Origin of the sequence: Citrobacter sp. KTE30 (genome assembly GCF_000398825.1) — a bacterium.
Taxonomy (GTDB): domain Bacteria; phylum Pseudomonadota; class Gammaproteobacteria; order Enterobacterales; family Enterobacteriaceae; genus Citrobacter; species Citrobacter freundii.
In genome coordinates this window covers 275,913-333,583 of sequence record NZ_KB976055.1, presented here as the reverse complement: position 1 = coordinate 333,583, position 57,671 = coordinate 275,913, and the positions used below count along the sequence as shown (strand labels likewise).

General features: G+C 50.3%; 49 protein-coding genes and 1 tRNA gene (1 of these 50 only partly in view). 26 read left to right on the top strand and 24 right to left on the bottom strand.

All coding sequences use genetic code 11. The features are described 5' to 3' along the window. The 4 genes in view from dndB to dndE are tightly spaced (each overlapping or abutting the next) and all read left to right on the top strand, a layout consistent with a single transcriptional unit that may run on beyond the window. Window positions 1–854: the 3' portion of a DNA sulfur modification protein DndB gene (dndB, locus tag WC1_RS21075; protein ID WP_016149487.1), read on the top strand. It extends 232 nt beyond the left edge of the window; 854 of the gene's 1,086 nt are visible here — the last part of the coding sequence; its start codon lies beyond the left edge, outside the window; its stop codon occupies window positions 852–854. Further along, a complete protein-coding gene (gene dndC / locus WC1_RS21080) occupies window positions 851–2,485 on the top strand; it encodes a DNA phosphorothioation system sulfurtransferase DndC (RefSeq protein WP_016149486.1) in 1,635 nt (544 codons plus the stop codon). Before dndB ends, dndC begins: the two co-directional genes overlap by 4 nt. Further along, window positions 2,475–4,475, top strand: a complete 2,001-nt coding sequence (gene dndD / locus WC1_RS21085) for a DNA sulfur modification protein DndD (protein WP_016149485.1) — start codon at window positions 2,475–2,477, stop codon at window positions 4,473–4,475. The genes dndC and dndD overlap by 11 nt, the downstream gene beginning before the upstream one ends. Then, complete coding sequence (dndE, locus tag WC1_RS21090) at window positions 4,475–4,828, top strand: DNA sulfur modification protein DndE (protein WP_016149484.1); 354 nt, start codon at window positions 4,475–4,477, stop codon at window positions 4,826–4,828. The genes dndD and dndE overlap by 1 nt, the downstream gene beginning before the upstream one ends. A gap of 47 nt (window positions 4,829–4,875) precedes the next feature. Here dndE and WC1_RS21095 read toward each other — a convergent pair whose 3' ends face one another. The 5 genes from WC1_RS21095 to WC1_RS21115 form a co-directional block, all read right to left on the bottom strand. Continuing rightward, entirely contained in the window at window positions 4,876–6,639 is a 1,764-nt protein-coding gene (locus tag WC1_RS21095) for a DUF262 domain-containing protein (RefSeq protein WP_016149483.1), read from the bottom strand. Window positions 6,640–6,742: 103 nt separating this feature from the next. Beyond that, window positions 6,743–11,824: a DNA phosphorothioation-dependent restriction protein DptH gene (dptH, locus tag WC1_RS21100; RefSeq protein ID WP_016149482.1), complete on the bottom strand. Its 5,082-nt coding sequence runs from the start codon at window positions 11,822–11,824 to the stop codon at window positions 6,743–6,745. After that, window positions 11,805–13,139: a DNA phosphorothioation-dependent restriction protein DptG gene (dptG, locus tag WC1_RS21105; protein ID WP_016149481.1), complete on the bottom strand. Its 1,335-nt coding sequence runs from the start codon at window positions 13,137–13,139 to the stop codon at window positions 11,805–11,807. The genes dptH and dptG overlap by 20 nt, the downstream gene beginning before the upstream one ends. A gap of 4 nt (window positions 13,140–13,143) precedes the next feature. Next, the gene (gene dptF, locus WC1_RS21110) at window positions 13,144–14,793 is read right to left on the bottom strand and encodes a DNA phosphorothioation-dependent restriction protein DptF (RefSeq protein WP_016149480.1); all 1,650 of its coding nucleotides are present in this window, start codon (window positions 14,791–14,793) and stop codon (window positions 13,144–13,146) included. 174 nt (window positions 14,794–14,967) lie between these two features. Continuing rightward, a tRNA-Leu gene (locus WC1_RS21115) sits at window positions 14,968–15,052 on the bottom strand. 230 nt (window positions 15,053–15,282) lie between these two features. On the opposite strand from WC1_RS21115, the gene WC1_RS21120 reads away from it, so the two are divergent. Next, entirely contained in the window at window positions 15,283–16,302 is a 1,020-nt protein-coding gene (locus tag WC1_RS21120; protein WP_003839634.1) for an NADPH-dependent aldehyde reductase Ahr, read from the top strand. Window positions 16,303–16,449: 147 nt separating this feature from the next. Next, window positions 16,450–17,952 carry a helicase HerA-like C-terminal domain-containing protein gene (locus tag WC1_RS21125; RefSeq protein ID WP_003025876.1) on the top strand — a complete coding sequence of 501 codons (1,503 nt, stop codon included), beginning with the start codon at window positions 16,450–16,452 and terminating at the stop codon, window positions 17,950–17,952. A 101-nt stretch (window positions 17,953–18,053) separates the two neighbouring features. Here the strand turns inward: WC1_RS21125 and lptG are convergent, their stop codons facing one another. The 3 genes from lptG to WC1_RS24895 all read right to left on the bottom strand — a co-directional run bounded on the left by lptG (window position 18,054) and on the right by WC1_RS24895 (window position 20,349). Beyond that, the gene (lptG, locus tag WC1_RS21130) at window positions 18,054–19,136 is read right to left on the bottom strand and encodes an LPS export ABC transporter permease LptG (protein WP_003025875.1); all 1,083 of its coding nucleotides are present in this window, start codon (window positions 19,134–19,136) and stop codon (window positions 18,054–18,056) included. Beyond that, entirely contained in the window at window positions 19,136–20,236 is a 1,101-nt protein-coding gene (gene lptF / locus WC1_RS21135; RefSeq protein ID WP_003839630.1) for an LPS export ABC transporter permease LptF, read from the bottom strand. Before lptF ends, lptG begins: the two co-directional genes overlap by 1 nt. A 62-nt stretch (window positions 20,237–20,298) precedes the next feature. After that, window positions 20,299–20,349: a hypothetical protein gene (locus WC1_RS24895; RefSeq protein ID WP_212723231.1), complete on the bottom strand. Its 51-nt coding sequence runs from the start codon at window positions 20,347–20,349 to the stop codon at window positions 20,299–20,301. 153 nt (window positions 20,350–20,502) lie between these two features. Between WC1_RS24895 and pepA the strand changes: the two genes are divergently transcribed. From pepA to WC1_RS21155, 4 genes are all read left to right on the top strand, one after another. Further along, window positions 20,503–22,014 carry a leucyl aminopeptidase gene (gene pepA / locus WC1_RS21140; protein WP_003025870.1) on the top strand — a complete coding sequence of 504 codons (1,512 nt, stop codon included), beginning with the start codon at window positions 20,503–20,505 and terminating at the stop codon, window positions 22,012–22,014. 136 nt (window positions 22,015–22,150) lie between these two features. Further along, entirely contained in the window at window positions 22,151–22,594 is a 444-nt protein-coding gene (gene holC, locus WC1_RS21145) for a DNA polymerase III subunit chi (protein ID WP_003025862.1), read from the top strand. Continuing rightward, window positions 22,594–25,449: a valine--tRNA ligase gene (locus tag WC1_RS21150; protein WP_016149479.1), complete on the top strand. Its 2,856-nt coding sequence runs from the start codon at window positions 22,594–22,596 to the stop codon at window positions 25,447–25,449. Before holC ends, WC1_RS21150 begins: the two co-directional genes overlap by 1 nt. A 219-nt stretch (window positions 25,450–25,668) precedes the next feature. Next, window positions 25,669–26,172 carry a GNAT family N-acetyltransferase gene (locus WC1_RS21155; protein WP_003844894.1) on the top strand — a complete coding sequence of 168 codons (504 nt, stop codon included), beginning with the start codon at window positions 25,669–25,671 and terminating at the stop codon, window positions 26,170–26,172. Window positions 26,173–26,198: 26 nt separating this feature from the next. On the opposite strand, the gene WC1_RS21160 is transcribed toward WC1_RS21155, so the two are convergent. The 3 genes from WC1_RS21160 to rraB form a co-directional block, all read right to left on the bottom strand. Then, window positions 26,199–27,029, bottom strand: a complete 831-nt coding sequence (locus WC1_RS21160; RefSeq protein WP_003839625.1) for a hypothetical protein — start codon at window positions 27,027–27,029, stop codon at window positions 26,199–26,201. Window positions 27,030–27,192: 163 nt separating this feature from the next. Beyond that, the gene (miaE, locus tag WC1_RS21165; protein WP_003844896.1) at window positions 27,193–27,951 is read right to left on the bottom strand and encodes a tRNA isopentenyl-2-thiomethyl-A-37 hydroxylase MiaE; all 759 of its coding nucleotides are present in this window, start codon (window positions 27,949–27,951) and stop codon (window positions 27,193–27,195) included. Window positions 27,952–28,002: 51 nt separating this feature from the next. Continuing rightward, window positions 28,003–28,428 carry a ribonuclease E inhibitor RraB gene (gene rraB, locus WC1_RS21170; protein ID WP_003025845.1) on the bottom strand — a complete coding sequence of 142 codons (426 nt, stop codon included), beginning with the start codon at window positions 28,426–28,428 and terminating at the stop codon, window positions 28,003–28,005. A 163-nt stretch (window positions 28,429–28,591) separates the two neighbouring features. On the opposite strand from rraB, the gene argF (WC1_RS21175) reads away from it, so the two are divergent. Further along, entirely contained in the window at window positions 28,592–29,596 is a 1,005-nt protein-coding gene (gene argF, locus WC1_RS21175; RefSeq protein ID WP_003839620.1) for an ornithine carbamoyltransferase, read from the top strand. A 105-nt stretch (window positions 29,597–29,701) separates the two neighbouring features. On the opposite strand, the gene WC1_RS21180 is transcribed toward argF (WC1_RS21175), so the two are convergent. Further along, the gene (locus WC1_RS21180) at window positions 29,702–30,154 is read right to left on the bottom strand and encodes a YhcH/YjgK/YiaL family protein (protein ID WP_003839618.1); all 453 of its coding nucleotides are present in this window, start codon (window positions 30,152–30,154) and stop codon (window positions 29,702–29,704) included. A gap of 672 nt (window positions 30,155–30,826) precedes the next feature. Here WC1_RS21180 and arcA point away from each other — a divergent pair. The 5 genes from arcA to WC1_RS21205 all read left to right on the top strand — a co-directional run bounded on the left by arcA (window position 30,827) and on the right by WC1_RS21205 (window position 36,134). Then, window positions 30,827–32,047: an arginine deiminase gene (arcA, locus tag WC1_RS21185; RefSeq protein WP_016149478.1), complete on the top strand. Its 1,221-nt coding sequence runs from the start codon at window positions 30,827–30,829 to the stop codon at window positions 32,045–32,047. A 9-nt stretch (window positions 32,048–32,056) separates the two neighbouring features. Continuing rightward, window positions 32,057–32,989, top strand: a complete 933-nt coding sequence (arcC, locus tag WC1_RS21190) for a carbamate kinase (protein ID WP_016149477.1) — start codon at window positions 32,057–32,059, stop codon at window positions 32,987–32,989. 57 nt (window positions 32,990–33,046) lie between these two features. Further along, a complete protein-coding gene (gene argF / locus WC1_RS21195) occupies window positions 33,047–34,051 on the top strand; it encodes an ornithine carbamoyltransferase (protein WP_003025826.1) in 1,005 nt (334 codons plus the stop codon). A gap of 55 nt (window positions 34,052–34,106) precedes the next feature. Then, on the top strand, window positions 34,107–35,510 hold the full coding sequence (locus tag WC1_RS21200) for a YfcC family protein (protein ID WP_016149476.1): 1,404 nt from the start codon (window positions 34,107–34,109) through the stop codon (window positions 35,508–35,510). A gap of 144 nt (window positions 35,511–35,654) precedes the next feature. Further along, the gene (locus tag WC1_RS21205; protein ID WP_003839609.1) at window positions 35,655–36,134 is read left to right on the top strand and encodes an arginine repressor; all 480 of its coding nucleotides are present in this window, start codon (window positions 35,655–35,657) and stop codon (window positions 36,132–36,134) included. Here WC1_RS21205 and WC1_RS24600 read toward each other — a convergent pair. After that, window positions 36,131–36,253, bottom strand: a complete 123-nt coding sequence (locus WC1_RS24600; RefSeq protein WP_085951582.1) for a hypothetical protein — start codon at window positions 36,251–36,253, stop codon at window positions 36,131–36,133. The two genes, WC1_RS21205 and WC1_RS24600, sit on opposite strands and share 4 nt — an antisense overlap. Here WC1_RS24600 and pyrL point away from each other — a divergent pair. From pyrL to ridA, 5 genes are all read left to right on the top strand, one after another. After that, window positions 36,233–36,334 (top strand): pyr operon leader peptide, encoded by a 102-nt coding sequence (pyrL, locus tag WC1_RS23195; protein ID WP_003025819.1) that lies wholly within the window; start codon window positions 36,233–36,235, stop codon window positions 36,332–36,334. The two genes, WC1_RS24600 and pyrL, sit on opposite strands and share 21 nt — an antisense overlap. Further along, on the top strand, window positions 36,315–36,368 hold the full coding sequence (locus WC1_RS25100) for a pyrBI operon leader peptide (protein WP_106875647.1): 54 nt from the start codon (window positions 36,315–36,317) through the stop codon (window positions 36,366–36,368). Before pyrL ends, WC1_RS25100 begins: the two co-directional genes overlap by 20 nt. Window positions 36,369–36,370: 2 nt before the next feature. Continuing rightward, the gene (pyrB, locus tag WC1_RS21210) at window positions 36,371–37,306 is read left to right on the top strand and encodes an aspartate carbamoyltransferase (RefSeq protein WP_003025818.1); all 936 of its coding nucleotides are present in this window, start codon (window positions 36,371–36,373) and stop codon (window positions 37,304–37,306) included. Between the two features lie 13 nt (window positions 37,307–37,319). Next, entirely contained in the window at window positions 37,320–37,781 is a 462-nt protein-coding gene (pyrI, locus tag WC1_RS21215; RefSeq protein ID WP_003025816.1) for an aspartate carbamoyltransferase regulatory subunit, read from the top strand. 201 nt (window positions 37,782–37,982) lie between these two features. Then, window positions 37,983–38,369, top strand: a complete 387-nt coding sequence (gene ridA / locus WC1_RS21220) for a 2-iminobutanoate/2-iminopropanoate deaminase (RefSeq protein ID WP_000047544.1) — start codon at window positions 37,983–37,985, stop codon at window positions 38,367–38,369. A 91-nt stretch (window positions 38,370–38,460) separates the two neighbouring features. Here the strand turns inward: ridA and WC1_RS21225 are convergent, their stop codons facing one another. The 5 genes from WC1_RS21225 to mgtL form a co-directional block, all read right to left on the bottom strand. Next, window positions 38,461–39,747, bottom strand: a complete 1,287-nt coding sequence (locus WC1_RS21225; protein WP_003839607.1) for a TRAP transporter large permease — start codon at window positions 39,745–39,747, stop codon at window positions 38,461–38,463. A gap of 30 nt (window positions 39,748–39,777) precedes the next feature. Beyond that, the gene (locus tag WC1_RS21230) at window positions 39,778–40,287 is read right to left on the bottom strand and encodes a TRAP transporter small permease (protein WP_003839606.1); all 510 of its coding nucleotides are present in this window, start codon (window positions 40,285–40,287) and stop codon (window positions 39,778–39,780) included. A gap of 62 nt (window positions 40,288–40,349) precedes the next feature. Beyond that, a complete protein-coding gene (locus WC1_RS21235) occupies window positions 40,350–41,327 on the bottom strand; it encodes a TRAP transporter substrate-binding protein (protein WP_003839604.1) in 978 nt (325 codons plus the stop codon). A 378-nt stretch (window positions 41,328–41,705) separates the two neighbouring features. Continuing rightward, window positions 41,706–44,414 (bottom strand): magnesium-translocating P-type ATPase, encoded by a 2,709-nt coding sequence (gene mgtA, locus WC1_RS21240; protein WP_003844909.1) that lies wholly within the window; start codon window positions 44,412–44,414, stop codon window positions 41,706–41,708. Between the two features lie 144 nt (window positions 44,415–44,558). Continuing rightward, window positions 44,559–44,612: a mgtA regulatory leader peptide MgtL gene (mgtL, locus tag WC1_RS25095; protein ID WP_191229402.1), complete on the bottom strand. Its 54-nt coding sequence runs from the start codon at window positions 44,610–44,612 to the stop codon at window positions 44,559–44,561. Between the two features lie 191 nt (window positions 44,613–44,803). Between mgtL and treR the strand changes: the two genes are divergently transcribed. The 5 genes from treR to nrdG all read left to right on the top strand — a co-directional run bounded on the left by treR (window position 44,804) and on the right by nrdG (window position 52,146). After that, on the top strand, window positions 44,804–45,751 hold the full coding sequence (gene treR / locus WC1_RS21245; protein ID WP_003025788.1) for a trehalose operon repressor TreR: 948 nt from the start codon (window positions 44,804–44,806) through the stop codon (window positions 45,749–45,751). Between the two features lie 156 nt (window positions 45,752–45,907). Beyond that, complete coding sequence (gene treB / locus WC1_RS21250; RefSeq protein ID WP_003839598.1) at window positions 45,908–47,326, top strand: PTS trehalose transporter subunit IIBC; 1,419 nt, start codon at window positions 45,908–45,910, stop codon at window positions 47,324–47,326. A 49-nt stretch (window positions 47,327–47,375) separates the two neighbouring features. Beyond that, window positions 47,376–49,028 (top strand): alpha,alpha-phosphotrehalase, encoded by a 1,653-nt coding sequence (gene treC / locus WC1_RS21255; RefSeq protein WP_016149475.1) that lies wholly within the window; start codon window positions 47,376–47,378, stop codon window positions 49,026–49,028. Window positions 49,029–49,436: 408 nt separating this feature from the next. After that, entirely contained in the window at window positions 49,437–51,575 is a 2,139-nt protein-coding gene (gene nrdD, locus WC1_RS21260) for an anaerobic ribonucleoside-triphosphate reductase (protein ID WP_003844922.1), read from the top strand. Window positions 51,576–51,681: 106 nt separating this feature from the next. Beyond that, window positions 51,682–52,146, top strand: a complete 465-nt coding sequence (gene nrdG / locus WC1_RS21265) for an anaerobic ribonucleoside-triphosphate reductase-activating protein (RefSeq protein WP_016149474.1) — start codon at window positions 51,682–51,684, stop codon at window positions 52,144–52,146. A gap of 3 nt (window positions 52,147–52,149) precedes the next feature. Here nrdG and WC1_RS21270 read toward each other — a convergent pair whose 3' ends face one another. From WC1_RS21270 to WC1_RS21295, 6 genes are all read right to left on the bottom strand, one after another. Continuing rightward, window positions 52,150–52,434, bottom strand: coding sequence for a type II toxin-antitoxin system RelE family toxin (locus WC1_RS21270; RefSeq protein ID WP_016149473.1), 285 nt, complete (start codon window positions 52,432–52,434; stop codon window positions 52,150–52,152). Then, a complete protein-coding gene (locus WC1_RS21275; RefSeq protein WP_016149472.1) occupies window positions 52,424–52,666 on the bottom strand; it encodes a type II toxin-antitoxin system RelB/DinJ family antitoxin in 243 nt (80 codons plus the stop codon). The genes WC1_RS21270 and WC1_RS21275 overlap by 11 nt, the downstream gene beginning before the upstream one ends. A gap of 77 nt (window positions 52,667–52,743) precedes the next feature. Further along, window positions 52,744–54,657 (bottom strand): BglG family transcription antiterminator, encoded by a 1,914-nt coding sequence (locus WC1_RS21280; RefSeq protein WP_003839574.1) that lies wholly within the window; start codon window positions 54,655–54,657, stop codon window positions 52,744–52,746. Window positions 54,658–54,678: 21 nt separating this feature from the next. Beyond that, the gene (locus tag WC1_RS21285; protein ID WP_003025772.1) at window positions 54,679–55,419 is read right to left on the bottom strand and encodes a 2-dehydro-3-deoxy-phosphogluconate aldolase; all 741 of its coding nucleotides are present in this window, start codon (window positions 55,417–55,419) and stop codon (window positions 54,679–54,681) included. Beyond that, complete coding sequence (locus WC1_RS21290) at window positions 55,416–56,534, bottom strand: DgaE family pyridoxal phosphate-dependent ammonia lyase (protein WP_003025770.1); 1,119 nt, start codon at window positions 56,532–56,534, stop codon at window positions 55,416–55,418. The genes WC1_RS21285 and WC1_RS21290 overlap by 4 nt, the downstream gene beginning before the upstream one ends. Beyond that, window positions 56,518–57,651 carry an amidohydrolase/deacetylase family metallohydrolase gene (locus WC1_RS21295; protein ID WP_016149471.1) on the bottom strand — a complete coding sequence of 378 codons (1,134 nt, stop codon included), beginning with the start codon at window positions 57,649–57,651 and terminating at the stop codon, window positions 56,518–56,520. The genes WC1_RS21290 and WC1_RS21295 overlap by 17 nt, the downstream gene beginning before the upstream one ends. Window positions 57,652–57,671: the final 20 nt, after the last annotated feature.

Here is a 57,671-nt window from a genome sequence, read left to right as displayed (position 1 = left end):
CATTGACAGCGTCTATTGCTGTTGACGTTCAGTTTGATGAGTACGAAAACTCAAATAACCTAGGAACGCTTCGAGTTCCGATGGATGCCCAGATCCTCATTAATGATGGTCAACATCGCCGTAAAGCGATTGAAGATGCTTTAGCCGAGCGTCCAGAACTCGGCCAGGACAACATCCCTGTGCTGTTTTTTGTCGATGAAGGGTTAAGACGTAGTCAGCAGATGTTTGCTGACTTAAATAAATACGCGATTCGCCCTAGCCCATCGCTTTCAGCTCTTTACGATCACCGTGATGTAAGTTCAAATCTGGCACGATATCTGGCAATGACGATAGAGCCGTTTATCGGCCTTACTGAGCTTGAAAAGTCCAGCATCAGTATGCTTTCCAATAAGTTATTTACACTGAGTAGCATTAAACAGGCAACTCGAGCGCTTTTAGGTAAAGACCCGAAAGTAGGGAGCATTGAAGACAACACGGCTATTGCCACACAATATTGGCAAGCTATTTACAAAGTAATGCCTGATTGGCAGCTTGCCGCACGGAAAGAAGTTTCCCCCGCTCAGCTACGCCAGGACTATGTGCATGCGCACGGTATCGGCCTGCAAGCGCTGGGGTTGTTGGGGCGCTCACTTATCATTGAAGAGCCAGAACAATGGCAACAGATAATATTGAAACTTAAATCGTTCGACTGGCGTAAAAGTAATCCCGAAATGGTTAAACGTGCAATGCAACATGGCAAGCTGAGTAAGACGGGAACCGCTATTCAGCTCACCTGTAATGCACTTAAACTTGCACTGTCGATTCCCCTCACTCCTGAAGAACAGGAGCTTGAAGCTCAAATGGTTGTCTCATGAGTAAATTAACTCAGGCCTACGATCTGGCCGACTATGAAGAATTCATCAATCAAGAACAGTTTGCTGGACATCCGCTGGCGGAATATGTCGCAGAGGTACAACGAGTATACTGTGCAGATAAACGTCCATGGGTCATTGGCTATAGCGGTGGTAAAGACTCTTCAGCAGTGATCACTCTGGTTTACCTGGCTTTGCTGGGTCTTCCGCCAGAAATGCGTACCAAAGATATATTTGTGGTGTCATCCGATACACTGGTAGAAACCCCCGTTGTTGTCGATTTAATCAAAAAGACAATGCAGTTAATTGAGGCCGGTGCAAAACGTGATGGGCTACCAATCACTCAACACGCCGTTATGCCAAAAACTCATGAAACCTTCTGGGTGAACTTACTGGGTAAAGGCTATCCAGCTCCCACCCGTAGTTTCCGCTGGTGTACAGAACGCATGAAGATCAACCCGGTCAGCGACTTTATTAAAGATAAAGTCAGCCAGTTTGAAGAGGTGATTGTGGTTCTGGGCTCGCGCAGCAGTGAAAGCGCTTCCCGTGCACAGGTAATCGCAAAGCACAAAATTGATGGTTCACGCCTGGCCCGACACACCACACTGCCTAATGCCTTTATTTACACACCTATAGACACATGGGATGTCGAAGATGTGTGGAAACTTCTGCGTGGCGCATTCCGTTATGCTCCGGAAGATATCGATGAGTGGGAAAATCCATGGGGTGGAAATAACCGCCCACTTTGGACACTCTATATGGATTCCTCAGCACAAGGCGAGTGCCCATTGGTCATCGATGACAGTACTCCTTCGTGCGGTAATTCCCGCTTTGGCTGCTGGACTTGTACTGTCGTGACTAAAGATAAAGCTATGGAAAGCCTTATTCAGAATGGTGAGGAATGGATGTCCCCACTACTGAAATATCGCGATCTGCTGGCTTTCACAACTGACCCGGCAAATAAAGATACTTTCCGTAACTACAAGCGTCGGACAGGCAAAGTAAGTTACCAATATGCTAAAGACGGCGAAGAAATCAGTGCCGAACGTAAGCACGTTCCAGGCCCATACTGGTTAAAATACAGACAACAATGGTTAAAGAAATTACTGGAAATTGAGCGTGATATGAATGCTCAAGGTCATAAAATTACGCTGATTACACAACCAGAGCTACATGCAATCCGTCAGGAATGGTTGAAAGATCCCAACGAACCGGATTGGTATGACTCATTACCGGGTATTTACCGCGAGGTATATCAAAAGGATCTGGATTGGGTCATTGACGATCAATCTCGCTTTGATGCCAGTGATGCAGATTTGCTTGTACAGATTGCCCAGGGATTTGACGTTGAACCTGAGATGGTTATGAAGTTAATCGAACTGGAAGTCTCGATGGAAGGCCTGAGCAGACGTCAGGGAGTATTTGATAAGCTTGGTACAATTCTCAAACAAGACTGGGGAAGCCTAGAAGAAATTAAACAGCAACAAGAAACATTGCAGAAACGCAACGAGCGAGATATTCATCAAGAGGAAGTCGCCAAGCTGGAAGCGGAGCTTCAGGTTTTACAGCGCAGAATTATAGATGCGAGTGAATCATACTTGCTGACCAGTAAGGAAAACGAACATGCTAATTAAACAACTGGTACTGCGTAACTTTCGTGTTTTCAATGGGACACATATCATCGATTTAGCGCCCAGAAAACGCCCTAATGATGACAACCCGCGCCCTATCGTACTGTTCGGTGGGTTAAATGGTGCGGGTAAAACATCCATTCTCTCTGCCATTCGTTTAGCACTATATGGTCGGCTGGCATTCGGCTTATCAACACAAAACCAGGACTATATTAATGAGCTCAGCTCATTAATTCATAATGGAATAAATTCCAGTGAGCAACCAAGTGAGGCTGCAATAGAGTTGACCTTTACCTATAACAAAGGTGGCCAGGAAGCAGAGTTCACGGTAGCCCGAACCTGGAGGAAAGGAAAAAAAGACCAACTGTCGCTTTTACAAGATGGCATTCCTTTGGAAGAACTGGATTATGATCAATGCCAGGGTTTTCTCAATGAACTCATCCCTCATGGTATTGCTGATTTATTCTTCTTTGATGGCGAGAAAATTGCCGAACTTGCAGAGGACGAGTCAGGTAATATTTTGAAAACCGCAGTTCGCCGTCTGTTAGGGCTAGATCTAATTGCCAAGTTACGTAATGACTTAATGATTTTTATTAAGCGTCAGCAATCTAGCCAACTTGCAGCTACACAGCAACAGCAGCTTGCTGCACTGGAAAAGCAAATAAAAGAGTACGCATTCCAGACTGAACAACTGCTTGAGAAGGCGGATTTTTCAAAGATACGAATCGATCTGTTGTCCAAAGAGATTATTCGCTATGAAGGCCTACTCAATGCTCAAGGTGGAGCGTTTGCTCAAACCAAAGCTCAGGAAAAGCAAAAAGTCGAAACGCTGTTGAAAGAAAAAGATCGTCTTGAAAAAGCGTTACGTCATGAATGTGATGGTTCATTACCTTATGCATTGGCTCCAAAAACGTTAACACGTTTGCTTGAGCAGATCTCAATTGAAACACAAATCAAGCAAGCCAGGAACTTTGAAAATGAACTTGGTCAATTCCTAACCCAGCTTAAAAACGATATAGCGTTCCGTTCTAGCACTTCTGGGAAAATAGCGGCTGAAGCAATTGAGGATAATTTAAAAGGTTATCTTGCAACCAAACCAAAGGGTGAACTGCTTTTCGACATATCAGAACGTGAAGCAGGCATGCTTCAACAAGCTATCGAGCAAGACAGTAAAAAAGCCTGGCAGCGTTTTGATCTTTATCGTAATCAATTAGTTGAAATTGAAGAACAGCTGGAGCAGGCTGCAGCCAATATTGCTCGAGCACCAGAGGATGATCAGCTTCTTGATATATTTGAGAAAATTCGTGAGCTTGATAAACAACGTGAACTGAAGAAGCAAGAATATCGCGCTTTACTTGAAGATGCGAAGCGGACCAAACAGCAACAGTTAGATTGCGTGCGTCAGGTGCAAAAAGCACATGATACTGCTCGTAATCAGCACAGTTTTAACAGCGCATTTAATAATGCTCAAGAAACGATTAACTTACTCGATCGCTACAGTGAAGTTTTAACTCAAGCACGTGTAAAAACACTATCGACGAATTTCGAAGTAGCTTATCGAAAACTGGCTCGTAAAGAAGATTTACAGCTCAATGCGCATATTAATCCAGAAACATTTGATGTCGAACTCATTGATGAAAAAGGTAATGTGATAAATCGCAAGCTGCTTTCAGCAGGAGAGAAACAAATTTATGCTATTGCAATTCTAGAAGCATTAGCCAAAACCTCTGGCCGTGATTTACCAGTGATTATTGACACACCATTGGGACGATTAGACTCCCAGCACAGAGATAAGTTAATTAATCACTATTTTCCATTTGCCAGCCATCAGGTTGTACTACTGTCAACTGATACTGAAGTAGACGAACGATACTTTGTGGACCAGTTGCGTGATGACATCTCTCATGCCTATGAGATTGTGTTTAATGCGCATACCAAATCATCAGCATTGAAGCCAGGATATTTCTGGCAACTAACTAAGGAGGCAATTTAATGCTCCCGAATCGAATGCAGCTTACTCGCCAGACTGAAGAACAGCTCAAAAGGCTAAAAGGATTTACAGGAGTTACTCCAAACGTAGCTGCTCGTATTGCATTTTTCCGGTCTGTAGAAAGTGAGTTTCGTTTTTTACCAGAGAAAGATAACAGGAAGTTAGACGGCCAGCTTGTGCTTGATAAAATAACCTGGCTGGGTGAAACCATGCATACAACAGAACTCGTGCTGAAGATGCTTTATCCCCAACTCGATCAAAAAGATTTAATCAAAGCATGGGCCGCACATGTTGAAGATGGAATTGCGGCATTAAGGAACTATAGAAATTTAAAAGACTTCGTAACTGTTTTATAAAAAAATAAATAGCCCTCTGCCGAGGGCTATTTATTTAATAAGTTATATTAATAATAAGAAAGTGGCCATATAAATGGTGCTTTTCTTGCAATATCTTTGCCTCTTTGCTCTATGATTTCAACATTCCAGTAGTTTCCATTTTCAGATAGCTCAAATATATTTTTTGTTTCAGGAAATATGGAATCTTCATAATGCTTACATTTGTCTGAAAAAATCTTGTTTTTTATGCTTTGGTTAATTTGCTTATGAAGCAATGTTAAATTCCCTATATTATATACATAATCTTTTGCAAATGTTCCCTTAGGCAAAATAAAGCACTCATCTTTCTCCCATAGAATAGTAGATTGAGGAAGAACATGCTCTAAATGAACTTCATTATAATTAGGTATACTTTGCATTTTATTATCATATAAATAGCATTTTGAGAGTATATATTTTGCAATTTGATTATCTTGCGCTTTAAACTGTCTCATTGCGACTATAAAAGCATCATCACCTATTTTCTCATGCTGGCTGAAAAATGGCTGTATCGCTTCTTCATTACTATATCCAGCAATCAACCGGCGAATGACCTCGTCAAATACTTTCTTCGCTCCGCCAACCGAATAATCGCAAATTGTGATCCATCTAAAGAGAAAGGATAAACTCAGCCTTGCCATTACATCCATAAAGTCAGATCTGAATCGATATGTATACATTAGTAATGGCAAGCATGTTGTATATTTTAGCGTGTTTATTTCACCACAAAATGAAAGGTACTTTTCCTTTCCAGAATAATTTGCACATGTTGGAAAATATAATTCAGAAGAAGCATAACTGGAAAAATCAGCAGCAGTTTCCTTGAGATCTTTTGAAAAAGAAACTATATCTTCTGATAAATCAATATGTGCCCCAATATGTTTATAAAGTTCTTTCTTCGTAATATTAGATCCTTGGATTGCCTCCCAATAAACACGCAAAAAGTCAACGGGGGAAAGCCTGCTCGATTCAATTGATGAAATCATTGACTCCCAATTATTTAGTAGCAGCTCACTTTGCTCCTCATTCCCATTGGCTTTCATTAATATTTTATTCTTTAGAAGATCAGCGACACTGAGATCCATTCCTTTTGAGTTCAATGACTCAAATAACAGAAAAGCATCATAATCAGTCTCAACTTCAATTGTTATAAATTTCAATTTTTTAACAACGTGTACTAACGTAGTATAAATATCTTTAAGAGCATTCTCGCCAGTAAACTCATCAATAATTTTTTTTATGAAGGTTTTTTTAGTCTTTAGAAGGCGATTATCATTCTTATTGATCTTATAAGCAGCATCATCTACAGAAAAAGAGTCTTTTTTCTCATTCCTAATAATATAGTCAAAAAGCTCATTATCTTTTTTATTCAAGCGCAAATAATAATTATCCGGTTCACTTGGTTCCCTTAGCCTTGCTCTCGCGATCTTAGCAATTTTATTAGACAGGTCCATTGATGCAGGGTTTCTCTCAACTTGCCTGAGAATATCAGGGTTTGAAGAAAAAGACTCTCCCAAACTAGCAAGAACATAGAATAACATCGAAAAGGTAGCTAAACGCTGCTGACCATCGACTATATCAAAAGTATCGGTTTCTTTCTGATGCTTTTTTAAGACTATTGTCCCCATAAAGTATTCAGATTGCTGCTCATGAGATATAACAATATCCGTCCATAATGTTTCCACCTCATTTACTGACCAAGAATAATCTCTCTGATAGTCAGGAACAATATATTTAGTTTCTAATCCTGTTAAGATCTTCTCTAGACTTTTACTTTCCGGAATAATATTCATTTCATTAAGCCACTATTAATTAAATTTGTATTATGGACTCAATCTAAAGTTAAAAATTGAGTCCATGAAAAACAAGCTATACACTTAAACTAAATAATGACAACTATTTAGCTAACTCCCAAAATGCTTTATCACGCATTTTCTTAACTATCTTATTGCCATCAATATATAGACTAAAATGTTTATCTAGCTGCCTAATAATCCCCATAAGAGATTCTTGCTCACCTTTATCATCAATATTGAAAACGGCTTTGATATCTGCATTCTTAATTTCTGACACCCGGTGAATAACCCACGTCAAAATATATGAGGCATAATTGTTTTCACCAGTTTTGAAGTGAGTGATTTCCTGTGTTGAGAGAATAGCACCAACACCATATTCACGTCCTTCTTTAAGAATTTTTCTCAAGCTTGAAAAATCTTGTCTCATAAAATTATCAGCTTCATCTACCAATATCATTTTGGTAAGTTGTCGATAATCACCTTTAACTGTAGGCTTTCCACGTTTCTGCATTTGTGCGTAAAAAAGATCCAGTGTTAGTGCGACGACAAGATTTTGTATCTCCGTTGGATAACCAGCTAACTCAATAACAGTGACGCCGTCAACTAAATCATACAAACTGGTCATTTTTGTAGGATCTGTCTCGAAGATTTGGAATCCAGCCAGATTATAAAGTGCCGCATACAATGAATCTTCGTCAACTTTTTCCTGAGCCAAATATTGCTGCCAAACATCTTCAATAGTTGGAGCAATACGATTCCAAGTTGAACGATCATGTGGGACTATACCTGCTAGTTCATAGCATTCCATTATTATTCCCACCAGTTTCATCCGCTGTTTTACGCCAAGGTTATAGGCTTTCCCCATCGTTTCAGCAAAAGCCATTGCTGTATGTCTTGGCAGCATAGGCATATCACCAAATAAAGACAGAGGATTATATGGTAACAATGAAAGCTGGTATTTTTTAGCCCCAGTCGCGTTTATAAATGCATCATCCACATAGTCCGATTTGTAATCAAAGATTAACAACCCAATCTGTTTACCATCAACATTATTCGACTGATTTTGCATTAACTGCGTCACAAGAGACTTTGTAAATTGAGTTTTACCTGTCCCCATTGTTCCAATAATACCTGTATTAGTATTCATAAACTTAGCGGTATTGGTTGGTTCCCAATACAACGGAGTCCGCAGTACTGCGTCATGTCCGAACAAGACTTGTAATGGCTCATCATTAGTTCCGGATGTAATTGCCTCAGGTTGTAGTACCGAAATCTCAGATACAGATTTTTCCGCACCTTCGGGCGCTTTAATTGCTGGGACTACGGCTATGGATTGTAAGATATTTACATCCTGATTTGGCTTAAGTATATATTTAGACGGGACGTGATAGCGATCCGTTAGCGATGATTCTCCGTTTGGGTTCGCAATAAGCGATGGTAGCAGTGAATAAGGGATTTCGATCTGTAATATACCCTGTTGAGTTTCCTTATAAGAGATATCGAAACAAGTACCGCTATCAACATGTGCGACAACAAAACCATTCGGGTAATCAGCTAATTCACCTAACTGATACTCACCTGTTAACCACCATTCTCGATTTTCCAATAAAGGTGCTAGCTTGCCACTTTCCAGTACGCCGTACAAACGCAGCTTTTCTACCTGCATTAATACTTGGCGAACAAAAAGCGCCCGATACAAATTCGAGGCCAACGTTTGAGGCTCCAGGATATCCTCTTTTAAGTAACGTTTAAGCTCACAAGCCTGTTGACCAGCATAATTGTAATCTGGTCGAACCCCTGTTTTTACCTCAAGTGGTAAAAGATAGAGTTTATTTTCCTTAAATCCGACAAAGAGCACATCATCTGAAATTGCACCTTTACGATAACCCTGCAAATTCCTCGACAAATCGCTCTCTTTCATTTTCAGTCCGACGTTACCAGATACTCGAATCATTTCAGCAACTGAGAGCGGAATCCAACAAATATCGGATTGGTTCAACATGGACTGGACAAACTTGTATGCACCGATAATGCCATGCTTTTCTTTGCGTTCCTTTTCACTAGAACGCAGCATTTTAAGCAACCATTCGCCATTAAAAGCATTAAATTCAGCAAGCAGATGCTTACTATCTAACGTACGTTGACCTGGTAAATTTTCTGTCTGGAGTAGTCGTAAGAAAAGGTCAACCTGCTTTGTGACGGTAACTGCATCATAACCTGCACAACTAGTGTATTGATCCGAATAGTGAATCAGTACCACATCTTTCTGACTGGTAAAGAAATCGAGAGTGACTTTAGGGTCAATAATGGTAGTCCAAAGTGCACTGTTATATGAATAATTTAGCAGTTGTTTAAAATCACCACTTACTGCCAAACCAATACCTTGGCCATGATACTGGCTGTTGCTCTGGCGCGCAGGCTGCCACAAACATCCGACTAATCGTGCGAGGCGCAAGGCACAGTAAGGTTCAATATCAACATCACGCAGGCCAAATGCTGTAAAGTAAGCATCCCCTTGTGTTTCAGCTCCCTCTCCAGCAATCAACCCATGGCACAACACTCCGCTGGAAGCATCCTCAATACGAATCTGACGGCAATCTACTGGTGCAGTGTTAGTAAAAAATGCCAAGTGAGAATAGGCCAGTTTTTCACTTTCCGACGGCAACATGAACTTACTAAATGTTAACCGACTGCGTAGCAAATCGATCAGCAGATCAGCTTCTGCTCTCCACACGCCGCTGTTAAGCCCTAAATCATTTTTAAGTTCTTCATAGCTACCGCATTCAGCAAAGTGATCAAACATATTGGGCAATAGGCGTGCGTCATAACAGTTCACATGTACAGAGATAGATTGTTCTTTTTCCTGTTTAAAATATTCGACCAATCCGAGAAACAACTCTTTAGCGGTACCTTGATTAATAGCATTGATAATGAGCGCATTATTTTTGCCGCTCAGGAATAACCTTGAGTAAGCATCCGTAAACTCATTTAATTTATCTTTTACAAGACGCTTGACATATTCATGGCTCACCTGCCGCTGAGGAACAACATCGATCCAGAAACGATTCTCTTCCACAGGTTTTAATTGTGCGTATTCATGCTCACTATGATAAACAAATGGCATTAAACCAGAAACGACTAAACGATCAAGTGTAATTGAAGGCAATACTGCGAATGATGCAGAGCTAAATTCTTCTTGTTCTTTAACAATGGTTTCCGCCAGCTGTAAATGGTAGACAAGCACCAAAGGATGTAGTGGGGATAAACGTTCATATGTATCGACATGGCAAATGCCTAAATAGAGGAGCTGTTTTTCTTGCACGGTTAAAGCTCTACTAAGACTAATTTGCTTCAATGCCTGCTCAAACGTCGCAACTATATGGCTGATTAATCTACGATATTCAGCTGACCACGATACCAAACTTGGCAAAGTACTGCGGGATTGATAATAAGAAAATAGCTGATTATAAGCATTATGGAGTTCAGGATAGCTAATCAGAAGTTCATCAAGCTCAAACACTCTCTCATCACCATATGTGCCAAGCAGGCGTTTCTCGACCAATAAAGCCTCGAGAGCAAGTAGCTGCTGACGCACGCCAACAACTTTGTGTTCGGTATTGTCCTGGATAATACGTCCTTTCAATCGATTGAAAGTCGCATTCCCCTCTTCTTTGAAGAGCTTGTTGTACCGGCTCTGGTCAAACAGGAGAGGTAAAGTTAGGCCTTCCTCTGCTCCTGGACCTTCAATATTAAGCAGCAGCCGTGAATCACCTGAGACGAGTGTAAATTGAACTAGATCACTTTGGTTTGCCAGAGTCTCAAAATTAACGAGCGCATACTGCTGACAATTAACATCCTCGCTTCCTTCATTTAGAACGTAGATCTGTTCACCCGAATCGGAAATACGTAGCTCGTTATCCTCCAGCTGTAAAGTCAAATGTCCCTTACTAGGCTCAACACGGAAACAGTGCTGAATATCATTCAGCCAGAATCGTCCCTGTTCCACTAACAATAGACGAAATTTATATTCTTCTGCAGAATTATCACGGTTGGTTAATTCAAGGCTAAAAAAACAAGGATTTCCATCAAATGGAACTGATGCCATTATACGAGAGGTTTTACCTCCAGCTCTACTGGTCCGCCAAAAACTCTCTTTTTTCAATTGGCGATGATGGGCAATCTTGATTTGATTATCCTGCAGATCATTGCCTTGAAAACTGAACTCTAAAGCAACATTCGATTGACCTGGTAGCACCTGTATTAATAAACTAATATCGCGCTTTCCTGCCTTACTGGTACTTTTTGCTCGTTGCCAAATATCTCCGTTCTCAACAGAGATATTTTCGAAAACAAGTTTCTGTTCACTGTTTAGCTCTTTCTCTTTCCGATATTCAGAAAAATCAAGTTCACGCCAATCATCTTTATCAACAAAGTGGGCCTGAATAAATTTCGAACTGAACTCTGTTAAGATATTTTCCAGCTGACCACTATAACGTTCAACACTATCTTCTATTTGCCGGTACAACTTGCGGTTTTCGTTAAGCCTGGTACGTAACTGCTTCTGACTGAAATTTAACAACTCATCATCTTTAAAAAGATGTAGCTCTGAAAAATCCAAATTCCCGTCATCCAGCAGGCGATAGAGCGATGAGAAACCGAATACGGTTGCCCCTTCGTCTAATACCGTCGCTAGCTGATCTTCCAATAAACAACGAGATAACTCAGAGCCTTTACTATCTGAATCAATTAGTTTTTCTAATTGATGGCTGAATGTTTCTGGAAACCAAATTGAACCTGGGGCAGCGACATCCTTCGTACTGTTGATTAGCGTATCAAGCATACTATTGTGAATAATCAATAGTGCCGTTTGAGCAAAAACACCGCTTCGCCCTGCAACTTTATCTCGCAAGTGAGAAATGTAGTTTTCTGTAAATGCAGGGGTATCTGTGCCATGTAGTACAGGGATAAGCTGTACACCATTACAAGTAAGGCAGGAAATAAGTTGATCTGGAGCTATCTCCAGCTTTTTGTCATCAGCTAGGGATACAAAAGCTTGCCAAAGTTTTAAGGCATTATCAGGATCAGGAGATTTGAATTGGTAACGTTCACCAGGTTGAATGATGCCACTAACCCATTCAATAAAAGTTTCCGCTAGATAGGTTTCATACTGTTTTACGGACATACACGGCATCTCCACTGTCACTCATTCTTTCCACATTGCCCATGCGTTCATAAAACGTCACAAGCATTTGTGCAGATTGATTATCCAAATAAAAACCTCGTTGCTCAAAACCAGCCAATAGCTCATGCAAACGTAGTTTGGCATTTTTACCAATGGTTAGATTGGTCAATAGCAACAAACGATCCTGATTCAACACTAATACTTTCCCTGCGCGTCCGCGCATCTGGATAAAATCGTTACAAATCTGACTTTCTAATTCATTGATATACTTACGATTAACTGTCGCTCGATCTGTTTTCTTCCCTTGGAACTGTTCAATAGACACCGATATTAGCTGTCTAAATGCTTCTTCCAAGTTTTCTGCTTTTTCACGAGCAGGAAGATCACGTTCTTCCTTACTGATAAACCTCTGGATGTATTCATTAAGATCATCCAATACTTGATTCGGTTCTTCCGAATAATTTAAGCAATCTTGGTACACTTGCCATAAAGGGCGTTTTTTCTTCTCTTTTTTCCATTGTAAAACCTCCAATGCAGACAGCATCGGAAAAAGTTTCTCGCATTGGCTAGCGAACAATTTATAGCCAAAACGCTTTATTTTTTCTCGTTCAGAGCTCGCTTTCTCGCTATCAAGAATAAAAAATAATGATTTACTTGTCGGCTCTCCGTCCTGCCAGTTATCCAAATTGAGTGCAAGCTGAGCGCACCAACTAAAAGCATACAACCGCAAAGTATTGGTTAATTCTTGCAAGAGATATTGTGGATGTTCCGCGAGAAATGCCAAATCATCTTGGAAGCACTTAACCATATAAGGAAGGTACGGTTGTTCTTCGGTGAATGGGCCTTTCCCTAATACTTTTAACTTTTCATTTCGAGTAAGAGTTTCCAACATTTTCTGCTCAATAAAATTGAGTTTATCTGGTATCGGATAATTAAGACTTGCATCGCCAATAAGATTAGCAAATAATGTTCCAAGACGCTTGTCAGCCGGAGTCCCTTTAATTATTTTATCTCCCTCAAACTGAGCATGAAAAAGTAAGAATAGTGGCGAAATACGGAAAACATCTTGATTTAAAAAATACATGCGTTCCAATACAGACCAGAATTCTGTATTGCTAAGATATCCTTGTAAATATTTTTTACAGTCCTCACAGAATTGTGTAGGTTCATAGGATTCAATTTTACGCTTAAGTGCATAACTTAGTGTCAGCCCAGTAACAATCTGCCAGTCAATTTCATTATTTTTATTACGCACTGGAAGATAGCTATCCAGCTGATTGTTACCAACTTTTAACGGTTTCTCTATAGGGTACATTAGGTTAACCTTCCATGCCGCTGATGGTGATCATGTCATCATATGACTTAGCACGATATACATTACTTCTCCCATCATAAAATTTTAACTCTTTGCTCGATTTAGCTTGTTCAGCAATTAATTCAACAATCTCATCCAGTAAAACTATTGCATTTTTGTCGTATTTATTTGGTCGATACCCATTATTTAATTTGTTTAATAACTCAAACAAATTTAATCCAACACGAATAGGATGCAACGATTTATCGCCAACCTTTAAATAAACATCAAAGCCGGTAGGATGGGCCGTAAATTTATTTCTAATGGCGTCGAGATCAGGAATCAATTCAACTGGAGCTGTAATTTTGACACCGCCAAACTCTCCCAGAAAAAACTCTTCTCTTTGCATAGTCAGCTCAGGAGCCTTACGATTTGCGTAACGCTGGATGCCAGCAATCAGCTCAAAGGCATAAAAGCGATTAAGGATTCTACGCTGCTCTACATCACCTGTATAATTTTTATGCATGTGCCAAATTTCAGAATAATGTTCAAATAATGATTCATTAAAGAAATCAGAAAATTTTCGATGATAGTTATTCCCTAGTGACTCATATTGCAGCAACCAAAAAAATCTGATTAAAGATGCTGCCTCACCAGGAGTAGTACTTTGTCGGTTAAAATTAATATGCAACGGTTCAAGAACGTCCAAAAACTCATCTAACTCATTATCAGTTAAACCAAGCTCATAGCGCAAGATTAACTGGTCAAGTTCATAAGAATGCAATCTGGCAGGATCAAAATCTAAAACTTTACTAACAAGGTCATTTTCATTTCCGGTGAACAGATTATCAAATATATAACCTGGTCCAGTAAGTAAATGATGTAAAAAATCCAATAATGTTCTGGTTGTAACAAACTGATCCTTAATCAATCGGATTTTAAACAGCTGAGTTATTAACAAATCCTGAACACCAGGCATACAAAGAATTTTAAAATTCGCAATAATACGAACATCTACACCTTTTAATTCTTCATTCTTTAATATAGCGTAGAAAAGGTTACTTTCGTCATTACTTGTCAAATTACATAGTAATTTTTTTATAAATGATGAATATTGTTTACATTCATCAAAATTAAATTTTGGATAATGTTCAAAATCAAAAAATGAGATATTTTGATCGTGGTAAGGTCCATTTCCTTTTGACTGACTCGAAAGGTATAAATCTATAGCATTTCTGATGGTTCGGTGACATTCATCACCTTCCCTTGCAAAGTTAGCAAGCATACCTGTATTGATGCCAACAAGCAGAGGATATGAGTCTGAATGATGATTACTGAATAATTCATTTAAGGCATCAATCGCAGATTGTTGCGGATTGAAACTATGTGTGGCATCCAAATGAAAATTAAAGCGCCTCTGATAACGTGGGTCAGACTGGCAACGTGTCAAAATCTCAGATTTACCATCTCCGCTGCTACCACACAAAAAAATGATCTCGCCAGGCTTAGCGACATCTAAATAGCGCTGTAACTCAGTCTCAATATCTTGTTGAACAAAAAGCTGCTCTTTTAATTGGTCGAACACATCTCTTTGTCTATGAGTCACTGTAGTGACTGAAAAAGAAGATGACTTCGCAAGTACACCCAACGCTTTACGTAATGTGATTGCATTCATAACATCATGTTCTCAAATGTAAGAATACGCCTATTTTATACAAGCTACCCCTTGATCTCCATAGGCCTTTTGACATGGTTTTTTATAATGACACTGAAGTTTGGTAGGTATGGTGCTATTTACAAGAGCCGAAAATAAAAAAAGCCACCCGAAGGTAGCTTAATCTTGCATATTTGGTGCCGAAGGCCGGACTCGAACCGGCACGTATTTCTACGGTTGATTTTGAATCAACTGCGTCTACCGATTTCGCCACTCCGGCACGGAAGGGATGCGGAAAACGTTGTGGATTATACCTGTCGTGCGCCACCATGCAAGCGCCAGCGTGTGTCTGGCTCGCTAAGTGTTGAAAATTTCAGCATTACCTTTCCCACCTGTAACCCTCATCACAGTTTATTCCCCGCAACAACCACCCTAATCCCCCCTTCTGCGAAGCGTCCCGTTTCCCCATGCTCTACACTTCCAGTTCAACACCACACTGAGGGAAACACGATGTCGATGATAAAAAGCTACGCCGCAAAAGCGGCGGGCAGCGAACTCGAACTCTATGAATATGATGCGGGCGAGCTCAAGCCGGAAGATGTCGAAGTCCAGGTCGATTACTGCGGTATCTGCCATTCTGATTTGTCGATGATCGACAACGAATGGGGATTCTCTCAGTATCCGCTGGTTGCCGGGCATGAGGTGATTGGTCGCGTGGCGGCGCTCGGCAGCGCGGCGCAAGATAAGGGTCTGAAGGTTGGTCAGCGCGTCGGCATTGGCTGGACGGCGCGCAGTTGCGGGCACTGCGATGCCTGTATCAGCGGTAATCAGATCAACTGCCTGGAAGGTTCCGTTCCCACTATTCTCAATCGCGGCGGCTTTGCCGAGAAGCTGCGGGCCGACTGGCAGTGGGTGATCCCGCTGCCGGAGAGTATCGATCTGGCGGCAGCTGGCCCATTATTGTGCGGCGGCATTACGGTGTTCAAACCGCTGCTGATGCACCATATCACCGCCACCAGCCGCGTCGGGGTGATCGGCATCGGTGGCCTGGGACATATCGCCATTAAGCTGTTACACGCGATGGGCTGCGAAGTGACCGCATTCAGTTCCAATCCGGCGAAAGAGCAGGAAGTGCTGGCGATGGGGGCGGATAAAGTGGTCAACAGCCGCGATCCAGATGCGCTAAAAGCACTGGCGGGCCAGTTCGATCTCATCATTAACACGGTTAACGTCGATCTCGACTGGCAGCCCTATTTTGAAGCGCTGGCCTACGGCGGTAACTTCCATACCGTCGGTGCAGTGCTGAAGCCGCTGCCGGTACCGGCGTTCACCTTAATTGCCGGGGATCGCAGCATCTCCGGTTCGGCGACCGGGACGCCATTCGAGCTGCGCAAGCTGATGAAGTTTGCCGGGCGCAGCAAGGTGTCGCCTACCACCGAGTTGTACCCGATGTCGCAAATTAACGAAGCAATCCAGCATGTGCGTGACGGCAAGGCCCGCTACCGCGTGGTGCTGAAAGCCGACTTCTGATCGTCTTTGCCGGGAGGCGTAAGCTTCCCGGCTATTCTCCCCGCTATTCCAGGCAGGTAAAATTCTCCTCACAATCTCCGCAATTTAGCGGTGAAGAGTGCGTCACGGTTGCCTATACTCCAGGCAGGATAAATGGAGGAAATCTCAATGAGCGCACCCCTGCTAATTGCCCGCACGCCGGACACCGAACTGTTTTTACTGCCAGGCATGGCCAACCGTCACGGGCTGATTACCGGCGCCACCGGGACTGGTAAAACCGTCACACTACAAAAGCTGGCCGAATCGTTGTCCGAGATTGGCGTACCGGTATTTATGGCCGATGTGAAAGGTGATTTAACCGGCGTGGCCGAGGAAGGACAAGCCTCTGAAAAGCTGCTCGCCCGCCTGAAAAACATCGGTATTACCGACTGGCAACCGCATGGTAATCCGGTCACGGTGTGGGATATCTTCGGCGAAAAGGGTCACCCGGTGCGAGCCACGGTATCTGACCTCGGGCCGCTGCTGCTGGCTCGTCTGTTGAATCTCAACGACGTTCAGTCCGGCGTGCTGGATATTATCTTCCGCATTGCCGATGACCAGGGCCTGCTGCTGCTCGATTTCAAAGACCTGCGGGCCATCACTCAGTACATCGGCGATAACGCTAAATCCTTCCAGAATCAGTACGGCAATATCAGCAGCGCTTCGGTCGGGGCTATCCAGCGCGGACTGCTGTCGCTGGAGCAGCAGGGAGCGGCACACTTCTTTGGCGAACCGATGCTGGACATCAAAGACTGGATGCGTACCGACGCCAGCGGCAAAGGGATGATTAATATCCTCAGCGCCGAGAAGCTCTACCAGATGCCCAAACTGTACGCCGCCAGCCTGCTGTGGATGCTCTCTGAACTGTACGAACAGTTGCCGGAAGCGGGCGATCTGGAGAAACCAAAACTGGTGTTCTTCTTTGATGAAGCGCATCTGCTGTTCAACGATGCCCCGCAGGTGCTGCTGGATAAAATCGAACAGGTGATCCGTCTGATCCGCTCGAAAGGGGTCGGCGTGTGGTTCGTCTCGCAAAACCCGTCGGATATTCCGGACAACGTGCTTGGTCAGTTGGGGAACCGCGTGCAGCACGCCCTGCGCGCGTTCACGCCGAAAGATCAGAAAGCGGTGAAAACCGCGGCACAAACCATGCGCGCCAACCCGGCATTTGATACCGAAAAAGCCATTCAGGAGCTGGGAACCGGCGAGGCGCTGGTGTCGTTTCTGGACGCCAAAGGCAGCCCGTCGGTGGTTGAACGGGCGATGGTGATTGCGCCGTGCTCACGGATGGGACCGGTGACGGACGACGAGCGCAACGGGCTGATTAATCACTCTTCGCTGTACGGCAAATATGAAGAAGATATCGACCGAGAGTCCGCCTATGAACGTTTACAGCAGGGCGTGCAGGCCAGTACCGAGCAGCAAAATACGCCTCCCGCCAACGGTAAAGCGGTCGAGGTGGACGGCGGTATTCTCGGTGGATTGAAGGATATTTTATTTGGCAGCACAGGGCCGCGCGGCGGCAAGCGCGATGGCGTGGTACAGAGCGTGGCGAAAAGCGCGGCGCGACAGGTTACTAATCAGATAATCCGCGGCATGTTGGGGAGTTTGATGGGCGGGAGAAAACGCTAGCCCGTATTACGTTGCCGGATGGCGGCTTAACGCCTTATCCGGCCTACGGGTCCGGAGTAGGCCTGAAAAGCGCAACGCCATCAGGCCTACGATTACTGTGATTACGATTTACGCAGCATCAGCCACAGGCTTATCAGGAAGAAGCTGGCGCTTGGCAGCAGCGCACCGATAATCGGCGGAATGCCGTACACCAGCGTCAGCGGGCCAAAGATTTGGTCCAGCACATAGAACACAAAACCGAAGCTAATCCCCGTCACCACACGCACCCCCATCGGGACGCTACGCAGCGGACCAAAGATAAACGACAGCGCCATCAGCATCATGACCGCCACTGACAGCGGCTGGAAGACTTTGCTCCACATATTGAGCTGGTAGCGTCCGGCATCCTGGCCGCTCGACTTCAGGTACTTCACGTAGTTATGCAGACCGCTAATCGACAGCGCGTCAGGATCCAACGCCACGACGCCGAGCTTGTCGGGCGTCAGGTTGGTTTTCCAGGTGCCGCTCACCGTTTGCGAACCGGTGATTTGTTTCGGATCGGTCAGGTTGGATTCATCCACCTGCGACAAACGCCAGACCTTCTGCTCCGGGTCAAACGTCGCGCTCGCAGCATAGCGTACAGACTGCAGACGGCGCTTGTCGTTAAACGAGTAGATGCTAATCCCACCCAGCTCGGCCTCGCCTTTCACCCGCTCGATGTAGACAAAGCTGTCACCGTCTTTCGCCCACAAACCCTGCTGGGTAGAGAGCAGCGAGCCGCCGTACATCTGCTGCGCACGGTAGTTACGCGCCATCTGTTCACCCTGCGGTGCGACCCATTCGCCAATGGCCATCGTCAGCAGCACCAGCGGAATCGCGGTTTTCATCACCGACAACGCCACCTGCATACGGGTAAAGCCAGAAGCCTGCATCACCACCAGTTCACTGCGCTGGGCCAGCATGCCCAGCCCCAGCAATGCCCCCAGCAGCGCCGCCATCGGGAAGAAGATCTGGATATCTTTCGGCGCACTGAGCAGGGTATACAGCCCAGCACCCATCGCATCGTAGCTCCCCTGCCCGGCTTTTTTCAGCTGGTCAACGAACTTGATGATCCCGGAGAGCGATACCAGCATGAACAGCGTCATCATGATGGTGGTGAAAATGGTTTTACCGATATAGCGGTCAAGTACACCAAAAGGCTGCATTATACCGCTCCTTTACGCATAAAACGGGCACGCAAGCGGCGCATCGGCACCGTATCCCAGAGGTTAAGCACAATCGCCAGCGCCAGATAAGCCAGGTTAACCACCCACATCCAGAACACCGGATCCAGCTTACCTTTACCACCGTTCGACTTCAGCGATGTCTGAACCAGGAAGAACAGCAAATAGAGCAGCATTGCTGGCAGCATCGACAACACGCGACCCTGACGCGGGTTTACCACGCTCAGCGGTACAACCATCAGTGCCATCATAAATACGGTGAATACTAACGTGATACGCCAGGTCAGCTCCGCGCGGGCACGATCGGTGTCGGTCGCCAGCAGCGTACGCATGGTCATCTGTTCGGTATCGTTTGGATCCAGCGCCACGGCCTGATGGCCGATAATCGCCTGATAATCCTGGAAGTCGGTAATGCGGAAATCGCGCAGCAGCGCGGTACCTTCAAAGCGCGTCCCCTGGTTTAGCGTCACAACCTGAGAGCCATCGCGCAATTGGGTAAGATGTCCGGAATCGGCTACGACGACCGAAGGACGAGCGTTGCCTTTCGGGCGGATTTGCGCGAGGAACACGTCTTTGAAGTTGCTGCCGTCAACGCTTTCGATAAACAGCACCGAACTGCCGTTGGTCGCCTGCTGGAATTGCCCCTGAGCAAGCGCCGCCATACCGGGGTTCGCTTTCGCCTCCGCCAGGACTTCGTCCTGATGTCTGGAGGACCACGGTCCGGCCCACATCACGTTGACCGCCGCAATAATACTGGTAAACAACGCCAGCACCATCGCCGCTTTAACAAGCACAGCCTTGCTCAGCCCACAGGCATGCATGACCGTAATTTCACTTTCGGTATACAGTTTGCCCAGCGTCATCAGCAGCCCGAGGAACAGGCTTAAGGGCAAGATAAGTTGCGCCATTTCTGGCACGCCCAGCCCCAGCAGCGAGAGCACCAGATTTGCCGGGATATCACCGTCAACAGCCGCACCAAGGATCCTGACCAACTTTTGACAAAAGAAGATCAAAAGCAGGATGAATAGGATCGCAAGTTGGCTTTTGAGCGTTTCCCGAACCAGATATCTTATGATTATCACTTTAAATACGCCCGTAAAAACCCGTCTTTTGCCGGAATTTAGCTTGTTTCATGGCTTAAACGTCATTTATTCTCTTGAGTCGTCGAAATCGTCGCTAAGATCATTATACTCAACGGATCCACCTCTCAGAAATTGTTCTGACGTGCCAATGCCGTAATAACGTTAAGATTAACACGAAGTCACCGCAACAGCGGGTATGAGTTACGAAAGCTTGCAATTCTATCCGTAGCCACCGCCGTTGTCTTTAAGATTCAGGAGCGTAGTGCATGGAGTTCAGTGTAAAAAGCGGTAGCCCGGAGAAACAGCGGAGTGCGTGCATCGTCGTGGGTGTCTTTGAACCACGCCGCCTCTCTCCGATTGCAGAGCAGCTCGACAAGATCAGCGACGGGTACATCAGCGCACTGCTGCGTCGTGGCGAACTGGAAGGCAAACCGGGTCAAACCCTGTTGCTGCACCATGTTCCTAACGTTCTGTCTGAGCGAATTCTCCTTATTGGTTGTGGCAAAGAGCGCGAACTTGACGAGCGCCAGTACAAGCAGGTCATTCAGAAAACCATCAATACGCTGAATGATACTGGCTCAATGGAAGCCGTCTGCTTTCTGACTGAGCTGCACGTCAAAGGGCGCAATAACTACTGGAAAGTGCGCCAGGCCGTTGAGACGGCACAGGAAACGCTGTACAGCTTTGACCAGTTGAAGACCAACAAAAGCGAGCCGCGTCGCCCGCTGCGTAAAATGGTCTTCAACGTGCCGACCCGCCGCGAGCTGACCAGCGGTGAGCGTGCGATCCAACACGGTCTGGCAATCGCCGCTGGCATTAAAGCGGCGAAAGATCTCGGCAACATGCCGCCAAATATTTGTAACGCTGCCTATCTGGCTTCTCAGGCGCGTCAGCTGGCAGACAGCTACAGCAAAAATGTTGTAACCCGCGTGATCGGCGAGCAGCAGATGAAAGAGCTGGGTATGCACTCTTATCTCGCCGTCGGTCACGGTTCGCAGAACGAGTCGCTGATGTCAGTCATCGAGTACAAAGGCAATCCGTCCGAAGACGCGCGTCCGATTGTGCTGGTCGGTAAAGGGTTAACCTTCGACTCCGGCGGTATCTCCATCAAACCTGCCGAAGGCATGGATGAGATGAAGTACGACATGTGCGGCGCAGCAGCAGTGTACGGCGTAATGCGCATGGTGGCCGAGCTTCAGTTGCCCATCAACGTCGTCGGCGTACTGGCGGGCTGCGAAAATATGCCGGGTGGCCGCGCGTATCGCCCAGGCGACGTGCTGACCACTATGTCTGGTCAGACCGTTGAAGTGCTCAATACCGACGCCGAAGGCCGTCTGGTGCTGTGCGACGTGTTAACCTACGTCGAGCGCTTTGAGCCGGAGGCGGTGATTGACGTTGCGACCCTGACCGGCGCGTGCGTGATTGCTCTGGGCCATCACATCACCGGCCTGATGTCGAACCACAACCCGCTGGCGCATGAGCTGATCGGTGCGTCCGAGCAGGCTGGCGACCGCGCGTGGCGTTTGCCGCTGGGTGATGAATACCAGGAGCAGTTAGAGTCTAACTTTGCGGATATGGCGAACATCGGCGGACGCCCTGGCGGCGCCATTACCGCGGGCTGCTTCCTGTCACGCTTTACCCGTAAGTACAACTGGGCGCACCTGGATATCGCCGGTACCGCATGGCGCTCCGGTAAAGCCAAAGGTGCAACCGGTCGTCCGGTCGCCTTACTGTCGCAGTTCCTGCTCAATCGCGCGGGTTTTAACGGCGAAGAGTAAGTTTAAGATTGCCCCGTAGGCCGGATAAGCGTAGTGCCATCCGGCAAAACGCCTGATGGCGGCGCTAATACGCCTTATCAGGCCTACGGTGTGCATCATGGCAACGCATTTAAATCCACCACAAGAAGCCCCATATATGAAGAATGCGACGTTCTATCTTCTGGACAACGACACACAACAAGATGGTTTAAGCGCCGTCGAGCAACTGGTGTGTGAAATTGCCGCAGAACGTTGGCGGGCTGGCAAGCGCGTGCTTATCGCCTGTGAAAACGAAAAGCAGGCTCTTCGACTGGATGAAGCCCTGTGGGCAAGACCGGCAGAAAGCTTTGTTCCGCATAATCTGGCGGGCGAAGGCCCCAGAGGCGGCGCGCCGGTAGAGATTGCCTGGCCGGAGAAACGCAATAGCAGCCCGCGCGACCTGCTCATCAGTTTGCGCGTTGGCTTTGCAGATTTTGCCACCGCTTTCACAGAAGTGATAGACTTCGTTCCTTACGAAGATTCTTTGAAACAATCGGCACGCGATCGCTACAAAGCTTACCGCGTGGCTGGTTTTAACCTGAATACGGCAACCTGGAAATAATGGAAAAGACATACAACCCACAAGATATCGAACAGCCGCTTTACGAGCACTGGGAAAAGCAGGGCTATTTCAAACCTAACGGCGATGAAAGCAAAGAGTCCTTCTGCATCATGATCCCGCCGCCGAACGTCACCGGCAGTTTGCATATGGGTCATGCTTTCCAGCAAACCATCATGGATACCATGATTCGCTACCAGCGCATGCAGGGTAAAAACACCCTGTGGCAGGCTGGTACCGACCACGCGGGTATCGCTACCCAGATGGTGGTTGAGCGTAAGATTGCCGCTGAAGAAGGTAAAACCCGTCACGACTACGGTCGCGAAGCGTTTATCGATAAAATTTGGCAGTGGAAAGCGGAATCCGGCGGCACCATTACCCGTCAGATGCGCCGTCTCGGCAACTCCGTTGACTGGGAGCGCGAGCGTTTCACTATGGACGAAGGTCTTTCCAATGCCGTGAAAGAAGTCTTTGTTCGCCTGTACAAAGAAGATCTGATTTACCGTGGCAAGCGCCTGGTCAACTGGGACCCGAAACTGCGCACCGCTATTTCTGACCTGGAAGTGGAAAACCGCGAGTCTAAAGGCTCGATGTGGCACATCCGCTATCCGCTGGCCGACGGCGCGAAAACCGCTGACGGTAAAGATTACCTGGTCGTGGCGACCACCCGTCCGGAAACCATTCTGGGCGACACCGGCGTGGCCGTGAACCCGGAAGATCCACGCTATAAAGATCTGATCGGCAAATTCGTTATCCTGCCGCTGGTTAACCGCCGTATTCCGATCGTCGGCGACGAACACGCCGATATGGAAAAAGGCACCGGCTGCGTGAAGATCACCCCGGCACACGACTTTAACGACTACGAAGTCGGGAAACGTCACGCCCTGCCAATGATCAACATTCTGACCTTTGACGGTGACATCCGTGAAACCGCGGAAGTGTACGACACCAAAGGTGAAGAGTCCGACGTTTACTCCAACGCTATCCCGGCTGAATTCCAGAAGCTGGAACGCTTTGCCGCGCGTAAAGCGATCGTCGCTGCCATCGATGCGATGGGCCTGCTGGAAGAGATCAAACCTCACGATCTGACCGTTCCTTACGGCGACCGTGGCGGTGTGGTTATCGAACCGATGCTGACCGACCAGTGGTACGTCCGTGCCGACGTGCTGGCAAAACCGGCGGTTGAAGCGGTTGAAAACGGCGACATCCAGTTCGTACCGAAGCAGTACGAAAACATGTACTTCTCCTGGATGCGCGATATTCAGGACTGGTGTATTTCCCGTCAGCTGTGGTGGGGTCACCGTATCCCGGCATGGTATGACAACGACGGCAACGTATATGTTGGCCGTACCGAAGACGAAGTGCGTCAGGAAAACAACCTCGGCGCCGACGTTGCGCTGCGTCAGGACGAAGACGTTCTCGACACCTGGTTCTCCTCCGCGCTGTGGACCTTCTCTACGCTCGGCTGGCCGGAAAACACCGACGCGCTGCGTCAGTTCCACCCAACCAGCGTTATGGTTTCCGGCTTCGACATTATCTTCTTCTGGATTGCCCGCATGATCATGATGACCATGCACTTCATCAAAGATGAAAACGGCAAGCCGCAGGTTCCGTTCCATACCGTCTACATGACCGGTCTGATTCGCGACGACGAAGGCCAGAAGATGTCCAAATCCAAGGGCAACGTTATCGACCCGCTGGATATGGTCGACGGTATCTCACTGCCGGAGCTGCTGGAGAAACGCACCGGCAACATGATGCAGCCGCAGCTGGCTGAGAAGATTGCCAAACGTACCGAGAAGCAGTTCCCGAACGGCATCGAGCCGCACGGCACCGACGCCCTGCGTTTCACCCTGGCGGCGCTGGCCTCTACTGGCCGCGACATCAACTGGGATATGAAGCGTCTGGAAGGTTACCGTAACTTCTGTAACAAGCTGTGGAACGCCAGCCGCTTCGTGCTGATGAACACCGAAGATCAGGATTGCGGCTTCAACGGCGGCGAAATGACCCTGTCTCTGGCCGACCGCTGGATCCTCGCTGAATTCAACCAGACCATCAAAGCGTACCGCGAAGCGCTGGATAACTTCCGCTTCGATATCGCCGCGGGCATTCTGTACGAGTTCACCTGGAACCAGTTCTGCGACTGGTATCTGGAGCTGACCAAGCCGGTAATGACCGGAGGAACTGATGCTGAACTGCGCGGCACCCGTAATACGCTGGTCACCGTGCTGGAAGGCCTGCTGCGCCTGGCGCACCCGATCATCCCGTTCATCACCGAGACCATCTGGCAGCGCGTGAAAGTGATTTGTGGCAACACCGCAGATACCATCATGCTGCAGCCGTTCCCGGAATATAACGCGGCTCAGGTAGATGAAGCGGCGCTGGCCGATACCGAATGGCTGAAGCAGGCGATCGTTGCCGTACGTAACATCCGCGCGGAAATGAACATTGCCCCGGGTAAACCACTGGAGCTGTTGCTGCGTGGTTGCAGCGCGGATGCGATGCGTCGTGTGAACGACAACAAGAGCTTCCTGCTGAACCTGGCGCGTCTGGAAAGCATCACCGTGCTACCTGCCGATGACAAAGGTCCGGTCTCCGTGACCAAAATCATCGACGGCGCCGAGCTGCTGATCCCGATGGCTGGCCTCATCAACAAAGAAGATGAGCTGGCGCGTCTGGCGAAAGAAGTGGCTAAAATCGAAGGTGAGATTGCCCGTATCGAAGGCAAGCTCTCCAACGAAGGTTTCGTTGCCCGCGCACCGGAAGCGGTCATCGCCAAAGAGCGTGAGAAGCTGGACGGTTACGCAGAAGCCAAAGCGAAGCTGATTGAACAGCAGGCGGTCATCGCCGCGCTGTAATCATCGTGCCTGTACGTTTGCCGGATGGCGCTTACGCTTATCCGGCCTACGGGCACCGTCAACGTAGGTCGGATAAGCGTAGCGCATCCGACGCCGCAGACAATAAAAGCCTCTGACGCATATGCTCAGAGGCTTTTTATTGAATTATCCTCGCTTGCGCTTCCCCTCACCGCAGTGGTATTAACTGCATATGTCTCACTTTTATGTCATGAGTTCGCTATGAGTGCCATTACCTCCGTCGCGGCAACGCTGCGCCGAATTTCTGCCGATGATAACGCCGCAATTGCCCGCGTTATCCGCAAAGTTTCCGCTGAATACGGCCTTACCGCCGATAAAGGCTACACCGTTGCCGACCCTGATCTGGACGAATTGTTCCAGGTTTACAGCCAGCCGGGCGCGGCCTACTGGGTGGTTGAGCAAAACGGTGAAGTCGTGGGCGGCGGCGGTGTTGCACCGTTAGGATGTAGTGAACCAGACATTTGCGAGCTGCAAAAGATGTACTTCCTGTCGAGCGCGCGCGGTCAGGGGCTGGCGAAAAAACTGGCGCTGATGGCGCTTGAACATGCCCGTGAGCAAGGTTTTAAGCAGTGCTATCTTGAGACCACGGCTTTTCTGACTGAGGCAATCCGCCTGTATGAGCATTTAGGCTTTGAGCATATCAGCGAAGCGCTGGGCTGTACCGGGCACGTAGATTGTGAAGTGCGAATGTTAAAGCCCCTCTGACCTTACGCCGAGAGGCTTTAACCGCGTTACTGCATCTCGGCTGAGAGCATCAGTCGAATAACGCCAGCCGCGCGAGCGGTTGGCAGCTTCAGCACCTGTGACCATAAATCTTGCACCATTTCACAGGCGACTTTCTCTTTGCCCACGCCTTTACTCGGATCGGCCATGATTTGGATATCCGGTCCAAAGCGTTGTACCAGCCCCGGACTGATGGATTGCAGATCCTGAAGCGCCAACTGTTTTTCTTCCGCCGTAACCGTATGTTTGTTCGGGCCATAGGCCGCGTGCATCATACTCATGTCGCTGGCCATACGACGGTTCATGAGCTCGCGCGGAATAATACGCACCGGGTTAATCCCGCCTTTCACTGCCGGGAACAAAAAGCGAAAACATTCGTCATTGCCCACTTTTGCCACCGCGGCAATCTGCTCGAGATTAATCTTCATATACTCGATCACGTTGGCATCAGGCGCCTGCTGCAAACGCGCCATCTGTACCTGTAGGATCTGCGGCTGAATAGCGTCGATAATCTGTTGCTCGCTTTTCCCCGCCTCTTTCAGCTGCGTTGCCTGGGTGAGGATGTTCTGCCACAGCGCTGGCTCCTGCTCCTTAAGCACCTGATAAACGGGCATGGACAGCATCGCGTTTTCAAATTTCTGCGCATCCGTCAGACCATAATCCGGGCTTTCGCGTGGGATCAGGTAGTGCACATCAAACAGATTCCACGCGATAATCGCCACCACAAAGACCACCGCGCCGGAGACCTTGCCCAACCAGCCTTTTTTGCGAAACATGCCGACGACGATAGCAATCACCGCCCCGATGTAACCTGCCAACAAAACGTGTGCCCAGTTCATTAACCATCCTTATGCCAAATCGTCTCTGTTACAGGGATATATTTCCCCTTCGATGTTTTGATTATTACGGCAGCAGCGAGCTATTTCCAGCCACCAGATTTTGCTAACAGAAAAAGGAAGGATTAAACCGCGCGGCGATGGGCACGCGCGTCAAAGAAAGGAACTAAGCTGGCACACCGCTGTGAAAGCGGAATTCATCGTCAGGAGAGTTGATCAACGCGGCTTCTACTTCGCCAAAAAACTGCACCCGGCTACTGATATCATCGGTTGAAACCTGCTGCGCCAGCGCCAGGTAATCCTGATAGTGCCGCGCCTCGGATCGCAGCAGCGACAGATAAAACGCCTGCAAATCGTCATCCAGATACGGTGCGAGCGCGGCGAACCGTTCACAGGAACGCGCCTCAATGTAAGCCCCGCAAATCAGTTTATCGATTAACGTCAGCGGCTCGTGGGTGCGCACCTCTTTGAGCATGCCTTTGGCGTAACGGCTGGCGGTAATCTTAATATAGGGAATGTTGCGACTCATCATCGCCTCACGCACCTGCCAGAAATGATGCAGTTCTTCTTTGATCAGCAAAACCATGCTGTCGATAAGCTTGCGTCCCCACGGGTCGTCGGTTTGCGGCATCACGCTTTTGCTTATCTGTTTATTCAGCGCGATAAAATCCGGCTCATCCCCTTCTCTGAAAGCAAACGCTTCATAGGGTTTCAGCCAGTCCAGCAGCGCCTGAGATCCCTGTTTATCTGCGACATACTTACGCACCAGCAGCATCGCCGTTTGCGCCGCTTTCAGCTCACAGACGAGGTGGTCGGTCAATAACAGAGGCAGATTAGCCGGGTCTCGCGCTTTATCAAGCCAGGCCTGAGGCGTTTTACAGTGCAGGAAATTGTGGATCGGGGAGAGTATTTGCAGATAATCCATACATTGTCCTTGGCCTGCGGCAGCCTGGGCTACCGCAGGTCAGTAGATGACTTAGTGACGCACGCCGTCATCATCTTCGTCGACGAGATCTTCATCGTCGCCGTCTTCACCTTCTTCGCCGTTCGGGTCTTCAAAATAGGTGCCCCAACCGTCGTATTCCACATCATATTTTTCAGCCAGGTTCATCAGCTGCTCAACCTGAGCATCGATCAACTCCGCATTCAGTGCACATTCGCTCAAAATGTCACAGCAAATAACCGTGTCGCCTTCTTCCACTTCCAGCTCTTCCGGCTCGGTCACTTCATAACCCAGCTTGAAGGCTTCTACTGCCGCTTTTTCCAGGGTTTCGAAGTCATCCGCGGAAAGGTGATGCTCAATGGTGTACAGCGCGTCTGGATCGCTGCCATCTTCGAGTAACTCTTCAATAATCAAGCGCGTTTCTTCACGCTGTTCTTCCAGTAGTTCCGGGTTTGCCATGGCTCGTTCCTCATAATGTCCTGCCGATACTCTTATTGTCACATACCGCTGTCATTGCCTCCACCTTTCCAGGAAAGATTTGTTAAACAGGGTTGCAAATGAATAAACATCCATATAAATTGAATTTTAATTCAATAAATAGCCTAAGCCATGTGAGGGAACCATGTCTGCGTTTTATCATAAACATTTTTTGAAACTGCTTGATTTCACCTCTGCTGAACTCACGTCACTGCTCCTGCTCGCCGCGCAGCTAAAGGCAGATAAGAAAAACGGCACTGAAGTCGCAAAGCTCACCGGTAAAAACATCGCGCTCATCTTCGAAAAAGACTCAACCCGCACCCGTTGCTCTTTCGAAGTTGCCGCATACGACCAGGGCGCTCGCGTGACGTATCTCGGGCCAAGCGGCAGCCAGATTGGCCATAAAGAGTCGATCAAAGACACCGCCCGCGTGCTCGGCCGCATGTACGACGGTATTCAGTATCGGGGACACGGCCAGGAGATTGTCGAGACGCTGGCGGAATATGCCGGAGTTCCGGTGTGGAACGGATTAACCAACGAGTTTCATCCCACCCAGCTGCTGGCGGATCTGTTAACTATGCAGGAACACCTGCCGGGTAAAGCGTTTAATGAGATGACGCTGGTCTACACCGGTGATGCCCGCAACAATATGGGCAATTCCATGCTGGAAGCCGCTGCGTTAACCGGGCTGGATCTGCGCCTGGTCGCACCGCAGGCCTGCTGGCCAGAGGAAAGTCTGGTTGCAGAGTGCAAAGCGCTGGCGCAGAAAAACGGCGGCAATATTACGCTGACTGAAGATGTCGCCGCGGGCGTGAAAGGTGCGGACTTTATCTATACCGACGTCTGGGTATCAATGGGCGAAGCAAAAGAGAAGTGGGCCGAACGTATTGCGCTGCTGCGTAAGTACCAGGTTAATAGCACGATGATGGCGTTGACCGGCAATCCACAGGTGAAATTCCTGCACTGCCTGCCCGCGTTTCATGACGATCAAACCACGCTTGGCAAACAAATGGCACAGGAATATGGTCTGCACGGCGGTATGGAAGTGACCGATGAGGTCTTTGAATCACCCGCCAGCATCGTATTTGATCAGGCGGAAAACCGGATGCACACCATCAAAGCGGTGATGGTGGCGACGCTGGCGAAGTGAGGGCATGGATGAAAAGAATGCCGGATGGCGATGCTAAGCATCTTATCCGGCCTACAACCGCGCTCTCGTAGGCCGGGCAAGGCGAAGCCGCCCCGGCAAATACGCTTATGCCACTTGCATTTTCACTACGGCTTTGCGTACCAGCGCTGGAGCACCGACCGCGCACAGCGGTTTATGCACTTCACCCGGATAGAACACCACGAAATCACCTTCGTTCAGCACCACCGTTTTCTCCTGTACCCCTTCCGGCAGGAAGGCGATATCTTTATCCGCCAGCCAGTCAGTTTCCGGCGCGCCCGCAGGCTGCGTGCTGAAGGTCATTCCTTCCTGGCCTTTGAGCAGGATCTGAATATCCAGATAGCGAGCGTGATATTCGGCGCGGCGCTGTGCAAACGGCTCCGTCATATCTTCGGCAATCAGATAAAACAGGCGATCGCCGTCAATGTCGTGCTTACCTTTTTCCGTCGCATCCGTCACATGCGCTTTAATGTGTTCAATTGCCTGACGCAGCTCTTCCGGCAGCCAGGCATCCAGGTTGTGAATATTGCCAACAATCATCTCAAACCCCTTAATTAAAACATCGTTTCATTTTAGTTGTTATACGAAAAAACGGCCTGCCATACTACTGCTATTTGCCGATATTTTGCGTCAACGCATGTTTATCGCTGATGGTGTTAAATAATTGCTAACTCTCAGCAACAGGTTATGCATAAACTTTGCATAACTTTCGGCTACCCTTTTTCAATCTGATCAGTAACATACTGTTATTAAAAGTTTTATTAGAAAAACCAGCTATCGATCACAGTTCACCTCTCCTTCGCTATCCTTCTTCATCGTCATATTTATTTTGAAATAAACTTTACCGCGCAAATAATAAAATAATATATTCGCATAATAATTCACCACGCAGAAAAAAGCACAAATAAATCAATGCATTACTTATATTACAGCACACTAAAAGTGTACATAAAATTAACACCGATAAATAACAAGACATATTCCCGCGTAGTAATTCAATTATTCATGTTTTTATTTTATTAATTCTCCGAGCCATATCATAAATTAAACATCAAAAGTCAAATATCGACCTGGTTGTGAAATAAATCACGTTTCCTCATCAAATAAGATCTAAATATAGATTCCGAAATCAGCTGAAAAGTCATGACTGCAATAAATATTATTTGCAGGCACATCCTCTTTATTTTTTAAAATAGTATTAAAGGAATAATGATGGAAAAGCATTATGTCGGGTCTGAAATCGGTCAATTACGTAGCGTAATGCTACATCGCCCTAATCTCAGCTTAAAAAGGCTGACACCATCAAATTGCCAGGAACTACTTTTTGATGATGTTCTTTCGGTAGAACGTGCAGGAGAAGAGCATGACATTTTCGCCAACACGTTACGTCAGCAAGGGATTGAGGTTCTGTTACTCACTGATTTATTGACACAAACCTTAGATGTCCAAGATGCCAAAGGCTGGTTGCTGGAGACACAAATCTCTGATTATCGCCTTGGCCCCGCTTTCGCCACGGATATTCGCGCCTGGCTTGCAGATATGCAGCACCGGGAACTGGCCCGGCATTTAAGCGGCGGGCTAACCTACGGAGAAATTCCTGCCTCAATCAAAAATATGGTGGTCGATACTCACGATATTAATGACTTTATTATGAAGCCATTACCAAACCACTTATTTACTCGCGATACCTCCTGCTGGATATATAACGGTGTGTCAATTAACCCAATGGCAAAAACCGCGCGGCAAAGAGAAACCAATAACCTGCGGGCGATCTACCGTTGGCACCCTCAATTTGCTGATGGTGAATTTATTAAATATTTCGGCGATGAAAATATTAATTACGACCACGCCACATTAGAAGGTGGAGATGTGCTGGTCATTGGTCGCGGCGCGGTACTCATCGGTATGTCGGAACGCACCACGCCGCAGGGCATTGAATTCCTTGCCCAGTCGCTGTTTAAGCATCGCCAGGCTGAACGCGTCATCGCGGTTGAACTGCCGAAACATCGCTCTTGTATGCACCTCGATACCGTCATGACCCACATTGATATCGATACCTTCTCCGTCTACCCGGAAGTGGTACGCCCGGATGTCCAGTGCTGGACCCTGACGCCAGACGGGCGCGGCGGCTTGAAACGCACCCAGGAAAGTACTCTGGTACATGCCCTCGAAAAAGCGCTGGGCCTCGACCAAATCACGCTGATAACCACCGGGGGCGACGCCTTCGAAGCTGAACGCGAACAGTGGAATGACGCCAACAACGTCCTGACGCTACGCCCCGGTGTGGTCGTGGGCTACGAGCGCAACATCTGGACCAACGAGAAATACGACAAAGCAGGCATCACCGTTTTACCCATTCCTGGCGACGAACTTGGACGTGGACGCGGCGGCGCACGCTGCATGAGCTGCCCACTGGAACGCGACGGTATTTAAGGAAAAGTCATGGAAAACAAACCTACTCTGGTTGTGGCGTTGGGCGGCAATGCGCTGCTCAAACGCGGCGAGCCGCTGGAAGCTGACATCCAGCGCAAGAACATTGAGCTGGCGGCAAAAACTATCGCTCAGCTCACACAGCAATGGCGCGTGATTCTGGTGCACGGCAATGGCCCGCAGGTTGGACTTTTGGCGTTGCAAAACAGTGCGTATGCCAGCGTCACCCCCTATCCGCTCGACATTCTCGGCGCGGAAAGTCAGGGAATGATTGGCTATATGCTGCAACAGGCGCTGAAAAACCAGCTTCCACAGCGTGAAATTAGTGTGCTGCTGACTCAGGTTGAAGTCGATGCCCGCGATCCAGCCTTCAGCAATCCGACCAAATATATCGGACCGATTTACGACGACGCTCAGGCTAAAACGCTACACGCGGAAAAGGGCTGGATTTTCAAAGCCGATGGCAAAGCGTTCCGCCGCGTTGTGCCCTCTCCACAACCCAAACGTATCGTTGAAAGTGATGCCATTCGTACATTGATCGCCCGCGATCATCTGGTGATTTGCAACGGCGGAGGCGGCGTACCGGTGGTGGAAAAAGCCGATGGCTACCACGGCATTGAAGCGGTGATCGACAAGGATCTCTCCGCCGCCCTACTCGCCCGCCAACTCCATGCCGATGCGTTGCTGATCCTCACCGATGCTGATGCCGTGTACCTCGACTGGGGCAAACCTACCCAGCGCCCGCTGTCCCAGGTCACCCCGGAACTGCTCGGTGAAATGCAATTCGACGCCGGTTCAATGGGCCCCAAAGTCACCGCCTGCGCGGAATTCGTCTCTCACTGTCGGGGAATTGCTGGCATCGGTTCACTGGCCGACGGCTCGGCCATTCTCGCCGGCGACAAAGGCACGCTAATTCGTCTCGAAACCACCGACGCTAACGCGTAGGACTTTTTTTTGCCGGATGACGGCTTCGCCTTATCCGGCCTACATAAGGACATTTTCATGACTGTTAACCTGAAAAATCGCAATTTTCTCAAACTGCTGGACTACACCCCGACGGAAATCCAGTACCTGATCGATCTGGCTATCGAGTTAAAAACGGCAAAAAAGGCCGGGCGCGAAAGACAGACGCTGGTCGGTAAAAATATCGCGCTGATCTTCGAAAAAACCTCAACCCGTACCCGCTGTGCCTTTGAAGTCGGCGCTTTCGATCAAGGCGCGCAGGTGACCTATCTCGGCCCAAGCGGATCGCAGATCGGCCATAAAGAATCAATGAAAGATACTGCCCGCGTGCTAGGCCGCATGTACGACGGCATTGAATATCGCGGATACGGCCAGGACATTGTGGAGGAACTGGGGCAATTTGCCGGAGTTCCTGTTTGGAATGGACTGACAAATGAATTTCACCCCACCCAGATCCTCGCGGATCTGATGACCATGCTGGAACACGCGCCGGGTAAAACCTTGCCGGAACTGAGTTTCGCTTATCTCGGTGACGCCCGCAATAACATGGGTAATTCGCTGATGGTTGGCGCAGCGAAAATGGGGATGGATATCCGTCTGGTCGCACCTAAATCCTTCTGGCCTGACGAGGCACTGGTTGCCGAATGCCGTGAAATTGCCAGCGTGACTGGCGCACGCATTACGCTCACAGAGGATGTTGAGGAAGGCGTATACGACGTCGATTTCCTCTACACCGATGTCTGGGTCTCTATGGGCGAACCCAAAGAAGCCTGGGCAGAACGCGTTAGCCTGATGACGCCCTATCAAATTAACCAGCGGGTCATCAACGCAACCGGTAACCCCAATGTGAAATTTATGCACTGTCTGCCCGCCTTCCATAACGAGCACACAAAGGTTGGACGTGAAATCGAAATGGCCTACGGCCTGAAAGGGCTTGAAGTCACGGAAGAGGTTTTTGAGTCAGCTCATTCCATCGTCTTCGACGAAGCAGAGAACCGGATGCATACCATTAAAGCGGTAATGGTAGCGACCCTCGGCGACTAACCCCAGCGGGCGTATGTCGCCTGACGGCATATGCCCAAGCTATCCGGAGAACATCATGGGCAAATTCAAATTTCCCAGCGCATATACAATCCTGTTTATTCTCATTGCACTCGTCGCGGTTATGACTTGGATAGTCCCGGCAGGGAAATACCAGATGGCGATGAATGCTACTCTGGGCAAAGAAGTGCCAGTTGCCGGTACTTATGCCCCCACAGAGGCGCACCCGCAAGGTTTTACCGCTGTACTGCTGGCCCCGATTGACGGTCTTTACAACCACGAAACCTATACCGCAGGCGCAATTGATGTGGCGTTGTTTGTCCTGATTATTGGTGGGTTTCTCGGCGTAGTAAATAAAACAGGCGCCATCGACGCAGGTATCGAGCGCGTGACGGTCAGGTTGAACGGTAAAGAGGAGTGGATGATCCCCATTCTGATGGGACTTTTCGCCGCCGGAGGTACGATTTACGGGATGGCGGAGGAATCACTCCCTTTTTACACATTGCTGGTTCCGGTCATGATGGCCGCACGCTTTGATCCGTTGGTTGCCGCCGCCACCGTTCTGCTCGGCGCGGGCATTGGCACACTCGGCTCGACAATCAACCCTTTCGCAACGGTTATCGCGGCTAACGCCGCCGGGATCCCCTTCACCCAGGGAATGCTGATGCGCATTCTGCTGCTGGTCGTCGGCTATGTTATCTGTGTGGTGTGGGTCATGCGTTATGCGCGCAAAGTCCGCAATCACCCGGAGTTGTCGATTGTGGCGGATAAAATGGAGGAAAACCGTGCGCATTTTCTCGGCAATCGCGGCAATACCAATCTTGAATTCACAGCCACGCGTAAGTGGATCCTGCTGATATTCGCCGCCGCCTTTGCGGTAATGATTTATGGCGTCGCGGTACTCGGATGGTGGATGGCAGAAATATCCGCAGTCTTTCTGGCTTCTGCCATTATCGTCGGCGTGATTGCCCGCATGAGTGAAGAAGCCTTCACCAGTACCTTCATTGACGGTGCGCGGGATCTGCTTGGCGTGGCGCTAATTATCGGCATTGCACGCGGTATCGTCGTGGTGATGGACAACGGCATGATCACCCACACTATTTTGCACAGCGCCGAAAATTTAGTCTCCGGTCTGTCCACCACCATTTTCATCAATGTAACCTACTGGCTGGAAGTATTGCTCTCCTTCCTGGTCCCTTCCTCGTCTGGCCTGGCGGTGCTCACGATGCCCATTATGGCCCCGCTGGCCGACTTCGCGCATGTCCCCAGGGATCTGGTCGTCACCGCGTATCAATCCGCTTCCGGCATTGTGAATCTGATTACACCCACCTCAGCCGTCGTGATGGGTGGGTTAGCCATCGCCCGTGTTCCTTACGTGCGCTACCTGAGATGGGTCGCCCCGCTCCTGCTCATTTTGACGTTACTGAACATGGCCGTCCTGAGTATCGGCGCGATGTTTTAGCCCTTTTAGCCGTCGGATCCCGACGGCTTTTTTGAGCGCACTCTCGTTTTTCTGCGCAACCGCCCGTTTGAGCCGTTATTGATACTGCAAATGTGGTGAATTTCGCCATCACATTGATACAAATGATAAACTTAGGGTGTATTTATGAAGGAATTCGATGATTACTCGACCAAAGAGCAGAAACAATTGGCGATTTGTCAGCGCCTGATTAGCGAAAAAAGCTACCTTTCTCAGGAAGCGCTTCGCCGCGATCTCCAGCACCATGGTTTTACCGGAATTAGCCAGTCAACGGTATCCCGTCTGCTGAAACTGCTCGGGGCTATAAAAATAAGAAATACAAAAGGGCAAAAAATTTATTCTGTAAATCCGCAGTCGCGCCCCGCTCCTGATGCTGCCCGATCGATTGCTGAAATGGTGGTCAGCGTTGAGCACAATAGCGAATTTATCCTCATCCACACGGCGGCAGGTTATGGCCGTGCCGTTGCCAGAATCCTCGATTACCACGCGTTACCAGAGATTCTGGGTGTCATCGCTGGCAGCAGTATTGTCTGGGTTGCGCCGCGAGTTGTGCAGCGAACGGGGCTGGTGCACAAGCAGATTAACTATCTATTTAAAATGAATTAAAATTCATAAGAACCGTTTGCGGTGAATAAATTGTGCATTTTCCGCTTGATCCCATAACGGAGCTGAGTATAATCGCGGACAATTTGCCGGGAGGATGTATGGTTCAGTGTGTACGACATTTTGTCTTACCGCGTCTGAAAAAGGACGCTGGCCTGCCGTTTTTCTTTCCGTTGATCACCCATTCCGAGCCCCTCAATTGAGGGGCTTTTTTTTTGCCCAGGCGTCAGGAGATAAACATGGCTAACCCGCTCTATCAAAAACACATCATTTCCATAAACGACCTCAGCCGCGATGACCTCAATCTGGTCCTCGCGACGGCGGCGAAATTAAAAGCTAACCCACAGCCGGAGCTGTTAAAGCATAAGGTTATCGCCAGTTGCTTCTTTGAAGCGTCAACCCGCACCCGTTTATCCTTTGAAACCTCCATGCACCGCCTGGGCGCCAGCGTGGTGGGTTTTTCCGACAGCAGCAACACGTCGCTGGGCAAAAAAGGCGAAACCCTGGCCGATACCATTTCCGTCATCAGCACCTATGTCGACGCCATCGTCATGCGTCATCCGCAGGAAGGCGCCGCGCGTCTGGCTACGGAGTTCTCCGGTAACGTTCCGGTACTGAACGCAGGCGACGGCTCCAACCAACATCCCACCCAAACGCTGCTGGACCTGTTTACCATTCAGGAAACGCAGGGTCGCCTAGACAATCTGCACATCGCCATGGTGGGTGACCTGAAATATGGCCGTACCGTCCACTCCCTGACCCAGGCGCTGGCGAAGTTCGAAGGTAACCGTTTCTACTTCATCGCCCCGGACGCACTGGCCATGCCGCAATACATTCTGGATATGTTGAACGAAAAAGGTATCGCCTGGAGCCTGCACGGCACTATCGAAGAGGTGATGGCGGAGGTCGATATCCTCTACATGACCCGCGTACAAAAAGAGCGTCTGGACCCGTCCGAATACGCCAACGTGAAAGCACAGTTTGTTCTGCGCGCCAGCGATTTGAACGGTGCCAGAGCAAACATGAAGGTGCTGCATCCGCTGCCGCGCATCGATGAAATCACCACCGACGTCGATAAGACGCCGCACGCCTGGTATTTCCAGCAGGCTGGCAACGGCATCTTCGCCCGCCAGGCGTTACTGGCACTGGTACTGAATAGCGAACTGGCACTGTAAGGGAGAAAAAGAGATGACACACGATAACAAACTGCAGGTTGAAGCCATCAAACGTGGCACCGTGATTGACCATATTCCCGCACAGGTTGGTTTTAAGCTGCTGACGCTGTTCAAACTGACGGAAACCGACCAACGTATCACCATCGGTCTGAACCTGCCGTCTGGCGAGATGGGCCGTAAGGATCTGATTAAAATCGAAAACACGTTCCTGACCGACGAGCAGGTAAACCAGCTCTCCCTGTACGCCCCGCAGGCAACGGTAAACCGCATTGACGATTACGACGTGGTGGGTAAATCACGTCCGAGCCTACCTGAGCGTATCGATAACGTGCTGGTTTGCCCGAACAGCAACTGCATCAGTCATGCTGAGCCGGTTTCTTCCAGTTTTGCAGTGAAAAAACGCGCTGATGACATCGCACTCAAATGCAAATACTGTGAAAAAGAGTTTTCGCATTATGTGGTGCTGGCCAACTAATTGGGGGTTGGTTATGAGATCCCGGCTCCCGTTACACATAAGCATTCGCAATGCATCGAGGCGGCAAGTCCGATTATCACTGGGAGCATAGTAAACTATGTGACCAGGGTAAGAGGACGTAGCCAACGAAGAGGCAGTGTGAAGGATGACGTGTATAATGGGCGGGAACATTCTACTACCGCTGTAAATTCAGGAGAAATCATGAGCAAGACTATCGCGACGGAAAATGCACCAGCAGCAATCGGCCCATACGTTCAGGGCGTTGACCTGGGTAGCATGGTAATCACTTCCGGTCAGATCCCGGTCGATCCGAAAACCGGTGCCGTAGCGGAAGACGTATCCGCTCAGGCACGTCAGTCGCTGGAAAACGTAAAAGCTATCGTTGAAGCAGCAGGCCTGAAAGTGGGCGACATCGTAAAAACGACCGTTTTCGTTAAAGACCTGAACGATTTCGCCACCGTAAACGCGACCTACGAAGCATTCTTCACCGAGCACAACGCGACCTTCCCGGCACGTTCTTGCGTAGAAGTTGCCCGTCTGCCGAAAGACGTGAAAATCGAGATTGAAGCGATCGCCGTTCGTCGCTAAGTCTCCTTGTGCCGGATGGCGGCTTCGCCTTATCCGGCCTACGCAAGCGTAGTTTGTAGGCCCGGTAAGCGTGAGCGCCACCGGGCATTTATCACATCACGCCAAACAATTTCGGCAGGAACAGTGAAATCGCCGGAATGTATGTCACGAGCATCAGCACCAGGAATAGCACGAGGTAGAACGGCAGCATCGCCTTTACCACCTGTTCTATTTTCTGCTTACTCACCGCACTGGCCACAAACAGCACCGACCCTACCGGTGGCGTAATAAGGCCGATCCCTAAGTTCACCAGCATGATCATGCCAAAATGGACCGGATCAATGCCGAGCGCGTTGGTCACTGGAAGCAGAACCGGCGTCAAAATCAGGATCAGCGGCGCCATATCCATCAGCGTACCGATCAGCAGCAGCATGATGTTAATGCACATCAGAATGACGTATTTGTTGTCCGAGATGCTGGTGAAAGCTTCAGTGATACGCATCGGCAACTGCATATAGGTCATAACGGCGCCGAACGCAGCGGCAAAGCCTATCAGGATCATGACGATCGTGACCGTTTTCACCGTGCGGAACATCAGCTTTGGCAGCTCAGACCATTTATAGTCACGATAGATAAACATGGTGACAAAGAAGGCCCAAAGGCAGGCAATCGCCGCAGACTCCGTCGCGGTAAAGATACCTGACAGGATGCCGCCCATGATGATCACAACCGTCATCAGGCCCCACAGCGTATCGACGAAAATCTTCAGCGCCTGGCGAAACGGTACGCGTTCCCCTTTTGGATAACCGCGCTTGTGCGCAAAAGCCACGCACATTACCATCAGACTGAAACTTAACAGCAGGCCCGGCAGGATCCCGGCGATGAACAGTGCGGCAATCGACACCGTTCCGCCTGTAGCCAGCGAGTAAATAACCGAGTTATGGCTGGGCGGCGTAAGAATCGCCTGCACCGAACCACTGGCCGTTACCGCCGCGGCAAAGTCGCGCGGATAACCTTTTTTATCCATTTCCGGGATCATTACCGAACCAATGGATGCGGTATCCGCTACAGACGATCCAGAAATAGCGCCAAAAAAGGTTGATGCCACAATGTTTACCAGCGACAGTCCGCCGCGAATAAAGCCAACAAAAATATAGGCAAAGTTCACCAGTCGCCGCGCAATTCCCCCTTCGGCCATAATAGCCCCGGCCAGAATAAAGAACGGGATCGCCAGCAGGGAGAACTTATTCACCCCGCTGGTCAGTTGGATCATCACCGCTTCCAGCGGAATATCAATGTACCAGGCGCCAATGATGGCGCTAATGCCAACCGCATACGCTACCGGTACCCCAATTGCCAGCATAATGCCGAGCGTAAAGACGAGAATAAATGCATCCATCTGCTTTCCTTTCTGAAATGGGGGCGGTAACTAGCTGGTCGATCCCAACATGACAACGGGACGTTGGTACTGCGGACCACGGAAAATCTTTTCTGCGATAAACAGCAGCGTTATGGCAGAGCCAATCGGCAATGGAAGGTAGTTTTGCCCGGCGCTTAAAAGCGGGAATTCGGCCACGGGCTGTCCCCACAGCTCAAGACAGAGATTGGTTCCGTACCAGAGGATAAAAAGGCTTATCGCCACTAACATAACGTCAGCGATTACAGAGCAATAACGGCGGGAAGCATCACCCAGACGGTCAATCACCATACTTACCGCGATATGCGAGCCTGCACGATAGCTCACCGCCGCGCCAATAAAGGTGAATGTCACCATACACAGAATAGCGACGGGTTCAGGCCATGACAGGGCGTTATTCAGAACATAACGCGCGAATATACCAATGGGGATAATGGCGACCATGACTAATAATGCGATACCGGCAATCCACATTGACACCCGATAAAGAAAATCCATTACCGATGAATAGCATTCACCCATAATCATCACCTCGAATTAATCAAAAGATTCAGGCGGAGGGTTGATATCCTCCACCTGATGAATTACTTCACATCCTGAATTCGTTTGATCAAATCCTGGTGGTCTTTACCGTAATTATCCCGCACTGACTGCGTGGCTTTATAGAAATAGTCCGTATCAATATCGTGGAACTGAACGCCGTTGGCTTTCATGGTCTCCAGCGATTTTGCATTATAATCCTGCCAAAGTTTTCGTTGCTCTACCTGTGCTTCTTTGGCGAGTTTAATAATGAGGTCCTGGTCTTCTTTTTTTAACTTATCCCATTTGGCTTTCGAGAACAGAAAAAGCTCAGGAATAATAAAGTGTTTGCTCCAGGTATAGTTTTTCACGACCGGCAAATAGTTATGCGCAACAAACGTTGGCGGGTTATTTTCCGTGCCATCAATAACGCCGGTCTGCATACCGCTAAATACTTCACTGACGCCCATGACAACGGAGTTAGCGCCCATCGCTTTCAGGGTATCCAGCGCTATCGGACTCCCTTGAACACGGATTTTCATACCGTGTAAATCTTCCGGTTTCACCACTGGATTTTTGGTGATCAGGTTGCGCGTTCCGGCATCCATCCAGCCGAGGAACACCAGCCGCGATTTGGCGTTGGCCGTCAGGCGGTCGCCAATCTCCTGACCAATCATGCCGTCGAGAACCTTATGCAGATGGTCTTCATCACGGAAAATATATGGCAGGGTAAACACGTTAATTTCAGGGAGAATAGCGGCGACTGGCGTCATTGAGACACGAATAATATCGATAGCGCCTAATTGTGCCTGCTCAATCATCTGTTTTTCGTCGCCTAACACACCACCGGGAAAGGTTTTAATCTCCAGACGACCTTCGGTGGCGGCGCTAAGTTTTTCCCCCATATGTTTCACGGCAACAACGTTCGGGTAATCAGCCGGATGCACATCTGCGGCGCGAAAGGTTTGTGCCAGCGTTGCATGACTCGCCAGTAATACAGACGCGCCAATACACAGACTTAACAGGTTTTTTGTCAGTTTCATTTGTCCTTCTCCAGAAGTTCATAATATCCATTAACAGGAATAGCTTGCAGAGCAAATGACTGCCGGAATTAAAAACGGGCAGCGAGAAACTTTCTTAACGACGTTACCTGCGCAGACTAACTGGTGTAACAATTTATTTCGATGACCACGTTCACAAAAAATCGCAGATAGTTAAAATTTTTAGCACGCTGTTTCATTTTTGCAATACGGATCGTTTTATTGATAAAAAAACAACGCAAGAAAGGCGATTTGATACTAACAACCCGCGTTAGCATTTCAATAAAAATAAAACACCAATATTTCGGGAGAATATCTTTCGAATGAAAAAGAGAAATGCAGGATGGTATTAACACCATCCTGCAGAAGAGAAGTTGAGGATTACTGCCAGCCGTAGCGGCGGCTATAAAAACCTTTCACAAGCTGGGTTAATGTCATGTAACCCGCCAGAATTGCAATCAGCCACGGGAAGTAGCTCAGCGGCAGCGCCTGCAATTGCAGATAGCTGGCCAGCGGCGAGAACGGTAATGCAATGCCCACCACCATTACCACCAGCGTCATCAGCATCAGCGGCCATGCGGCGCGGCTTTGGATAAACGGCACGCGACGGGTACGGATCATATGCACAATAAGCGTTTGCGACAGCAGGCCCACCACAAACCAGCCAGACTGGAACAATGTCTGATGTTCAGGTGTATTGGCATGGAAGACGAACCACATCAGGCAGAAAGTCAGAATGTCAAAGATAGAGCTGATCGGTCCAAAGAAGATCATAAAGCGGCCCAACTCGGCGGGATTCCAGCGCTGCGGCTTTTTGATCTGCTCTTCATCAACGTTATCAAACGGAATCGCCACCTGGGATACATCATACAGCAGGTTCTGAATCAGTAAGTGCAACGGCAACATCGGCAGGAACGGTAAGAAGGCGCTCGCCACCAGCACGCTAAACACATTACCGAAGTTAGAACTGGCCGTCATTTTGATGTACTTCAGCATGTTAGAGAAGGTACGGCGTCCTTCGATTACCCCTTCTTCCAGCACCATCAGGCTCTTTTCCAGCAGGATGATATCAGCCGCTTCACGGGCAATATCAACCGCGCCGTCAACGGAGATACCAATGTCCGCCGCGCGCAGCGCCGGGGCGTCGTTAATGCCATCCCCCATAAAGCCGACCACATGACCTTCGCGCTTGAGCAGCGTGACAATACGCTCCTTGTGCATTGGTGTCAGGCGGGCAAACAGCGTGGTGCGCTGGGCAAGTTGGGCCAGCTCGTCGTCACTTAACCCCTCAATGCTGCTACCGATAACCACATCGCCCGCATCCAGCCCCACTTCATGACACACTTTCGCCGCCACCAGCTCGCTATCGCCGGTGAGGATTTTCACCGTAATACCGCTGGCTTTCAGCGCTTTAAGCGCCGGTGCGGTGGTCTCTTTCGGCGGATCGAGGAACGCGATATAGCCTTCGAGGATCAGATCGGATTCATCAATACGCTGGTAATCACCTTCACGCGCTGGCAGGTATTTCGTCGCCACCGCCACCACGCGCAGCCCCTGGCGGTTCAGCGTGTCCGTGACGCGTTTCACCCGACGCAGCATGTTGTCATCTAACGGAACAATCTCACCATTGTGGCGCACCTGGGTACACACGCTGAGGATCTCCTGTAGTGCCCCTTTACAGACCAACTGGTGCACATCGGTTTCTTCTGCCACCACCACCGACATACGGCGACGTTCGAAATCAAACGGGATCTCATCGATTTTTTGCCAGCGGGTAGAGAGCCGACGGGCGGATTCTTCGTCCACGCCTTCCAGCACTGCCGTATCCAGCAGATTCTTCAGCCCGGTCTGGTAGTGGCTGTTCAGCCACGCAGAATGCAGGACGTGTTCGCTGGGCTTTCCAGATATATCAGTATGATTCTCCAGCACTATTTTATCTTGTGTCAGAGTGCCGGTTTTATCGGTGCACAGAATATCCATCGCGCCAAAGTTCTGGATAGCGTCGAGGTGTTTAACGATAACCTTTTGTTTTGACAGCTTCACCGCCCCACGCGCCAGCGTCGAGGTGACGATCATCGGCAGCATTTCTGGAGTCAGCCCCACCGCCACAGACAGCGCAAACAGCGCCGCTTCCCACCAGTCACCTTTGGTATAACCGTTGATGATCAGCACAATCGGCGCCATCACCAGCATAAAGCGGATCAGCAGCATGCTGACGCGGCTGATCCCTTTCTGGAAGGCATTCTGCTCGCTTTCCTGCTCGCTGACGCGGCCCGCCAGTTGCCCGAACCAGGTATTGGCCCCGGTCGCAATCACGATGGCCTGTGCCGTGCCGCTCACCACATTGGTGCCCATAAAGCACAGGGTATCGCATTCCAGCGGGTTGCTTTGCTGCGGGTCGCGGCTGGTTGCAACTTTCTCTACCGGCAGCGATTCACCGGTCAGCGAAGCCTGAGCCACAAACAGGTCACGAGCCTGTACCACGCGCAGATCGGCCGGGATCATATCCCCTGCCGCCAGTTTGATAATATCGCCAGGAACCAACTGATCGATCGGCAGTTCAACCCAACCGTTCTCCCCTTTCTCGTTGATAACGCGCAGCACCGTGGCGGTGTTGCTGACCATCGCTTTCAACGCATCCGCCGCTTTGGTGGAACGTGCCTCCTGCACAAAATTCAGCAGCGTCGAGATGGCGACCATCAGCGCGATGACGCCGGCAGCGAACAGATCCTCAGTGGCATAGGAAATCGCACCAAGGATGGTCAGCAGAATATTAAACGGGTTGCGGTAGCAGACCCACAGATGCACCCACCAGGGCGACGGCTTCTGCGCCGGCAACTGGTTTTCGCCATGGATTTCGCGAGCTTTCTCGACTTCTGCGGCGTTCAACCCTTCTGGGTGCGCGCCGAACGTTTTCCACAGCGCTGCTTCGTCCATCAGCGCCATTTTCAGGCAATGTTCGCTCAGCGAGGGTGGGATCGGCGTGCTGGCAACGGTCTGCGCATTGGGTAGCGGATCGCGATGCACCAGACGATGCGGTAGATGGCGGTTTAGCCGGGCAAATAGCTGGCGAGTAATATTTTTGAACATAGGCAGTCCCCCTGCGCCAGTCTTAACAGGCGCAGTAAATCCTTCAGGCGTGGCAAAGCCTTGCCTGATGGCAATCTCAAAATCGTAACAGGGACGTCAGAACGTCACTGTCTTACGCATCCGGTAAGACAGTGAAAGACAGGCTTACCGGAAAGGGTTGTTTCTCCGTCTCGGGAGAGGGGTGGGATCGGGATCCATATAGCCTCCGGTAAGTGAAAGATTTGCGCTGCGGATTATACGCAGAAAACCATAAGGTTTGTGGCAATTATGGCGGTATGATACAGCACGGAAACTAAACCAAATGTATACCAGACTTTGCCCATTGCACTGCGCTTGAGTAAAGTTATTCTCTATTTGGCATAACTTCACACGCAACATGGGAAAACAGGATGCAAAATCGGCTGACCATTAAAGACATCGCCCGCTTAAGCGGTGTGGGAAAATCAACCGTTTCCCGTGTGCTCAACAATGAAAGCGGCGTGAGTGAACGCACCCGCGAGCGCGTTGAAGCGGTGATGAATCAGCACGGTTTTTCCCCTTCTCGCTCCGCACGCGCCATGCGTGGGCAAAGCGACAAGGTAGTGGCGATTATCGTCACGCGTCTGGACTCACTTTCGGAAAATCTCGCCGTGCAGACCATGCTGCCCGCCTTTTATGAGCAGGGTTACGACCCGATCATGATGGAAAGCCAGTTCTCTCCTGAGCTGGTTGAAGAACATCTCGGCATGCTCCGACGCCGCAACATTGACGGCGTGGTGCTGTTTGGTTTTACCGGCATTACTGAATCCATGCTCACCACCTGGCAGGATTCGCTGGTGCTGCTGGCACGCGATGCCAAAGGCTTTGCCTCGGTCTGCTATGACGATGAGGGTGCCATTCGCACCCTGATGCAGCGTTTATATGAACGCGAGCATCGCCATATTAGCTTTCTTGGCGTTCCTCATAGCGACGTGACCACCGGTAAGCGCCGCCATGAAGCTTATCTGGCATTCTGTAAGAAACACAAACTGCATCCGGTTGCCGCGCTGCCGGGTCTGGCCATGAAGCAGGGCTATGAGCAGGCCGCCAGTGTCATCACCCCGGAAACCACCGCACTAGTCTGCGCGACGGACACCCTCGCCCTTGGGGTCAGCAAATACCTGCAGGAGCAGCGAATTGAGAACCTGCAGTTGGCGAGCGTGGGCAGCACGCCGCTGATGAAATTCCTCCATCCGGAAATTATCACCGTCGACCCAGGATACGCCGAAGCCGGGCGACAAGCGGCCTCGCAGCTGATCGAGCAGATCAACGGCCGCAGTGAACCACGACAAATCGTTATTCCTTCCACCCTCTCCTGACCGCTTTCTGAGCGTTAATTTGTGATCTTCGCTGCGTTTCGGGAACGTTCCCATTTTTAAATATTCATCGACGATATACTCTGGCGCCAACAACGCGAGAGTTGCCGGATGGCGACCTAACGCGTCTTATCCGGCCTACGGGGAACACACGTCATCATGAGCAAAATAAAACAAGCAGACATCGACCGGCTGATTGAGCTGGTAGGCGGGCGCGACAATATCGCCACGGTAAGTCACTGCATTACTCGCCTGCGTTTTGTGCTGAATCAGCCTGCGAACGCCAGGCCGAAAGAGATCGAACAGTTGCCGATGGTCAAAGGCTGCTTCACCAACGCCGGGCAATTTCAGGTGGTGATTGGCACCGAGGTAGGTGATTACTACAAAGCGCTGCTGGCGACGACCGGACAAGCCAGCGCCGACAAAGAGCAGGCGAAAAAAGCGGCGCGGCAGAATATGAAATGGCATGAACAGCTGATTTCTCATTTTGCGGAGATCTTCTTCCCGCTGCTGCCCGCGCTGATTAGCGGCGGCTTGATCTTAGGTTTCCGTAACGTGATCGGCGATCTGCCGATGAGCAATGGCCAGACGCTGGCGCAGATGCATCCTTCGCTGAAAACCCTTTACGACTTCCTGTGGCTGATTGGCGAGGCGATCTTCTTCTATTTGCCGGTCGGAATCTGCTGGTCGGCGGTGAAGAAAATGGGCGGTACGCCGATCCTCGGTATTGTGCTGGGCGTAACCCTGGTTTCACCGCAGTTAATGAACGCTTATTTGCTCGGTCAGCAGGTACCGGAAGTGTGGAACTTCGGCCTGTTCAGCATTGAGAAAGTAGGCTACCAGGCGCAGGTCATTCCGGCATTGTTGGCCGGGCTGGCGCTCGGGTTTATTGAAACACGCATGAAGCGCATCGTGCCGGATTACCTGTATCTGGTGATCGTCCCGGTGTGTTCGCTGATCCTTGCGGTATTCCTTGCGCATGCCTTTATCGGTCCGTTTGGCCGCATGATCGGCGACGGTGTCGCGTTTGCGGTCCGCCATCTGCTGACCGGCAGTTTTGCTCCGATTGGCGCGGCCCTGTTCGGCTTCCTGTACGCCCCGCTGGTGATCACCGGTGTGCATCAGACCACGCTGGCTATCGACATGCAGATGATTCAGAGCATGGGCGGCACGCCGGTATGGCCACTGATCGCACTGTCGAATATCGCTCAGGCTTCTGCGGTGGTCGGGATCATTATCTCCAGTCGCAAGCACAACGAACGTGAAATCTCCGTTCCTGCCGCGATCTCTGCTTATCTTGGAGTAACTGAACCAGCAATGTACGGGATCAACCTGAAATACCGCTTCCCGATGCTGTGCGCGATGATCGGCTCCGGTCTCGCCGGACTGCTGTGCGGCCTGAACGGTGTGCTGGCAAACGGGATTGGCGTCGGCGGTTTGCCGGGCATCCTCTCCATCCAGCCGACTTATTGGCAGGTATTTGGTATGGCGATGGTCATTGCGATTGTTATCCCAATGATACTGACCTCATTTGTTTACCAGCGTAAATACCGTCTGGGCACATTACAAATTATCTAACTTTTCTTCGGGGCGCAGTTGCGCCCCAGCGTATTTCCAGGAAACAACCATGAATATTCCCCACTGGTGGCAAAACGGCGTTATCTATCAGGTTTACCCCAAGAGTTTTCAGGACACTACCGGCAGCGGCACCGGCGATTTACGCGGCGTGACGCAGCGTCTCGACTATCTGCAAAAACTGGGCGTTGATGCCATCTGGCTGACGCCGTTCTATATTTCGCCGCAGGTTGATAACGGCTACGACGTCGCGGATTACCTGTCTGTCGATCCGGCCTACGGTACGCTGGAAGATTTTGACGAACTGGTGGCGCAGGCGAAAGCGCGCGGCATCCGTATTATTCTCGATATGGTGTTTAACCACACCTCAACCCAGCACGCCTGGTTTCGTGAAGCGCTGGATAAAGACAGCCCGTATCGTCAGTTTTATCTCTGGCGCGACGGCACGCCAGACAGCCCGCCGAATAACTGGCGTTCCAAATTTGGCGGTAACGCCTGGGGCTGGCACGCCGAAAGCGAGCAGTACTATCTGCACCTCTTTGCTCCGGAGCAGGCCGATCTGAACTGGGAAAATCCGGCGGTACGCGCCGAGCTAAAAAAAGTCTGTGAGTTCTGGGCCGATCGCGGCGTGGACGGATTACGCCTCGACGTGGTGAATCTTATCTCTAAAGATCAGGACTTCCCGCACGATCCCGACGGCGATGGGCGGCGTTTTTATACCGACGGCCCGCGCGCGCATGCGTTTTTACGCGAGATGAACCGCGACGTCTTCACGCCACGCGGCCTGATGACGGTGGGCGAGATGTCTTCCACCACACTGGAAAATTGCCAGCAGTACGCCGCGCTCGATGGCAGCGAACTGTCGATGACCTTTAACTTTCACCACCTGAAAGTGGATTACCCCAACGGTGAGAAGTGGACGTTAGCCAAACCCGATTATGTCGCGCTGAAAACCCTGTTCCGTCACTGGCAGCAAGGCATGCACAATCAGGCCTGGAACGCGCTGTTCTGGTGTAACCACGATCAGCCGCGCATCGTGTCGCGTTTTGGCGATGAAGGTAAATACCGCATTCCGTCGGCCAAAATGCTGGCGATGGTGCTGCATGGCATGCAGGGCACGCCCTATATCTACCAGGGTGAAGAGATCGGCATGACCAACCCGCACTTCAGCCAGATTACCGATTATCGCGATGTGGAAAGCCATAACATGTTTGCCGAACTGAACGGTCAGGGGCGGGATGCCGACGAACTGCTGGCGATCCTCGCCAGTAAATCCCGCGATAACAGCCGCACGCCGATGCAGTGGGATGCCAGCCAACACGCGGGCTTTACCGAGGGCGAGCCATGGATCAATCTGTGTGACAACGCGGCGGAGATCAACGTGGTTGCAGCACTGAACGATACCGACTCGGTGTTCTACACCTATCAGAAACTGATCGCATTGCGCAAAGCGGAGCCAGTTATTACCTGGGGCAACTATCAGGATCTGTTACCGGACAGCCCACATCTGTGGTGTTACCAACGCGAGTGGCAAGGGCAGCGGCTGCTGGTCATTGCTAATCTGAGCGATACCTTCCAGAACTGGCAGCCAGTCCAGGCCGATGGAAACTGGCAGGTGCTGATGCACAACTATGCCGAGGTCGCCAGCCAACCTGGGGACATGACACTGCGTCCTTTTGAGGCCGTCTGGTGGGTACAAAAATAGCTTGCAATTGGCGTCAGGCCCGGTTCGTGTAGTATTGCCGGGCTTCACTGCTGACACTGCATTTACCTTCCTGTTTTTGTTGAATAATTAATCAGAATTTTCTGCCCATAATTTACAATCGCTGTACTGCCCGTCATCTGTACGCTCCGATTTTTACTTTGCGCTACATCAAATAAACCGTAAACATCCTTGATGCAAATCACTACATATAGAACTTAAAATGCACGCCGACCCAATATGTTGTATTAATCGACTACAATTGCTACAACTACAGTGCACCGCTTTACGGTGAAATTGTGGATAAAGTGGGTCAGGATTGCGGGAAGTCATTGGCAATAGAGATGAATAAAGCCATGGCCGCTTCCCCAACCTCTGTGGATAACCTGTTCTTATAAATATGGAGTGATCATGACACCGCATGTGATGAAACGAGATGGCTGTAAAGTGCCGTTTAAATCAGAGCGCATCAAAGAAGCCATTCTGCGTGCAGCTAAAGCAGCGGGAGTCGATGACGCAGATTACTGTGCCACCGTCGCAGAAGTCGTTAGTAGCCAGATGAATGAGCGCAGCCAGGTCGATATCAACGAGATCCAGACAGCGGTAGAAAACCAGCTGATGTCTGGTCCGTACAAACAACTCGCCCGTGCGTACATCGAATATCGCCACGACCGTGATATACAGCGTGAAAAGCGTGGCCGTCTGAACCAGGAAATTCGTGGTCTGGTTGAGCAAACCAACTCTGCTCTGCTGAACGAAAACGCCAACAAAGACAGCAAAGTGATCCCGACCCAGCGTGACCTGCTGGCCGGTATCGTCGCCAAACACTATGCGCGTCAGCACCTGCTGCCGCGTGATGTCGTCCAGGCGCACGAGCGTGGTGATATTCACTATCACGATCTCGACTACTCTCCGTTCTTCCCAATGTTTAACTGCATGCTGATCGACCTGAAAGGCATGCTGACGCAGGGCTTTAAGATGGGTAACGCGGAGATTGAGCCGCCAAAATCCATCTCCACCGCTACGGCCGTCACCGCGCAAATTATCGCGCAGGTTGCCAGCCATATTTATGGCGGTACCACCATTAACCGTATTGACGAAGTTCTCGCACCATTCGTGACCGAGAGCTTTAACAAGCATCGCAAAACCGCTGAAGAGTGGCAGATCCCGGATGCCGACGGTTATGCGCATTCCCGTACCGAGAAAGAGTGCTACGACGCATTCCAGTCCCTCGAGTATGAAGTGAATACCCTGCATACCGCTAACGGCCAGACGCCGTTCGTCACCTTCGGTTTTGGCCTGGGAACCAGTTGGGAATCGCGTTTGATCCAGCAGTCCATTCTGCGTAACCGCATTGCGGGTCTCGGTAAAAATCGTAAAACCGCCGTGTTCCCGAAACTGGTGTTCGCCATTCGCGACGGCCTGAACCACAAGTTTGGCGATCCGAACTACGACATCAAACAGCTGGCGTTGGAGTGCGCAAGCAAGCGTATGTATCCGGACATCCTGAACTACGATCAGGTAGTGAAAGTGACCGGTTCGTTCAAAACGCCGATGGGCTGTCGCAGCTTCCTCGGCGTGTGGGAAAACGAGAACGGCGAACAGATTCACGACGGGCGTAACAACCTCGGCGTTATCAGCCTCAACCTGCCGCGTATCGCGCTGGAAGCCCACGGCGATGAAGCCACCTTCTGGAAACTGCTCGACGATCGACTGGTGCTGGCACGTAAAGCGCTGATGACCCGCATTGCGCGTCTGGAAGGCGTGAAAGCCCGCGTGGCGCCAATCCTGTATATGGAAGGTGCCTGCGGCGTGCGTCTGAAAGCGGACGATGACGTGTCAGAAATATTTAAAAATGGCCGCGCGTCTATCTCGCTGGGTTACATCGGCATTCACGAAACCATTAACGCGCTGTTTGGTGACAAACATCTGTACGACAGCGAGCAGCTTCGCGCCAAAGCTATCGCCATTGTCGAACGCCTGCGTCAGGCAGTCGATCAGTGGAAAGACGAGACCGGCTACGGCTTCAGCCTGTACAGCACGCCAAGCGAAAACCTGTGCGATCGTTTCTGTCGTCTGGATACCGCCGAGTTTGGTGTGGTGCCAGGCGTGACCGATAAAGGTTACTACACCAACAGCTTCCACCTCGACGTGGAGAAAAAGGTTAACCCGTACGACAAGATCGATTTCGAAGCGCCATACCCGCCGCTGGCGAGTGGAGGCTTCATTTGCTACGGCGAATACCCGAATATTCAGCACAACCTGAAAGCACTGGAAGACGTCTGGGATTACAGCTATCAGCACGTGCCGTATTACGGGACCAACACGCCAATTGATGAATGCTACGAGTGCGGCTTTACCGGTGAGTTCGAGTGCACCAGCAAAGGCTTTACCTGCCCGAAATGTGGTAACCACGACGCCGCGCGCGTGTCGGTCACCCGCCGCGTCTGCGGTTATTTAGGCAGCCCGGACGCCCGTCCGTTTAACGCCGGTAAGCAGGAAGAAGTGAAACGCCGCGTTAAGCATTTGGGTAACGGGCAGATAGGTTAATCCGCTGTTACGTTAATGCCCGGTGGCGCTGCGCTTACCGGGCCTACGGACCGCACTCTTATTGTAGGCCGGGTAAGCGCAGCGCCACCCGGCATGGTTACAAGCTATGAACTTTCACCAATATTATCCCGTCGACATCGTTAACGGCCCCGGCACCCGCTGCACGCTGTTTGTGTCCGGGTGCGTGCATGAATGCCCCGGCTGCTATAACAAAAGCACCTGGCGGCTCAATTCCGGCGAGCCATTTACCAAAGAGATGGAAGACAAGATCATTGCCGATCTGAACGATACGCGAATCAAGCGTCAGGGGATCTCGCTCTCCGGTGGCGATCCGCTGCATCCGCAAAACGTGCCGGATATCCTGAAACTGGTGCAGCGCGTTCGCGCTGAGTGCCCCGGCAAAGATATCTGGGTGTGGACCGGCTACAAGCTCGATGAACTCAACGCCGCGCAAATGCAGGTGGTCGATCTCATCAACGTACTGGTCGATGGCAAATACGTGCAGGATCTTAAAGACCCGGCGCTAATCTGGCGCGGCAGCAGCAACCAGGTCGTACATCATTTGCGTTGATCGCTAAAGCCGTTTGTTTGCATCGAGATAAACGGCCGAATGTTCTCGCTTGCCGACCGCGACAACAAACACGATCACAACCTCATCCCGAACCTGGTACACCAGACGATAGCCGGACGATTTAAGCTTAATTTTATAGCAATCTGGAAGACCGTTTAAACGGGCAGAGTCAATTCTGGGGTTCAACAACACGTCGGCCAACTTCTTCTTAAACTGAGCCTTCACCGTATCACCCAGTTTATGCCACTCTTTTAAGGCTCTCGGGTCGAATTCCAATTCATAAGTCATCCAGACTAACCTTGATTCCTTTTTGCGGGCTGGCCAGCCTCTCCCGGACTGTCTGAATCAGTGCATCTTCGCTGTCGCTAACGGTGACGGTTTTCACTGGCATGCGCCCCGTTTCCGCGACGTACTGAAACAGTAATCGCACAGCTTCCGTTGGAGTAATGTTCAGTTTTTCCAGCACGGCATAAGCCTCATTTTTGAGTTTGTCATCCAGACGGACGTTCAGCGTGGCCATTATGCCTCCAATAAAATTGAATGTGTAATGCAGTTTAGCATTACATACGCATTACATCGAATTCTGGATAACGCCTCTCAAAAACGACTGACACACTCCATGGCGACCGTTTTGAACTCGGTGAAATTCCGGCATGCGCAGAGCCGCGTCATGGCGCGTTCACGCAGGAAGGTGACGAAAATATCGTAGATCGCCATCGCTTCTTCGTACTCGCTTTTACTGATGGCGAGCAGGAAGATCACGTGCGCGGTTTCATCGCCCCAGGCGATACCCTGCGGGGCGAGTATGGTGTAGACCACTGTTTTCTTGGCCAGCAGACCGAGGGCGTGCGGCAAGGCAATGCTGTCACCCAGCATGGTGCTGACGATGGCCTCACGCTCAACCACTGAATCAAGGAACTCTGCGTCGACAAAACCTTCATCCTGCAACTGACGGCATAAGGTTTTGAACAACGTTTGTTGATCCATTGGCTCGTCAATTACACGAAAATGGGCGGCATCGAAGAATTTGTTCAACATCCACGGGCGGGTTCTGTCCACCAGCACCAGTTTGCCAATTTGCTCGAGTTGATAATCGGTCGGAAACGGCGCAATCATCGCTACGGGCTTATCTTTTTCACCGATCCGCGCGGTAGAGATAACAAAATCTTCGCTAATGCTTTCCCGCTGTTCGTAGTCACGCAGCGTCACGGTATCGACGATCTCTATCTGCGGATACTTACGCGCCAGCACCGCTTCAATCATCCGCGCCATCGCATTTCCGGCATCGCATACCAGCAGAACCTTCGGCTGTCTCTGGTAACCGATGTTGTAACTACGCTCCAGCCCGACGCCAATATGCAGCACGAGGAAGCCGATCTCATTTTCACTGATGGTGTACGGCGTATATTTTCCCCATCCCGAGACGGCGGCCAGCGTCATGTCCCACGCCATGGGATAGTGCTGTTTAATATTTTCCAGCAGCGGATTGGGGATCATTATCTGGTAACGCACGCGGGTGATCATCGTCTTAATATGCGTCAGCAGGTCAGCATGTAACTGTTTGTCATTCAACAGGTTGTAGTTGTACTGGGTGTTGATAAAACGCAGGATGTAATTGACCAACGCTTCGTCATCATCCGCATTGATAGCACTGGGCGCGATCTCTTGTACCTGGCGGGCAGCAATATGCACCTGTAGCCAGTTTTCTTCGGAAACGGAAAGCGGTTTGTCTGCCAGGCGGTGCAGTACCGCCGCGATTTCCCGCGTGGCCAGGCACACCGATTGATCGGCCTCTTCTGCGGCAAAATCCGGGAGTGGATACCCTTCGCTAATCCGCCGTACCGCCACCGCGCAGTACAAGCGTAAAAACAGCTCGCCCTCATCGGTCAGACGAATATGAAAACGAGCGAAAATATCCTGTAAAACGGGCTGTAGCTGCTCAGGGATCCCGGCATTAAGCGCCTCCTGCATCACTAATGGGTGCTGCGGATCCTGCTGTGCCAGCGTCCACAGCAGATCGGTCAAACAGGCGCGAATCGCCATTTCGCTGCCGAACAGTTTCATGCCGTGACGGGGACGCGTTTCCAGCGTCAGATGATAACGTTGCAGATGCTCGCGCACCTCAGCCATATCGTTTTGCAGCGTCGCGCGGCTGATAAACCATTCATCAGCCAAATCTTCCAGCTTTAGCGAGAAAGCCGACGTCAGAAAACGCACCACCAGCCAGTGTATCCGTTCCTGGCTGGTTCGAGGGATGCGTAGCAACGCGTTGGGCTGCTGCGTTTGCAGGGTGTTATAACTTGCCGGGTCGTCAATTTTGAGCTGATAACCGTTACCCCGGCTGAGGACAAACTGTGCGCCGTACTGGGTGAGCAGTGCGTTTAGCGCAGTGATATCCGCCCGTACGGTGCGTGTGGAAACCGACAACCGCTGCGCCAGCTCGTCCTGTGGAAGCGCTTCGTTTTGCAACATGTCAAACAGCTGTGCTAAACGTTGGTTGGGGAATCGCACGTCAGTTTCCTCATCAGTCAGTTAGCCTACGCAGGCCCGGGTCATCGCCATCAGCTGGCGTACGTCATCCGGACGAGTGTTACCACTCACCTTATCAATAATCGAACTATAGATGTGAGGAATGATTTTACTCACTCCGGCATCGAGGGCAATCTGCAGGATTTCAGTGAAATTATCCAGGTCGATACCGCCGGTTGGCTCCAGCCAGAAGTCATGACGGGCGCAGGCCTGCGCTACGGCAATGTACTCTTCACGGCATTTCAGGCCGCCCATCGGGAAGTATTTAATCGAGCTACCGCCCATATCTTTGAGCAGCGCAATCGCGGTTTCTACCGGCACAATACCGTCCGGCGTCTGGCTGCTCAGCGGACCTGTGGAGATTTTCACCCTGCCCGGCATGCCGGTTGGCGAGACCAGACCGTTGACTACTGTATCCTGCTGGCCCAGCAGCGCGCGACTGGTGGCCACGCCGGTAAAGACCTGATTAACATGCTGCGGCTGTACCTGACGGGAAATTTCACTGACCATCGCCGACTGGTTTGGGTCGCCTGCCCCCAATCCCACGGAGAGCGCATTGTCGATAAGCGCTGCGTATTCACGCATATCCGCTACTGCGCTTGCGACATCCGGGTAATTTTTTGACAACACACCAACCAGCACGTGTCCTTCCGCCGCCGCGTAAATATCCCGCGCATTTTCTTTGGAGCCTGCCAGCACGTTCAGGCAGACGCGGTCGCGATAAAAGTTAGGGGTCAGTTTCATACTTCTTTCTCCTGCGAAATCACTTCACCAATTCGACGGGCCACAATCTCCAGCTGCGCACGATCGACGCTGCGCACATCGGCTTCGATAATGCCTTCGTTAGCTTTGTAACCACGGAAGTAAATCGCGTACTCGCCTTGTTTCAGGGCTTCAACCAGTTCGCCCGTGGCGATCCCGGTTACCGCTTCATCAAACTTAATTTCCGTGCGTGCGATGTCGCGCCCTGCGCTATCCCACACCACGCGGGCGCTCACGCCGTTAAGCTGGTTCAACGCATTAATGAACGGCGTCATTTTCTCGACCATCTCCGCGCCACTCTCTTTCTGCGCGTTCAGATACAGTTCGATGGCGCAGGTTAGGCCAAGAATTCCCTCTTTCCCCACCTTCATCGCCCGGCCAATTCCCGCCGTCTGGCGTTTCACCCACTCAACGTACTGGGTTTTACCTATCACCAGACCGCTGGTTGGTCCTTCAATCGCCTTCGCGCCACTATAAATAACCAGATCTGCGCCAACCCGGTAGTAGCATTGCAAATCTTCTTCCGCCGCCGCGTCCACGATCAGCGGCAGGTTATGCGTACGCGCCACCACCGCAGCCTGCTCCACGCTGAGCATACTTTTCTGGACGCAGTGGTGAGATTTGATATACAGAATGGCCGCCGTACGCGGTGTAATGGCCGCAGCCAGCTGCGCCGCGGAACATTCGTTGGCATAACCAGCCTCCACTAACTTACCGCCGCCAAGCGCCACCATGGTACCCACCGGAGCACCAAAGTTGACGTTGTGGCCTCTGGGCAGCACGATTTCGTTGTTCTCGATGGGCGTGACGTGCAGGTTCTCCAGCAGCCAGTCGCTGTCTTTAACCAATACGCCAGCCACCGACAGGGCGATCCCCGCCGAGGCGCAAGAGACAACGGTTGCCCCTTCCACTTCCAGCAATTTCGCGATGTAGTCGCCGGTTTTATTGACCAGATCTTTCATCTCGAAATAGTGGTTCATCCCCGCCATCGCCGCTTCAACCACTTCTGGTCGCGGCGTGGAAACGCCAAGCGCCGTCATGCGGCCGGAGGTATTAATCACCTGTTTTAAATCGTATTTCTCAAAAATCGAAGGCATGTTCCGCGCTCCCTTGTTCGGTCATATAGCCCTTGCCCGCACGTATTGCGGCAAGCGGCACCAGCAGTTGTTCAGCCTGCAGGCTGTCGTTTTCTGCATCTACCAGCACGGTTGGCTGGCGCTTAAGCGTAAAGAGGGTTAAATCAGCATCCAGACCGACCTGCAGTCGCCCCTTCTGTTTCAGGCGCAGGCCGTCGGCAGCATTGGCGGTAACGCACTCAATGACCTGCGGAAGCGACATCCCAATGGCGAGAAATTTCGACATCACATTCGCCAGAGAATGCACCGGGCCGCTGATACGGTTGCGACAGTAAATATCGGAACTGATGGTGTGTGGCAAAATCCCCAGTTCAATAGCGCGTTTTGCCACCGCAAAGCTCAGGCTGGCGGTGCCATGCCCAACGTCGAGACGCACGCCGCGTGAAATCGCCCGCGTCACTGACGCCCGCAGCTCGCCTTGCGGCGTCAGAATGCGGTTCGGCTTACCGTTGTAGCAGTGGGTAATGATGTCACCCGCGCTCAGGCGCTCGGCGATCTCATCCAGGTCCGGCGGGTTGTTGCCGATGTGCACCATCAGCGGCAGGTCGCCGTTCTCTTTTTGCATCGCTTTGGCGCGATCCAGCGGCGTGATGCCATTTTCACCGACTACGCTGCTGCTCATACGTGCCTTCAGACCGACGATAAAATCAGGGTGGCGTTTCACCGCCTCTCGCACCGCATCAGCGTCAATATTGGCCATGTTGGCCAGCTCGTTCTGGGCGATAAGCCCAACGCGGGAGATATTCAGCAACGCATACACCTCGGTGGCAGCTTCCCGGGTCAGGGTGTAAAAATCGTCGATGTCATCCGCCCCGGTACTGCCCGCATCCACCACGGTAGTGACGCCGGTCGCAATACCGACGCTATCCGGCTGGTCGTGGTAAATCGGGGATTTCGGGTAGCAATGAACGTGGGAGTCAATCCAGCCTGCGCTGACGTAGCACTCGCCGCCCAGCTCAATGGTTTTCAGCGCCGGGCCATCAACGTCGCCCAACGCCGCGATCTTGCCGTCTTTGAGCGCAATATCGCTCACCGTATCGTCAACGAGGCGCGCACGGCGCAGGAGTAAATCAAACATCGCTCTCTCCTATGCCGGAT

Coding starts and splice junctions, on each gene's coding strand:
- dndC (WP_016149486.1), top strand. CDS start 851: ATGAGTAAATTAACTCAGGCCTACGATCTGGCCGACTATGAAGAATTC.
- dndD (WP_016149485.1), top strand. CDS start 2,475: ATGCTAATTAAACAACTGGTACTGCGTAACTTTCGTGTTTTCAATGGG.
- dndE (WP_016149484.1), top strand. CDS start 4,475: ATGCTCCCGAATCGAATGCAGCTTACTCGCCAGACTGAAGAACAGCTC.
- WC1_RS21095 (WP_016149483.1), bottom strand. CDS start 6,639: ATGAATATTATTCCGGAAAGTAAAAGTCTAGAGAAGATCTTAACAGGA.
- dptH (WP_016149482.1), bottom strand. CDS start 11,824: ATGTCCGTAAAACAGTATGAAACCTATCTAGCGGAAACTTTTATTGAA.
- dptG (WP_016149481.1), bottom strand. CDS start 13,139: ATGTACCCTATAGAGAAACCGTTAAAAGTTGGTAACAATCAGCTGGAT.
- dptF (WP_016149480.1), bottom strand. CDS start 14,793: ATGAATGCAATCACATTACGTAAAGCGTTGGGTGTACTTGCGAAGTCA.
- WC1_RS21120 (WP_003839634.1), top strand. CDS start 15,283: ATGTCGATGATAAAAAGCTACGCCGCAAAAGCGGCGGGCAGCGAACTC.
- WC1_RS21125 (WP_003025876.1), top strand. CDS start 16,450: ATGAGCGCACCCCTGCTAATTGCCCGCACGCCGGACACCGAACTGTTT.
- lptG (WP_003025875.1), bottom strand. CDS start 19,136: ATGCAGCCTTTTGGTGTACTTGACCGCTATATCGGTAAAACCATTTTC.
- pepA (WP_003025870.1), top strand. CDS start 20,503: ATGGAGTTCAGTGTAAAAAGCGGTAGCCCGGAGAAACAGCGGAGTGCG.
- holC (WP_003025862.1), top strand. CDS start 22,151: ATGAAGAATGCGACGTTCTATCTTCTGGACAACGACACACAACAAGAT.
- WC1_RS21150 (WP_016149479.1), top strand. CDS start 22,594: ATGGAAAAGACATACAACCCACAAGATATCGAACAGCCGCTTTACGAG.
- WC1_RS21155 (WP_003844894.1), top strand. CDS start 25,669: ATGAGTGCCATTACCTCCGTCGCGGCAACGCTGCGCCGAATTTCTGCC.
- WC1_RS21160 (WP_003839625.1), bottom strand. CDS start 27,029: ATGAACTGGGCACACGTTTTGTTGGCAGGTTACATCGGGGCGGTGATT.
- miaE (WP_003844896.1), bottom strand. CDS start 27,951: ATGGATTATCTGCAAATACTCTCCCCGATCCACAATTTCCTGCACTGT.
- rraB (WP_003025845.1), bottom strand. CDS start 28,428: ATGGCAAACCCGGAACTACTGGAAGAACAGCGTGAAGAAACGCGCTTG.
- argF (WP_003839620.1), top strand. CDS start 28,592: ATGTCTGCGTTTTATCATAAACATTTTTTGAAACTGCTTGATTTCACC.
- WC1_RS21180 (WP_003839618.1), bottom strand. CDS start 30,154: ATGATTGTTGGCAATATTCACAACCTGGATGCCTGGCTGCCGGAAGAG.
- arcA (WP_016149478.1), top strand. CDS start 30,827: ATGGAAAAGCATTATGTCGGGTCTGAAATCGGTCAATTACGTAGCGTA.
- arcC (WP_016149477.1), top strand. CDS start 32,057: ATGGAAAACAAACCTACTCTGGTTGTGGCGTTGGGCGGCAATGCGCTG.
- argF (WP_003025826.1), top strand. CDS start 33,047: ATGACTGTTAACCTGAAAAATCGCAATTTTCTCAAACTGCTGGACTAC.
- WC1_RS21200 (WP_016149476.1), top strand. CDS start 34,107: ATGGGCAAATTCAAATTTCCCAGCGCATATACAATCCTGTTTATTCTC.
- WC1_RS21205 (WP_003839609.1), top strand. CDS start 35,655: ATGAAGGAATTCGATGATTACTCGACCAAAGAGCAGAAACAATTGGCG.
- pyrL (WP_003025819.1), top strand. CDS start 36,233: ATGGTTCAGTGTGTACGACATTTTGTCTTACCGCGTCTGAAAAAGGAC.
- WC1_RS24600 (WP_085951582.1), bottom strand. CDS start 36,253: ATGTCGTACACACTGAACCATACATCCTCCCGGCAAATTGTCCGCGAT.
- pyrB (WP_003025818.1), top strand. CDS start 36,371: ATGGCTAACCCGCTCTATCAAAAACACATCATTTCCATAAACGACCTC.
- pyrI (WP_003025816.1), top strand. CDS start 37,320: ATGACACACGATAACAAACTGCAGGTTGAAGCCATCAAACGTGGCACC.
- ridA (WP_000047544.1), top strand. CDS start 37,983: ATGAGCAAGACTATCGCGACGGAAAATGCACCAGCAGCAATCGGCCCA.
- WC1_RS21225 (WP_003839607.1), bottom strand. CDS start 39,747: ATGGATGCATTTATTCTCGTCTTTACGCTCGGCATTATGCTGGCAATT.
- WC1_RS21230 (WP_003839606.1), bottom strand. CDS start 40,287: ATGGGTGAATGCTATTCATCGGTAATGGATTTTCTTTATCGGGTGTCA.
- WC1_RS21235 (WP_003839604.1), bottom strand. CDS start 41,327: ATGAAACTGACAAAAAACCTGTTAAGTCTGTGTATTGGCGCGTCTGTA.
- mgtA (WP_003844909.1), bottom strand. CDS start 44,414: ATGTTCAAAAATATTACTCGCCAGCTATTTGCCCGGCTAAACCGCCAT.
- treR (WP_003025788.1), top strand. CDS start 44,804: ATGCAAAATCGGCTGACCATTAAAGACATCGCCCGCTTAAGCGGTGTG.
- treB (WP_003839598.1), top strand. CDS start 45,908: ATGAGCAAAATAAAACAAGCAGACATCGACCGGCTGATTGAGCTGGTA.
- treC (WP_016149475.1), top strand. CDS start 47,376: ATGAATATTCCCCACTGGTGGCAAAACGGCGTTATCTATCAGGTTTAC.
- nrdD (WP_003844922.1), top strand. CDS start 49,437: ATGACACCGCATGTGATGAAACGAGATGGCTGTAAAGTGCCGTTTAAA.
- nrdG (WP_016149474.1), top strand. CDS start 51,682: ATGAACTTTCACCAATATTATCCCGTCGACATCGTTAACGGCCCCGGC.
- WC1_RS21270 (WP_016149473.1), bottom strand. CDS start 52,434: ATGACTTATGAATTGGAATTCGACCCGAGAGCCTTAAAAGAGTGGCAT.
- WC1_RS21275 (WP_016149472.1), bottom strand. CDS start 52,666: ATGGCCACGCTGAACGTCCGTCTGGATGACAAACTCAAAAATGAGGCT.
- WC1_RS21285 (WP_003025772.1), bottom strand. CDS start 55,419: ATGAAACTGACCCCTAACTTTTATCGCGACCGCGTCTGCCTGAACGTG.
- WC1_RS21290 (WP_003025770.1), bottom strand. CDS start 56,534: ATGCCTTCGATTTTTGAGAAATACGATTTAAAACAGGTGATTAATACC.
- WC1_RS21295 (WP_016149471.1), bottom strand. CDS start 57,651: ATGTTTGATTTACTCCTGCGCCGTGCGCGCCTCGTTGACGATACGGTG.